This is a genomic window from Bradyrhizobium sp. LB11.1, assembly GCF_040549385.1.
Lineage (GTDB): Bacteria > Pseudomonadota > Alphaproteobacteria > Rhizobiales > Xanthobacteraceae > Bradyrhizobium.
In genome coordinates this window covers 115,344-171,757 of sequence record NZ_JBEPTH010000013.1, presented here as the reverse complement: position 1 = coordinate 171,757, position 56,414 = coordinate 115,344, and the positions used below count along the sequence as shown (strand labels likewise).

The following is a 56,414-nucleotide window of genomic DNA, read 5'->3' as shown; positions in this document are numbered from 1 at the left end:
CTTCAACGATCTGTTGTTTCGTGCACAATCCGTCCATCGCGAGCATTTTGACCCCAATCGCGTGCAGTTGAGCCGGCTCTTGAACATCAAGACCGGCGGTTGTCCGGAGGACTGCGGTTATTGCAGCCAGTCGTCGCATCACGCGACATCCGTTGCGGCCTCCAAGCTGATGGAGGTCGAGAAGATCGTTGCCGAGGCACGCAAGGCGATGGAGAGCGGCGCGACGCGCTATTGCATGGGGGCGGCATGGCGTAACCCGAAGCCGCGTGACATGGATGCCATTGTCGAGGTCGTCGGCGCCGTGAAGCAGCTCGGGCTCGAGACCTGCATGACGCTCGGCATGCTCGACCGGGATCAGGCCGACCGGCTGAGCGCGGCCGGGCTCGATTACTACAATCACAATATCGATACCTCGGAGCGCTATTATCCGAGCATCGTCTCCACCCGCACATTCGACGATCGTCTCAATACGCTGGAGCATGTCCGTGAGGCCGGCATGAAAGTGTGCTGCGGCGGGATCCTCGGCATGGGCGAGAGCGAACAGGACCGCGTCGACATGCTGGTCACGCTCGCCAGCCTCCCGGAAGCGCCGGAGAGCGTGCCGATCAACATGCTGATCCCGATTCCGGGAACGCCGATGGCGAAGGCGCCGCCGATCGGTCCGATCGAGTTCGTGCGCATCGTCGCGCTCGCGCGCATCATGATGCCAGATTCCTTCGTACGGCTCTCGGCCGGGCGGTCGGCGATGACCGACGAGATGCAGGCGCTGTGCTTTTTTTCTGGTGCAAACTCGATCTTTGTCGGCGACACACTCCTGACGGCGGGCAATCCGCAGGACGAAGCAGATCGAACATTGTTCCGCCGTCTCGGGCTGGAAGCACTCTGACGCCCGATGATCGCAGAAGGCCACTGAGCGCTTTCCGGGTCACGCTCTGGCCATCGCTTGTTCTGCGCAGCGCCAGACTTCTCGATCTCGGCGACTTAGTCGTCGCTCAAGCCGAGCGCGTTTGCACAGGATCTCGTTGGTGTGCCGGACAGAATGCCCACGTTATCGGATGATGGCATAATGCCTCTGTTTTGGCCGACGGGTCAATGGAAATTCGTATAAGCAGAAATTTTCTGAGGCCAACGGTTGGCTACTGTGCATGGGGTTGTTTTTCAACTTTCAGTTCGGGCCGATGATTGCACGGCTTTGCTCTTGCAAAAAGGGCCGCCCCGAAGGGCGGCCCTTTTGTCTTGGTCGAGGCGGACCCGCTTACTCGGCGGCCTGCTTCTGCGGCGGGTCGAGCGCGCCGGACTTGTGGATGTCGGCGACCTGGTGGTCGCTGAAGCCGAGCACCGCGCGCAGGATCTCGTCGGTGTGCTCGCCGAGCAGCGGGGAGCGCTGCACGTCACTCGGAGAGTCCGACAGCTTGATCGGGTTGCCGACCGAGATGTACTTGCCGCGGGTGGGGTGATCGACCTCGACCACGGTGCCGGTCGCGCGCAGCGACTGGTCTTCCGCGATCTCCTTCATCGACAGGATCGGGCCGCAGGGGATGTCGTCCTTGTTGAGGATCTCCATCGCCTCGAACTTCGTCTTCGTCATCGTCCACTGTTCGATGCGGCCGAAGATCTCGTTCAGGCGCGGCAGGCGGGCCGCCGGCTTGGAATAGTTCGGGTCGGTCTTCCAGGTCGGCTCGCCGATCACGTCGCAGATCTTCTCCCAGACCGGGGCCTGGGTGATGAAGTAGATGTAGGCGTTGGGATCGGTCTCAAAACCCTTGCACTTCAGGATGCGGCCGGGCTGACCACCGCCGGAATCGTTGCCGGCGCGCGGCACGGCATCGCCGAACGGAATGCCTTCGCCGAACTGGCTGTATTCCTTGAGTGGACCGTGGGCGAGGCGCTGCTGGTCACGCAGCTTGACGCGGGCGAGGTTGAGCACGCCGTCCTGCATCGCGGCGGTGACCTTCTGGCCCTTGCCCGAATGGGTGCGGTGATAGAGCGCGGTGACGATGCCGAGGGCGAGATGCAGGCCGGTACCGCTGTCGCCGATCTGCGCGCCGGTGACGAGCGGCAGGCCGTCGCGGAAGCCGGTGGTGGAGGCGGCGCCGCCGGTGCACTGCGCGACGTTCTCATAGACCTTGCAGTCTTCGTACGGTCCGGGACCAAAGCCCTTGATCGAGGCGACGATCATCTTCGGGTTGATCGCCTGGATCTTCTCCCAGGGGAAACCCATGCGGTCGAGCACGCCGGGGCCGAAGTTCTCGACCAGCACGTCGCACTTCTTGATCAGCTCGGTGAGGACTTCCTTGCCCTTCGGGTTCTTCGTGTCGAGCGTGATCGAGCGCTTGTTGTGGTTGAGCATGGTGAAATACAGGCTGTCCACGTTCGGGATGTCCTGCAGCTGGCCGCGGGTGATGTCACCCACGCCCGGGCGTTCCACCTTGATCACGTCGGCGCCGAACCATGCGAGCAGTTGCGTGCAGGTCGGTCCGGACTGAACGTGGGTGAAGTCGAGAATGCGAACGCCTTCGAGCGCTTTTGTCATGATGTTGCTCCGTACTTTGTCTGCCCCTGCGAACCACAGGGAATAAAAGGTTGAAGGGGAGGACTTACTTCTTCTTCTGCAGAACGCTCTGCGGATTGAGGTTGCCGATGCGGCCGCTCTCAGAGCCGGCTGCCGGATCGATCACCGCGTTGATGAGCGTCGGCTTGCCCGAGGCCATCGCCTCGCTGACGGCGCGCTTCAGTTCATCCGGCGAGGTCGCGTTCACGCCGACGCCGCCAAAGGCTTCCATCATCTTGTCGTAACGCGCGCCCTTGACGAACACCGTTGTCGCCGGATCGGCGTTGACGCTGTTGACGTCGGTGCCGCGATAGATGCCGTCATTGTTGAAGATGACGATGCAGATCGGCAAATTGTAGCGGCAGATGGTCTCGACCTCCATGCCGGAGAAGCCGAAGGCCGAGTCGCCTTCCACCGCGAGCACGGGGTGGCCGGTCTCGAGCGCGGCCGCAATCGCCTGGCCCATGCCGATGCCCATCACGCCCCAGGTGCCGACGTCGAGACGCTTGCGCGGCTTGTACATGTCGATGACGCCGCGGGCGAGGTCGAGCGTGTTGGCGCCTTCGTTGACGAGGATCGCCTCGGGATGATCCTTGATGACGTTCTTCAGCACGCCGAGTGCGCCGTGATAATCCATCGGCGATTTGTTGTTCATCAGCTTCGGCGCCATCTTGGCGACGTTCTCGTCGCGCTTGGTCACGATGGCCTTGGTCCATTCGGCGGGCGGGGCGGTCCAGCCCGAAGCGATCGCCTGATTGAAGGCAGAGACAACCGAGCCGATGTCGCCGACGACGGGCGCGACAATCTCGACGTTGGAATCCATTTCCCTGGGCTCGATGTCGACCTGGATGAACTTCTTCGGGGCCTCGCCCCAGCTCTTGCCCTTGCCGTGCGAGAGCAGCCAGTTCAGCCGCGCGCCGATCAGCAGCACGACGTCGGAGTCCTTCAGCACCGTCGAGCGGGCCGCGCCGGCGCACTGCGGATGCGTGTCCGAGAGGAGACCCTTGGCCATGCTCATCGGCAGGAAGGGAACGCCGCTCTTCTCGACGAAATTTTTGATCTCCTCGTCGGCCTGCGCGTAGGCCGCGCCCTTGCCGAGGATGATGAGCGGACGCTTTGCGGCCTTGAGCACGTCGAGCGCGCGCTTGATGGAAGCGGGCGAGGGGAGCTGCGCGGGTGCTGCGTCGATCACCTTGACCAGCGACTTCCGGCCGGCCTCCGCGTTCATCACCTGGCCGAACAGCTTTGCCGGCAGGTCGAGATAGACGCCGCCCGGACGGCCCGAGACCGCGGCGCGGATGGCGCGGGCAAGACCAATGCCGATGTCCTGGGCGTGCAGCACGCGATAGGCCGCCTTGCACAGCGGCTTTGCGATCGCCAGCTGATCCATCTCTTCGTAGTCGCCCTGCTGGAGATCGACAATCTCGCGCTCGGAGGAGCCCGAGATCAGGATCATCGGGTAGCAGTTGGTAGTGGCGTGCGCGAGCGCGGTGAGACCGTTGAGGAAGCCGGGCGCCGAGACGGTGAGGCAGATGCCGGGCTTCTTGGTGAGATAGCCTGCGATGCCTGCCGCATAACCTGCGTTCTGCTCGTGGCGAAACGAGATCATGCGAATGCCGGCGGCTTGCGCCATGCGGCCCAAATCCGTGATCGGGATGCCCGGCACATTATAGATGGTGTTGATGCCGTTCAGCTTGAGCGCGTCGATGACGAGATGGAAGCCATCCGTCAGTTCCTGCTCGGTGCCCGGTGCTTCGGACTTGGTCGCGGTGTTCAGCATGGGCCTTGTCTCCCTGGTCTCAAGATGCCGTTTGGCTTTGCGGGCGAAATGCTTCGCCCTTCTGGTGAACGTTGCTAGGTGAAGAGTTCCTGACCGTGCGCTTCGACGTAAGCGGCAAGGCCAAGGGTATGGTCGCGGGCGCGCTTCTCGGCGAGCTCGGTGTCGCGTGCTTCCAGCGCCTCGATCATGCCGAGATGCTCGGGCAGGGACGTCGCGGTGCGGTCCTTGCGGCCGATCGTCAGCTGGCGATAGCCGCGCACATGCAGCAGAAGGTCGTTGGTGAGATCGACCAGCACCGAGGATTCCGACAGCGAGATCAGCGCCTGGTGGAAGGCGATGTTGGCGCGCGAATATTCCTCGACGTGATCCTGGGGCAGGCGGTCCTTGCCAAAATCCTTGAAGAAGTCGCGCAGCGCCGTGATGTCTTTCTTGCGGGCGGTGGTGGTGATGAGGCGCGCCGCCATGCTCTCCAGCGCCGCCCAGGCGCGGATCATGTCGACGATCTCGCTCTTGGTCCTGCGCACCACCATGATGCCGCGGCGCGGCACGGTTTTCACGAAACCATCCTGCTCGAGCATTGCGATGGCTTCGCGGATCGGCGTGCGGCTGACACCCAGTCGTTCGGACAACGCGCGCTCGTCGAGCATCACCGGCTCGGGCGTCGAGTAAATGTCCATCTTGAGGATGGCTTCCTTCAAGGCGTCATACGCCTTGTTCTTGAAGCTCGACTCCGGGGCAATACGAACGATTGCGATGTCTGCCTCGGCCATGTTCGGCAACGCCTTGGTTGGTTTCCGCAGTGACACGACGATTCTCCTCTGGTGGGAGTCGTCTTTTACAGGAATATTTACCGGAAAGTTTTTGGCATACCAAATACCAGAATGTCAAGCTGGCTATTTTTTGCGGCGTTGTAAGTGGTGCTCTGACTTGACAAGTTGGCTTCTGGCATACCAAATGCCATCGCTAGCCATTTTTGATCCAAGCTGGCGGAGTCATCAAGGCATTTCGCCGCTCCGTTCCGCAGCGCGGAACAGAGCGCGGCGATGGCAAATACCACGGGCAGCCGCATGACGCGCGCTTTGCAAAGCAAGAACTGAAGGTCAAGGGAGAAGCCATATGTCCAATTCCAAAGATGTCGTCCGCAAGGTCCTTGACCAGGTCAAGGCTGACAACCGCGCCAGCCTGACCGCCCCGGAAGGCAAGCTGGTCTGCGACGCCTACGGCATTGCGGTGCCGAAAGAGGGCGTGGCGAAGTCGGCGGGCGAGGCCGGCAAAATGGCGTCATCGATGGGCTTCCCGGTGGTGATGAAGATCGTCTCGCCGGACATACTCCACAAGACCGAGGCCGGCGGCGTCATCGTCGGCGTCAAGACGGCGCAGGATGCCGAGAAGGCTTACGAGACCATTCTCGGTAACGCCAAGAAGTACAAGGCCGATGCCAAGATCGAGGGCATCCAGGTACAGCAGATGCTGGCCGGCGGCACCGAGGTCATCGTCGGCTCGATCACCGACGGCTCGTTCGGCAAGCTGGTCGCCTTCGGTCTCGGCGGCGTGCTGGTTGAAGTGCTGAAGGACATTACTTTCCGCCTCGCGCCGGCGACCAAGGAAGACGCGCTCTCGATGCTCGATGGCATCCAGGCGCATGAGATTCTGAAGGGCGTGCGCGGCGGCGAGCCGGTGAACCGCACCGCGCTGGCCGACGTCATCGTCAAGGTCTCGCAGCTCGTCACCGATTTCCCCGAAATCGTCGAGCTCGACCTCAACCCGGTATTTGCGACGGCCAAGGACGCGATCGCGGCCGACGTGCGTATCGTCGTCGACTTCGCGTACGTGCCCAAGCCGAAGCCGCGCCCGACCCAAGAGATCGTAGCTGCCATGAGCCGCATCATGCAGCCGAAAGCGGTCGCCGTGGTCGGCGCCTCTGCCGAAGACGGCAAGATCGGCAACTCCGTGATGAAGAACCTCATCAATGGCGGCTACAAGGGCGACATCTATCCCATCCACCCCAAGGCCTCCGAGATTCTCGGTTACAAAGCCTACAAGAGCGTCAAGGACGTACCGGGCGTGATCGACACGGCGGTGTTCGCAATCCCCGCGAAGTTCGTCGCCGCGGCGCTGACCGAATGCGGCGAGAAGAAGATCCCGGGTGCGGTGCTGATCCCGTCGGGCTTCGCCGAAGCCGGTGCGCCGGAGCTTCAGGCCGAGATCGTCGAGGTCGGCAAGAAGTACGACATCCGCCTGATGGGGCCGAACATCTACGGCTTCTATTATACGCCCGCCAATCTCTGCGCGACCTTCTGCACCGCCTACGATGTCAAGGGCTCCGCGGCGCTATCGTCGCAGTCCGGCGGCATCGGCATGGCCATCATCGGCTTCTCGCGCTCGGCGAAAATGGGCGTCTCTGCGATCGTGGGCCTCGGCAACAAGTCTGACATCGACGAGGACGATCTGCTCGCCTTCTTCGAGCAGGACCCGAATACCTCGATCATCGCGCAGCACTGCGAAGACCTCAAGGACGGTCGCGCCTTTGCGGAAGCCGCCAAGCGCGTCTCCAAGAAGAAGCCGGTCGTCGTGCTCAAGGCCGGCCGCACCTCGGCCGGCGCCAAGGCGGCCTCGTCGCACACCGGCGCGCTCGCCGGCAACGACAAGATCTACGAGGACGTCCTGGCACAATCCGGCGTGATCCGCGCCCGCAGCTTGCGTCAGCTGCTCGAATTCGCCCGTGGCGTGCCCGTGCTGCCGACGCCGAAGGGCGAGAACGTGCTGATCATCACCGGTGCTGGCGGCTCGGGCGTGCTGCTGTCGGACTCCTGCGTCGATAACGGCCTGTCGCTGATGGCGATGCCGCGGGATCTCGATGCGGCCTTCCGCAAATTCATCCCGCCGTTTGGTGCGGCCGGAAATCCTGTGGATATCACCGGCGGCGAGCCGCCGATTACCTACGTCAACACGGTGAAGCTCGGCCTGTCGGACGAGCGCATCCATTCGCTGATCCTTGGCTACTGGCACACCATCGTCACGCCGCCGATGGTGTTCGCCCGTAACATGGTCGAGGTGAAGAAGGAGATGGAGGCGAAGGGGTTTGTGAAGCCGATCGTCGCCTCGCTCGCCGGCGACGTCGAGGTCGAGGAAGCCGCCGAATATCTCTACCAAAACGGCATCCCGGCCTACGCCTATTCGACCGAACTGCCGGTCGAGGTGCTCGGCGCCAAGTACAAGTGGGCGCGCGGGGCAGGGCTGCTCTGAGACGAAGACTCTTGCCTCTCCCCGTTCGCGGGGAGAGGTAAAAACGGTCAGGTCGCGATGGGCAAGACCATGATCCGGCGCAAACCACTCGAAACACGGTCGGCTGCGGATGCCGATCGTGACGGCGGCGTGCAGTCCGTCGACCGCGCGCTGTCGATCCTCGAGACTTTAGCCGAGGACGATGAGGGCTATCGCCTCAGCGATCTCGCCGTCCGCACAGGCCTGTCGGCCTCGACCGTGCACCGCCTGCTGGCGACGCTGGAAAGCCGCCGCTTCGTGCAGTTCGACCGCGCCGAATCCAAATGGCATGTCGGCGTGCGCAGCTTTACGGTGGGCGCGAGCTTTGCGCGACGGCGCAATTTCACTGCGCAGGCGATTCCTTACCTGCGCAAGCTGCGCGATCTCACCCGCGAGACCGCCAATCTTGCGGTCGTCGACGACGAGTTCATCATCGTGTTGACCCGCATGGAGAGCCGCGAGATCATGCGCTCGCTGACCAAGGTTGGCGGTCGCGTCGCGATGGTAACTTCAGGCGTCGGCAAGGCCGTGCTCGCGACCTATTCCGATGAGGATGTCGGCGCCGTCATCCGCCATCACGGCATGCCCAGGCTGACGGAAAAATCGATCGTGCGACCGGGAGACCTCTTTAAAGAGCTTGCGAGGGTCCGCAAGCAGGGCTTTGCGGTCGACGACGAGGAGGCGGAGATCGGTCTGCGCTGCGTCGCGGCGGTCGTCTATAACGCGCTCGCCGAGCCGCTCGCCGCGATCTCCGTATCAGGCATGACCAGCCGCATCACCGATGGGCGGTTGCCGGAAATCGGTCGCGTCGTGCGGGAGGTGGCAGCAGAGCTCACCGCAGCGCTCGGGGGCGTGACGCCGGCGATTAAGGCGGATTGAGCCAGGTTTGCGCTCCTTGGTGCCGTCTTCAGAAGAATCAGCTCTGGCGGCAAGCGCCCCGACATCGGTATATCCGTCCACCGTTGTCGCGACCTTTTGGGGAATATCATGCCTGCTGAGCTCCGTTCGCCCCGTCTCGCCGTCCTGATCGATGCCGACAACGCTTCTGCGAAGATCGCGGACGGACTGTTCGAGGAGATTGCCAAGATCGGCGAGGCCAGCGTTCGCCGCATCTATGGCGACTTCTCCAATGCGCGATCGAGGGGCTGGGCCGATATCTTGTCGAAGCATGCTATCATCCCGCAGCAGCAGTTCGCCTATACGACGGGGAAGAATGCCTCAGACATAACCTTGGTCATCGATGCAATGGACCTGCTTCACAGCGGCCGGTTCGATGGCTTCTGCCTGGTGTCTTCGGACAGCGACTTTACTCGTCTTGCGGCGCGCATCCGGGAACAGGGCGTCGATGTCTTTGGGTTTGGCGAGCACAAGACTCCAGAGAGTTTCAGGCAGGCTTGCCGACGGTTCGTTTACACAGAGAACCTGCTGTCCGGCACAGGGAACACCCAAGGCGCCGGGTCGAGGTCAACGCCGCTTCAGCCGCACGATGCCGCGACGCCTATCATCAAGAAGGTCATCACCCAGATGGAGAGCGAAGATGGCTGGGTTACGCTTGGAGAGGTCGGGCAGCAGCTCGCCAATTTGGCTTCCGATTTCGATCCGAGGACTTTTGGCTTCCGCAAGCTGAGCGACCTCGTGCGAAAGACAAATTCGTTCGAGATCGATGAGTCAAAAGGACGGTCCATGCGGATTCGGGTCAAGCCGGCTGCCGCACCACCGCTGAGGACGCGGAGCTCGCGCAGGCCCGCGAAGTCAGGGACGGCAGGCGGCTCGCCGCCTAAGGCGTAAGCAGGGCGTGCCGTTATATTTGAGCTTGCCCGGCTTGGCGCATGGCGTAACCATCGCTCGGCCGTAAAGCCAAGCGAGGGTTCCGATGTCCAAACTCACCCGCTTCACCGTCGCGCCGCTGCACGCGATGACGCGCCGTCTCGCCGATGTCGCCTCCGCGCGCGTCGCGCCCGACCTCGTCATAACGGGAGCACGCGTGCTCTCGACCTATTCGGAGCGGATCCATCCGGGACGGGAGGTCTGGATCACCGGTGGCCGCATCGCCGCAGTGAAAGCGGCCGGCGCAGCGAAGAAAGCATGGAGCGACGTGCCGCTCCATGACGCCGCCGGTGCTATCATCGCGCCGGGGCTGGTCGATCCGCACATCCACATCGAATCCTCGATGGTGACGGCCTGCGCCTATGCGGAGGCCGCGCTGCTGAACGGCACCACCACGATCCTTTGCGACAGCCACGAGATCGGCAATGTCATGGACGTCGCCGGCGTCGAGGCGATGCTGGAAGACGCGCGCGAAGCGCCGCTCTCGATCTTTTTGACGGTGCCGTCGACCGTGCCGGCAACCTCGGCCGCACTGGAGACCGCCGGCGGCGACCTCACGCCGGACAAGATTGCCGGCCTGTTCGATCGCTGGCCGGAAGCCGTGGGGCTCGGCGAGAAGATGGATTTCGTGCCGGTCACCATGGGCGACGAACGCAGCCATGCGATCCTTGCCGCCGCTTTGAAGCGCGGACGGCCGGTCTCCGGCCATGTCTACGGGCGCGAATTCGTCGCGGCCTATGCGGCGAGCGGCGTCACCGACACGCATGAGGCGATCGATCGCGACATCGCCGACGATCTGCTCGACGCCGGTGTTTGGATCTTCCTCCGCGGCGGGCCGCCGACGACGCCCTGGCATTCGCTGCCGCAGGCGATCCGCACCATCACCGAGCTTGGCGCGTCGCACAAGCGCACCGCCGTATGCACCGACGACCGTGACGCCGACGACCTCCTGCTGTTCGGCCTCGATTGGGTGGTGCGTGAGGCGGTGAAGGCGGGGATGTCGCCGGAGCAGGCCTGGTCGATGGGCTCGCTGCATGGTGCCACGCGCTTCGGCATGGAGGGCGACATCGGCGGGCTCGGTGGCGGCCGTCGCGCCGATCTGGTGCTGATGGACGATCAGCTCAAGCCGCAATCAACCTGGTATGGTGGCGAACTGGTCGTCGAGAACCGCAAGATCACGCCGCTTCTCGATCGGGCGCTGTCGCAGCGCTATCAATATCCTGACACGGCCTATGTCACGGTAAAACTGCCGGAGAGGCTCAAGCTGACGCCGGAGCTCCCGAAGAAGGCCTGCATCGTCAACGCGATCAAGACCGCACTGCCAGGCATCACGCTGATCCATGAAAAGGTCGCGATCGAGCCGGCCAAGGACTGGCCGGCGCTGTTCGCGCGCTACGGCCTGTGCTTCGTCACCGTGGTCGAGCGTCACGGCAAATCGGCCGGCAACGTCGCCTATGGCCTGCTCAAGGACTTTGGCCTGAAACGCGGCGCGGTTGCCTCCAGCGTCGGGCATGACAGCCACAACATCATCGTCGCCGGAACCAACGAGCCTGATATGCAGGTGGCGATCGCAGCCATCAAGGAGCAGCAGGGCGGCGTCTGCGTCGTTGCCGACGGGGAGGTGAGAGCGCTTGTCCCGCTGCCGATCGCGGGGTTGCTGTCGGACAAGCGCGTCACCGAGGTAGCCGAAGAGGTCAAGGTGCTGAAGAAGGAATGGGCGAAGGCCGGCTGCACCATCCCCTACATGGGCTTCAATTTGATTCCGCTATCGGTCATTCCGGAAATTCGCATCACCGACAAGGGCCTCGTGCTGGTGCCGCAGATGGAGCTCGCGCTGCTGTTCGAGTGATCTGCTTTCATGTATTTCTTGATCTAACTGCTTGAGAGGACCCTGATTTTTCCACGGCTGCCGCATCGTGGAAAATAAAATCGATTTCGTTGAGATCGCATCCTCCGCACCCGATGATCACGCTCGCTGAATTAAACCGAGCGAGGACCGATATGGCGAAGATGCGAGCTATCGATGCGGCCGTGCGCATCCTTGAGAAGGAAGGCATTTCGACTGCCTTTGGCGTTCCGGGAGCCGCGATCAATCCGCTTTACTCGGCGCTGAAGAAGCGAGGCTCGATCCGCCACATCCTGGCACGCCATGTCGAGGGCGCCTCGCATATGGCCGAGGGCTACACGCGGGCGAAGGCCGGCAATATCGGCGTCTGCATCGGCACGTCCGGGCCGGCCGGCACCGACATGATCACCGGGCTTTATTCGGCGATCGCCGATTCCATCCCGATCCTCTGCATTACCGGCCAGGCGCCGCGGGCGCGGCTCTACAAGGAGGATTTCCAGGCCGTCGACATCGAGTCGATCGCAAAGCCGGTGACCAAATGGGCGGTGACCGTGCGCGAGCCGGCGCTGGTGCCGCGCGTGTTCAGCCAGGCGTTTCATGTGATGCGGTCGGGCCGGCCGGGGCCCGTGCTGATCGACATGCCGCTCGACGTGCAGCTCGCCGAGATCGAGTTCGACGACGAGACCTATGAGCCGTTGCCCGTCTACAAGCCGACTGCGTCGCGAAAGCAGGTCGAGAAGGCGCTGGAGATGCTCAACGCGGCCGAGCGGCCGCTGATCGTGGCGGGTGGTGGCATCATCAATGCCGATGCCTCGGATCTGCTGGTGGAGTTCGCCGAGATCGCCAACGTGCCGGTCGTGCCGACGCTGATGGGGTGGGGCGCGATCCCCGACGATCACGTGCTGATGGCCGGCATGGTCGGCCTTCAGACCAGCCACCGCTACGGCAACGCCACGATGCTGGAGTCGGACTTCGTGCTCGGCATCGGCAATCGCTGGGCCAATCGTCACACCGGCTCGGTTGAGACCTACACCAAGGGCCGCACCTTCGTGCACGTCGACATCGAGCCTACCCAGATCGGGCGCGTGTTCAATCCCGATCTCGGTATCGTCTCGGACGCGAAGGCCGCGCTCGAGCTCTTCGTCACCGTCGCCAGGGAGTGGAGACGGTCCGGCAGGCTCCGCGAGCGCCAGGCGTGGCCCGCGGCCTGCCGCGACCGCAAGAAGTCGATGCTGCGCAAGAGCCATTTCGACAACGTGCCGATCAAGCCGCAGCGCGTCTACGAGGAAATGAACAAGGCGTTCGGTCGCGACACGACTTATGTCACCGTGATCGGCCTGTCGCAGATCGCCGGTGCGCAGTTCCTCGGCGTCTACAAGCCGCGCAACTGGATCAATGCCGGGCAGGCGGGGCCGCTCGGGTGGACGCTGCCGGCAGCACTTGGCGTGCGTGCGGCGTGTCCGGATCGCGACATCGTCGCGCTGTCGGGCGACTACGACTTCCAGTTCCTGATCGAGGAGCTCGCGGTCGGCGCGCAGTTCAATCTGCCCTACATCCACGTCGTCGTGAACAATTCCTATCTCGGCCTGATCCGCCAGGCCCAGCGTGGCTTTGACATGGACTATCACGTCCAGCTTTCTTTCGAGAACGTCAACGCGCCGGAGCTCAATGGTTACGGTGTCGATCATGTCGCGGTCGCCGAAGGCCTTGGTTGCAAGGCGATCCGCGTCACCGACCCCAAGGACACGCAGACAGCGTTTGCCACGGCGCGCGAATTGATGGCCAAGCATCGCGTGCCCGTGGTGGTCGAGTTCATCCTCGAGCGCGTCACCAACATCGCGATGGGGACGGAGATCGACAACATCGTCGAGTTCGAGGAGGTGCTGGACCTGCCGCTCGACGAGGTCGGGACCATCAGGCCCGGCGTGTTGCAGCCGGCAGAATAAGGGACAGCATCATGCCGAAATTCGCCGCCAACCTCACCATGCTCTTCAACGAGATGCCGTTTATCGACCGCTTCACTGCTGCGAAGGCGGCGGGTTTTGCCGGGGTCGAATATCTCTTCCCCTATGAGTTCGACAAGGCACTTTTGCGCGAACAGCTCGAGGCTCACGGGCTGACCCAGGTGCTGCACAATCTGCCCGCCGGCAACTGGGCCGGCGGCGAGCGCGGCATCGCGATCATGCCCGATCGTGTGGCCGAATTCCGCGACGGCGTGTTCCGCGCCATCGACTACGCCAAGGCGCTCGATTGCGCGCAGTTGAACTGCCTTGTCGGCATCGCGCCGGTGGATGCCGATCCGCGCGAGCTTCAGGAGACGCTGGTCGGCAACCTGCGCTTTGCCGCCTCGACGCTGGCGCGGGAGAACATCAAGCTGCTGGTCGAGCCGATCAATACGCTCGACATTCCCGGCTTCTTCCTCAACGGCACCGAGCAGGCGGTGCAGCTGATCTCCGAGGTGCGGTCGAACAATTTGTTCGTCCAGTACGACATCTATCACATGCAGATCATGGAGGGCGATCTCGCCCGCACCATGCAGGAATATCTGCCGCAGATCGCGCACATCCAGCTCGCCGACAATCCCGGCCGCAACGAGCCCGGCACCGGCGAGATCAACTATCCCTTCCTGTTCCGCCATCTCGACGCGATCGGCTATCGCGGCTGGATCGGCTGCGAATACAAGCCGCGCACCACGACGCTGGAAGGCCTGTCCTGGCACGCCGCCCAGACGTTTGAGACGTGAGGAAGACACTGAGGCGGTGCGCTCCCTCTCCCGCTTGCGGGAGAGGGCGGGGGTGAGGGTGTCTCCGCAATGGGACTCGTGCGTAGAAAATCCCCGGGCGGATAGAACCCTCACCCGGCACTCCGTGCCGACCTCTCCCGCAAGCGGGAGAGGTGCACCGAGCGCGTTGATAAAATTTCGCCAATCATCTGAAAGAAAATCAGACATGATCGACATCGGCTTCATCGGACTTGGCACCATGGGACGGCCGATGGCCGGCCATCTCCTGGCGGCGGGCCATCGCGTTCTCCTGCATGATGTGGCGCCGGTCGCGCCCGAGTTGATCGCGGCCGGCGGTATCGCCTGCAAGTCTGCGAAGGAAGTGGCGGAGGAGGCGGATGCCGTCATCATCATGGTGCCAGATACGCCGCATGTCGAAGCCGTACTGTTCGGCAAGGACGGCGTGGCGGGCGGTATCTCCAAGGGCAAGATCGTGGTCGACATGAGTTCGATCTCGCCGCTGGCAACCAAGGAGTTCGCGAAGAAGATCGAGGCGCTGGGAGCGGACTATCTCGACGCACCGGTGTCGGGCGGCGAGGTCGGTGCCAAGGCCGCGAGCCTCACCATCATGGTCGGCGGGCCGGAGCGGGCCTTTGGCACCATGAAGCCGATCTTCGACAGGATGGGCAAGAACGTTACGCATGTCGGCGCTAATGGCGATGGCCAGACCACGAAGGTCGCCAACCAGATCATTGTCGCGCTGACGATCGAGGCGGTGAGCGAGGCGCTGCTGTTCGCGTCCAAGGCCGGTGCCGATCCCGCGCTGGTGCGCAAGGCGCTGATGGGCGGCTTTGCCTCGTCGCGGATTCTCGAAGTGCATGGCGAACGCATGGTGAAGCGCAATTTCGATCCGGGCTTCCGCATCGAGCTGCACCAGAAGGATCTCAATCTTGCTCTCGAGGGGGCGCGCGCGCTCGGCCTGTCGCTGCCGAGCACGGCGGTGGCGCAGCAATTGTTTTCATCCTGCACCGCGCATGGCGGCAAGGGCTGGGATCATTCGGCGATGGTGCGGGCGCTGGAACTGATGGCGGGCCACGAGATCGCCGCGGCCTGAACTGTTACGCCGTAACACTCTCCGAATTTGACGCGTCTTTCGCCTCGGGGGAACCGGAACAATGCTCCAGCCCCGCGGTTGAAGGCGCATCAACAAACACTGGAGAGTGTGGACATGAAGACCCGTCTTGCGATTTCGTTGGTTGCCGCGTCGCTGCTGGCGTCGAGCGCAGCCTTTGCCCAGTCGACGACCGAACAGGGCGCCAGGAACGGCGCACGCGCGGGCGGCGATATCGGCGGTCCGGTCGGGGCGATGGTGGGCGGCACCGTCGGTGCGGCGGTCGGCGCTGGCCTCGAAATTCCGAATGCGATCCTCGGCGGCATCCCGCGCGATGATTCCGTCGTGGTTCAGGAACGCGTCGTTGTGGGCGAGCCGCTGCCCCCGACGGTGGTGCTGCGCCCGGTGCCGAACTACACCGAGTATCGCTATGCGGTCGTGAACGATCGCCGCGTGATCGTCGAGCCGCGCACGCGCCGCGTCGTCAAGATCATCGACTGATCGGCGCATAAGTGACTGGATTATCGGGCCCCGCGGAGCGACGCTACGCGGGGCTCTGTCGTCAAATGGCGAAGGCCTAAAGCGGCTCGCGCACGCCGAGGCCGTGCATGAAGCGCTCCCGGATCTGCACGGGATCCCTGCGGGTGGTGCCGACGCCGGGCTTGTCGTCGATGCGCAACGCGATCAAACTGGGCTCGTCAGCCGACATGGCCTCGTCGACCAGCCGTTCGAAATCCTCCTCGTCCGCGGCCCAGGCGCTGTTGGTGAGTCCTGAGGCCAAGGCGATCGCGACGAGATCGGCGACACCGGCGGCGGGCGTCGGTTGCGCGCCGGTGATCTGGTAGATGCCGTTGTCCATCACGATCATGATCAGGTTCTTCGGCTTCAGCGCGGCGATCGTCGAGAGCGCGCCGAGCTGCATCAATAGCGAGCCATCGCCTTCGAGCGCAAAGACGCGGCGGTCGGGCTGAGCCAGCGCCACGCCAAGTGCGATCGGGAAGGCGAGACCCATGCTGCCGAGCATGTAGAAATTCTGCGGGCGATGGCCGGCGGCCCAGAGGTCGAAATTAGTGTTGCCGATGCCACCAACGACCGCTTCTTCATGCTTGAGCTTCGCAATCAGGCGCTTCGTCACATCGAACCGGTTCATCACCTTGGTGTTGCGCGTATCCATGGCGGGGCTCACTTGTCAAAAGTCTTGCCGCCGGTGAGCAGCGGGTTGAGGATCAGCGCCACCGGCGCCTGCGTCGTGACGGCCTGCTTGATCGAGCGGTCGGCGATGAACTCGAGCTCGTCGAGCCGGGTGATGGTGTGGTGCTCCAGCGCCAGCGAATCCAGCACCGGGCGCATGGTGCGGCAGACCAGCGACTGGCCGTAATTGAACTCACCCAGCGTGCCGCGTTCGGAGACGAACATGATCAGCGGGATCTGGTAGGGGACCGCGAGCGAGGCGAGCGTGTTGGCGAGCGTTGCAAAGCCCGATGTCTGCATCAGCACCGCGCCGCGCCGACCACCCATCCAGGCGCCCGAGACGATGCCGACGGCCTCTTCCTCGCGGGCGGTGGCAAAGGTCGTGAAGAAGGGATCGGCGTGCAGATTCTTGATCAGCGGCGTCAGCACGCGGTCGGGTACGTAGGGAATGAGGCTGATCTCGTTCCGCTTCAGGGTTTGCAGGACGACGCTATGCCAGCTTCTGTCGCCGGACCCCGGTCCCGCCTGGGACGAGGTCTGCTGCTCCGCAATCGCCATCGCTTTCTCCCTTCAGCCGCGCATGTTTCTTCTTTGTCCGTCGCGGCGGTCCGCCGAACTTGACGGAGCGGGCGGGATTGTCAACATGTCGGCGTCGGCACCGTGATCTGCGCCAGACGACCTGCCGTGGCCGGTGCCGCCATGCCATAAGCGGGAGAATGAGAAAACGGGAGGGACGCATGGACGGAGCGCGCATTGCGCTGACCTTGCGGGTCTCCTTGAGAGAGCCGGAAGGGTCCTGATGTCGGTCAACAGCAAGCGCGTCTTCTACGTCAAATATCTGGCCAATCCGATCTATATCGACATCCTGAAGGCGCGGCCGGACGTCCGGCTCGACCGGATCGAAAACGAGAGCCCCGCGGATTTTTACGCCCCGATCCTGAGCGCGGCGCATGTCTACCAGATCGGCGCGGCCCGCGACGAGCTCGCGCCGCATTTCCATGTCGACGCCGCCTTCCTGAAGCGCACGCCGAAGCTGCTGCTGGTCTCCAGCAACGGCGCCGGCTTCGACCCCGTCGACGTCGAGGCCTGCACGGATGCGGGCGTGCTGGTCGTGAACCAGTCGGGCGGCAACGCGCATTCGGTGGCCGAGCATGCGCTTGCGATGATGCTGACCTTGTCCAAGCGCATCATCCAGTCTGACCGCAAGCTCCGCCGAGAGTCCAACGTCAACCGCAACGAGCTCGTCGGCAACGAAGTCGAGCACAAGACCGTCGGCATCATCGGGCTCGGCAACGTCGGCCGCCGTATCGCCGCGCTGTGCAAGGGCCTGCTCGGCATGAAGGTGCTGGCCTACGATCCCAATCTCACAGCCGAAGTCATGGCCGAGCGCGGTGGCGAGAAGGTCGAGCTCGATGAGCTGCTGCGCCGCGCCGATTTCGTCTCGATCTCCTGTCCGCTCGACAAGCGCAGCCGCAACATGATCAGCGTGCGCGAGTTCGGCCTGATGCAGCCGCACGCCTATTTCATCACTACCGCGCGTGGTTTCATCCATGACGAGGACGCTTTGCTTGGGGCGTTGCGCGACAAGCGCATCGCTGGTGCTGGCCTCGACGTCTGGTCCAAGGAGCCGCCTCCGCCGGAGCATCCGCTGCTCCAGTTCGACAACGTGCTCGCGAGTCCGCATACCGCCGGCGTCACCATCGAAGCGCGCCAGAACATGGGCCGCATCGCTGCCGAGCAGGTGCTGGAGACGCTCGACGGCAGGCGTCCGCCGCGCATCATCAACCCCGAGGTCTGGCCGGTCTATGCCGAGCGCTTCAAGCAGGCCTTTGGCGTGATGCCGGGGTAGGGACAGCCATCTTGTCATTCCGGGGCGCGACGAAGTCGCGAGCCCGGAATCTATTCAGCGACTGCCCCCTGCTGCCTGATGAGTTCCGGGCTCGTGCTACGCGCCCGGAATGACGATGCGGAGCAATTGCGACCTCTTGACTTTGATCCGCCTCAAAATCCCCCTCCCGCGTCCGGACAAAATGGGATTAGAGTGCCGCCGGGGCAGCCAGGAGGTCCCATGTCAACTTATGTCGTCAGATTCATGAAGGACGTGCTTGGCCAGTACGGCCGGCAGATCGAGGTTTGCCAGGGCGCACTCGAGATCGACGCCGCCGACGAGGACGAAGCCAGGGAGCGGGCGAAGGCGAGGTTTTGCAAGGACCAGGCGTTGCATCACTGGTCGCTGCACGCCGACCGCATTCAGGTCAGATCGGCTGACTTTCCCTCGTAAGGTTTAACGGCCGGGCGCTGGCGTGGTCGCTCCGGCGCCGAGCGAACGTTGCACCATGGCGGTATCCGACCAGCGGCCGTGCCGATAGGCAACGCCGCAGAGCAGGCCGACGCGCGAAAATCCAAACTTCTCGTGCAGCGCCAGAGACGCGGCGTTGTCGGCATCGATATAGCCGATCATCTGGCGGAAGCCGGCCGCGGCACACGCGTCGATCAACTCCTGAAGCAGCAGCCGTCCGACCCCGCGGCCGAGATGCTCATGGTGGACGTAGATCGAGTGCTTGGCTGTGTAGCGATAGGCCGGGCGCTTGCGAAACAGCACAGCGTAGGCATAGCCGATCACCTCGCCGCGATAGGTCGCGACCAGATGCGGCAGGCGGGTCTGCTTCAAATTTTTGCGCCGGTCGCGCAGATCGTCCGGCTCCGGCGCGCCGGTTCCCTCGACATCGCGCGGCACGCCAGTGCGGACGTGATGACGGTAGATCGCGAGCATCGCCTCGATATCGCTCTCGCGTGACGGCCGGATCAGCACCGGCTCGTCATCGGCGCGCGCAGCTGTTTCGTTCATCGGCACCTACTCGGCAACGACGTACGTATAGAGCCCGATGTGCCCCCGCGCATCGACCTCCTTGTAGACGCCCTGGATTTCCACATCGAAGCCTGGAAATGTATTGAAGCAGGTCTCGAACATCTTGAGATAATCCACCATGGGCTTGGCCCGTTCCGTCAGCCGCTCGCCGGGGACGATGGTGGCGATACCGGGTGGATAGACCACGAAGGGCGTGGTGGCGATGCGGCCCGCGATCGCCTCGATCGGCAGATAGTCGACGTCGTTCTTGAACAGGAAGCGCGCGGCATCGCGCGGCGACATGGCAATCTCAGGCATATGCTCGGGCATGAATTGCCGCGCCTGGAGCGCGCTGACATCGGCGGCGCGGAAGAAGCGGTGCATCTCGCTGCAGAGATCGCGCAGCCGCACGCCGGCATAGCGCGTCTGCCGCCGCTGATAGAATTCCGGAATCGCGTCGGCGAGCAGGGCATTGTCGTCGTGCAGTCTCTTGAAGGCGACGAGGCCGGAGATCAGCGTGCCGGCCTTGCTGGCCTCGACGCCAGGTGTGAGCAGGAAGAGCAGGGAGTTGAGGTCGTTCTTCTCGGGCACAATGCGGTTTTCGCGCAAGTACTGCGCGACGACTGGGGCAGGGATGCCGTGATCGGCATAGGCGCCAGTGATGCGGTCGAAGCCGGGCGTAAGCAGGGTCAGCTTGTTCGGATCGGTCATGGCGAAGCCCTCGGCCATGCCGGGGAAGCCGTGCCAGTCGCTCGCGGGTGAAAGGTGCCAGAGCGCGGGATTGGTCGCGAGCTCATCGGTCGACAGCGTCTCCCAGGCGACGTTATGCGCGGCGCCGGGGCGGCTGACGTCGGGGATGGCGACGCGATCCGGCACGAACGGCTCGAAGAACCAGCGCCGGTCCGCGTTCTGTTCCTTCTCCTCGAACTCCCGGCGCATGGCGCGGATCTTTTTGCGCAGCTCGATGCCGAGGCGGATGGTGTCGTCCCACAGGACTTCGCCGGAGCGGCCCTTCATCATCTGTGCGCCGACGTCGAGCGAGGCGAACAGCGGATAAAACGGCGAGGTCGAGGCGTGCTGCATAAAGCTTTCGTTGAAGCGGCGGTGTTCGACACGGCGCTTCTGGCCGCGGATGTGACGATCCTTGATGTGAATCTGCGAGGCCTGCGAGAAGCTCGCAAGCTGCTTGTGGGTCGACTGCGTCGCGATGATACCCGGCGCTTCCGGCGGGAGGTTGGCAAGCCCCATGGCGAAACGGCCGGCGTAGAGCGGGTGGAACTTCATGAAGCCGGCCCAGGCCTCGTCGAACAGGATGTATTCGCAGAGATGGCCGATATGCTTCAGGATCATCTCGGCATTGTGGATCGTACCGTCATAGGTGCATTGCTCGACCACGGCGACGCGGAACGGCCGCTCCTTGCGCCAGGCGTCCTTGTCCGTGATCAGCGGGTGATTGCGGATCGCCTCGCGCAGGGCCTTTTCGTCCAGCATGTCCCAGCGCATCGGGCCGATCAGGCCCCAGGCGTTGCGGATGGTCGGGACATAGACCGGGACGCCGCCGTTGATCATCAGCGCGCCGTGATGGGCAGCTTTGTGGTTGTTGCGGTCGAATAGCACGAGGTCGCCGTCGGTGACGAGCGCGCCGAGCGCGACCTTGTTCGATGTCGAGGTTCCGTTGAGGACGAAATAGGTCTTCTCAGCGCCAAAGATCTGCGCGGCTTCCTTCTGCGCCCTCAGCGCCGGGCCCTCATGGGTGAGGAGATCGCCGAGGTCGAGCACGGAATTGTCGAGGTCGTCGCGGAACACGGATTCGCCGAGATGCTCGACGAAGACCCGGCCGATCGGGCTGCGGTTGTAGAACACGCCGCCATTGTGACCGGGACAGGTCCAGAGTTGGTTGCCTTCCTCGGCGTAATCGACCAGCGCGCCGAAGAACGGCGTCTTCAGCGTCTCGGCGTATTGCTTGAGCCGACTGATCAAATTCTTGGCGATGAAGGTCGGCGTCTCCTCGGACAGGAAGACATAGCCATCGATGAAGTCGAGCACCTCGACCGGCAGATCCTCGAACCGCTTGCGCCGGATTAACAGGATGATCGGGAAGTCGAGGCCGCGGCGCCGCATCAGGTTGATCAAAGCGGAGGTCTTGCCCTCAAGCCCCTTTTTGCCCCAGTCCACCACCATGCAGCCGATCGCGGCATCGGTCTGCACCGCGATCTCGGCGTCCTCCAGTTTGCGGGCCCTGACGACCTCGAAGCCGGAACGCTGGATCTCCTCGATGATCTGGTTGAAGCGGATGCCCTCGAGGTCATCGGCATCGAACACAGGTGCGGCGAACAGGAAGTTGAAGCGCTTGAAATAGTCCATGATGTATCCCGAATGTGCAGAGACAAACAGGTCTCGGCACATTCGATGACAGTTCTATGACGGCGGTCTGGGATAGCTTTCCGCCGCGTTGGCGGAGAGAGGAGCCGCTACCGCTTCGTCTCGCCGAACACCACGGTCGGCACCGCGCGATTGACGACGTCGCGCAGCGCGAAGCTCGATTGTACCCGCGACACGCGCGGCAGGCGCGACAGCTCGGTGCGGTGGATGCGCTCGAAATCCTGGATGTCGCGGGCGAGCACGATCAGGATGTAGTCGTCGGTGCCCGACATCAGGAAGCAGCGCACAACCGAGGGGCACTTCACCACCTCCGCCTCGAACGCCTTCAGCGCTTCGTCGCTCTGGCTCTCCAGCGCGATGCGCACGAGCACCGTGGTGGTTAGGCCGAACTGTGCCAGATCGAGCGCGGCCTGATAGGCCTGGATATAGCCGTCGTCTTCCAGCGTCTTCTGCCGCCGTGCCAACGCCGTGCTGGAGAGGCCAACCTTGTTAGCAAGCTCGGTGTGGCTGGCCCGCGCATTGGTCGTGAGTTCCGCGAGGATGGCGAGATCTTTCCGGTCGAGGGCCAAGGTTTCGTTTCCAGCGTGAAAGGACACTTCCGCGACCGAAACCGGCGCGGGAGGGCCAAAGCTAGCGGAAATTTGCACGAAACCAAACCGGCCTCGTCGCTACGATCACAGCGTGAATCAAAAGGAGCCCAGGATGCGTGTCGGTGTGCCCAAGGAGATCAAGGTCCAGGAATATCGCGTCGGGCTCACCCCGGGCGCCGTCCGCGAATATGTCGCGGCCGGGCATCAGGTCACGGTCGAGACCGGGGCCGGCAGCGGCATCGGCGCATCCGACGAGGTTTATCAGCGGGCAGGAGCCTCCATTACCGCGAGTGCGCGCGACATCTTCGCGAAGTCCGACATGGTCGTGAAGGTGAAGGAGCCACAGAAGGGCGAGTGGGCCCAGCTTCGTGAAAGCCAAATCCTGTTTACTTACCTCCATCTTGCGCCGGATCCCGAACAAGCCAAGGGCTTGCTCGCCTCCGGTTGCACTGCGATCGCCTATGAAACCGTCACCGACGCGGCCGGTCACCTCCCCCTGCTTGCGCCGATGAGCGAAGTCGCCGGCCGCCTCGCCATCGAGGCCGCCGGCGCCGCGCTCAAGCGATCGGCCGGCGGTCGTGGCCTGCTGCTCGGCGGCGTGCCCGGCGTGCAGCCGGCGCGCGTTGTCATGCTTGGTGGCGGTGTGGTGGGAACGCAGGCCGCGCGCATGGCCGCAGGCCTCGGCGCGGAGGTCACCGTGATCGATCGTTCGATTCCGCGCCTGCGAGAGCTCGATGATCTCTTCGCCGGACGTGTGCGCACGCGCTTCTCGACCATCGAGTCGGTCGAGGACGAGGTGTTCAATGCTGATGTCGTGATCGGCGCCGTGTTGGTGCCGGGCGCCAGCGCGCCAAAGCTCGTCACCCGCGCGATGCTCAAAGCGATGCGGCCGGGTGCGGTGCTGGTCGACGTCGCGATCGACCAGGGCGGTTGCTTCGAGACTTCGCATGCGACCACGCACGCGGAGCCAACCTACGAGGTCGACGGCGTCGTGCATTATTGCGTGGCCAACATGCCGGGCGCCGTGCCGGTGACATCGAGCCAGGCGTTGAACAACGCGACGCTGCCGTTTGGCCTGATGCTCGCGAACAAGGGTTTTGCCGCAGTGCTGGAGAATCCGCATCTGCGCAACGGTCTGAACGTCCATCGTGGCCGGATCACCAACAAGGCGGTGGCGGAGAGCCTCGGGCTGGACTTCGCGCCTGTCGGGAGCGGGCTCGCGGCGTAGAGTCGCTAAACCGACGCCTTCGTCAGGCTATATTGCCGCGTATCCGGATCATGCGTCATGCGCCAGTAGTCCACGAACCGCCAAGGCATCGCCGAAAACACGCGGCCACTGCCGTTGTGGTAGTAGGTGCTCTTGCCCGGATGGGTCCAGATCATGGCCTCGGGCTCGGCATCGACCTTGCGGACATTGTCGTCGAGCGCGTCCGGGCGGACATCGATGGCGGCGACGTTGTGCTCGATCCAGCGCGCAGCGCAGGGCGCGGCCAGCGTAGGGCTATGCCGATCCGATCACCGAAGGTGCGCGATCGGCCACCGCTATCTGGCCCTTTAGCCGGCTTCGGGCCGCCAAACCGGCCAAAAGAACAAAACTATTGCCCCGAGCTCTCTCTGCGGAAGGAGTTTCCCCCACCGGAGCCAAAAACGCCAATCGCTTCCATTGCTGTTTTGGGCCGAAACAACGACATTTCTGTCAGGAACTGATGGATTGACGGCTATGGAACGTACTGGATTTGAGCCTTTCGGCGAGCAACTGGTATCCGCAACGGACACCCAGCCGCGGTCGCGTGCGTCAAAGATGCTGCTGCGGGCCGGCACCGGTCTGTTCTGGTCGTTGGTCGCGGCGATCGTGCTGGCACGTGCGGCGTTCTTCGAGCCGGGCGTGTATGACAGCTTCAGCCACGTGGCTTCGGTCGCCAAAAATATGCTTTTCTGAGGTTGATTATTCCGGGCCAAGGATAGAACTTCTCTCGACCCTGATATGCCGAAAACTTATTCCCCATTCGAACGACCCTGCGTATAAATCTTTCTCTCTAGGGAGAGATTTGTGTCGCAGAATCAAGCATCCAATCCGGCCGACGCCAAGCCAGCCACTGCCGTTAGCCGCATCGTTGCGCTGATTCCCGGGGTTATCCTCTGCATCGCCGTCGCCGGGGTCTCGGCTCTGCTCGAGCGGGCGGAGTTGGGCGTGTTCGAGCACCCCTATGTCGAAGCGCTGGTGATGGCGATTCTGCTCGGCATGGCGCTACGCAGCTTCTGGAAGCCGGCGCCGCGCTGGCAGGCCGGTATCGCCTTCAGCGCCAAACAACTCCTCGAGGTCGCGGTGATGCTGCTCGGGGCCTCCATCAGCTTTGCCGCCATCGCGGCCTCGGGCATCGCGCTGCTGGCATCGATCGCGGCCGTCGTCGTGATCGCGCTCTCGATCTCCTTCGGTCTCAGCCGTCTGCTCGGGCTGTCGACGCGGCTGTCGATCCTGATCGCCTGCGGCAACTCGATCTGCGGCAATTCCGCGATCGCGGCGGTGGCGCCGATCATCGGCGCCAACAGCGACGAGATCGCATCCTCGATCTCGTTCACCGCCATCCTCGGCGTGATGATGGTGCTGGGCCTGCCGCTGCTGATCCCGCTGTTGCAACTCACTGCCACGCAATACGGCATCCTCGCGGGCCTTACCGTCTATGCCGTGCCGCAGGTGCTCGCGGCGACGGTGCCGGCGGGCCTGGTCTCCACGCAGATCGGCACACTGGTCAAGCTGATGCGCGTGCTGATGCTCGGCCCCGTGGTCGTCGGCCTCTCGCTGATTGCCTCGCGCTGGCAGACCGGCGCCAAGAAGACCAATGTCGGCTTCTTCCGCCTGGTCCCCTGGTTCATCCTCGGCTTCCTCGTGCTGGCGACACTCCGTTCCCTTGAGATCGTGCCGGGTACGGTGGTTGGTCCCGTGACGAAGATCACGAGCTTCCTCACGGTGGTGTCGATGGCGGCACTCGGCCTCGGCGTCGATGTGCGCGTGCTCGCCAATGTTGGGGGACGGGTGACGGCCGCGGTGACGCTGTCGCTGATGCTGCTGCTGGGGATCAGCATCGCGCTGGTGCATTGGTTTAAGTGATCAGAGCGAAACTGCTGGAGGGTGGGCAGTGGCGCAAAAGCGCCGTGCCCGCCATCGCGCCGCGCAGACAGAAATGGTGGGCACGCTACGCTTTGCCCAGCCTACGAAATCACACGTCTTGCGGGCGTCTAGATCACATCCGCCAGCGAATGGCCGTGCAGCTCGATGTTGAGCCCCTGCATGCCCATGTCGTTGAGCTCGCCGCCCATGGCTTTCAGGCTTTCCTCGCGGATCAACGACATCAGCCCCCGGCGCAGCGCCAGGAATTCCGACGACATCATCATCGATTGCTGCCGCGGCCGCTCCAAGGGAATCGGAATCTCGGCCTTGATTGAACCCGGACGCGCGGTCATGCAGTAGACGCGGTCGGAGAGGAAGATCGCCTCGTCGATGTCGTGGGTGACGAATAGCACCGAGATCTTCAGCCGCTGCCACATGTTGGTGAGGATCTGCTGCATGATGATGCGGGTCTGCGCATCGAGCGCGCCGAACGGCTCGTCCAGCAGCAACACTTTTGGCCCTGTCGCGAGCGCACGGACGATGCCGACGCGCTGCTTCATGCCGCCGGACAGCTTTTCCGGATAGTGCTTCTCGAACGCCTCCAGCCCAGCGAGCCCGAGCAGGGTGCGCGCGGCGCGTTCGCGCTGCGAGCGCGGCATGCCGCGCATCTTCAGGCCGAACTCGACGTTTTCCCGTACCGTCTTCCAGGGGAACAGCGAATATTGCTGGAACACCATGCCGCGCTCGGCGCTGGGGCCGTTCACGCGTTCGCCGTCGACTGTGACGATGCCCGTGGTCGGCTTGAGAAAGCCAGCGACCGCGTTGAGCAGCGTCGACTTTCCGCAGCCGGAGGGACCGACGATCGAGACGAACTCGCCCGGCTTCACATGGATCTGCGTATCGGTGACGGCCTGAACGGGACCCTCGATACTGTCGTAGCTGAGCGAGAAGTTCCGGACCTCGATATGGCCCTGCGGTGCTTTGGTGACGATCTCGTTCATCTTGCTCTCCACGGCATCACCAATTGTCCTGCGCCCCGGATCAGCAGGCTCGATGTCAGGCCGAGCACGCCGATTGAGATCATGCCGAGCGCGATATCGGCATACTGAACCAGCGAATAGGCTTCCCAGGTGAAATAGCCGATGCCGTATTGCCCCGAGATCATCTCGGCGGCAATCAGCGAAACCCAGGCCACGCCCATGCCGACCGTGAGGCCCGTGAAGATGTGCGGCAGCGACGCTGGGAAGTACACCTCGCGGAAGATCGAGCGTTCTCGCGCGCCGAGGCATTGCGCGGCACGCACCAGCACGGGATCGACGAGCGTCATGCCATGGAGCGTATTCACCAGGATCGGAAAGAACGAGCCGAGGAAGGTGATGAAGACGATGCTCTGCTCGTTGGTCGGCCATAGCATGATCGCCATCGGCACCCACGCGATTGCCGGGATCGGCCGCAGCACTTCGGCCACGGGGAAGATCACCTCGTGTACCAGCTTGAAGCGGCCCATGATCAGGCCGAGCGGCACGCCGACGATCGCTGCGAGCGAGAAGCCGATGAGGATACGACGGCAGCTCAAGATAATGTGCATCAGAAATTTGGGGTCGTGGATCGCCTTGGTGAAGCTCGCATAGACCGCGAGCGGCGATGGCACGTTGGTGAAGCGCACCAAGAACACGACCCGATAGGTCGTGAGCAGGTGCCAGAGCAGCAGGAAGGCGAGCAGCGAGATGATGCCGATCGCAATCGCGCGCAAGCCGTCGCGATTGAGCCGATACCAGCGCAGCGCAAGCGTGCCGAAGGAGGGCGGTGTTGCGGGCGGAGTCATGGCGGGAACGGACCCCACCTCTGCAATTGCCGGCATGCTGTCCTCGGGATGTCTGAGGATGGCGGGACTGCTCACGTCTTGCCTCCGGTGACCGTTGCCTTCACTGCGTCGTCGAAGCCGAGCACCTTGCCGCCGGTCTTGGCGGCATAGGCTTCGGCGTCCTTCTTGAGCAGGAACGGGGCGACGTCGCCATTGCCGACCGCGAAGAAGGCCTGGTCGGCGAATAGCTTGATGCCGCGCGTAGTGTCGAACACATAGGCGACGTTGATCTTCTTGCCCTTGGCCTTGAAGTCGCCATAGGCGCCGAGCGTGCAGGCGGCAGATGCGAACGGCATGATACCGGCATCGTCGACCCAGACCTCGCCGGCCTTGCGGGGGTCGGTGATCGGCTTCTTGCAGAAGGCGTCTTCGCCTGAGATCTCGTAATTCCTGGTGCTGCCAAGCTGCGCGTCATAGTCGAGCTTCATCTCGGCATAGGCTTTCCGGATGTAGCTATCGTCGACCCATCTCTTCGGGTCGAATTCCTTCATGCGACCGAGATTCTGTAACACCTTGACGTCGCTGGCGGCCGCATCGATCAACGCGGGCTTGACGGTGGGATCGGTGGTCATGTTGCCGCTCGGACCGAGGAAGATGTAGACGACTTCCTTGTTGATTCCGGTCCATTCCTGGATTTTCTCGGAGGCAAGCTTGGGATCGTCGCGGAGCCACTGGTTGGCGGCGATCAGCGCCTTCATGTAGGCAACGACGACCTCGGGATATTTCTCGGCGAAATCGGTGCGGACGACGATGCCGTGGAAGGTGGGCAGATTGGTCTCGACGCCGTCAAAAATCTTTCGCGCGAAGCCGCGGAACGGCAGGAGTTCGGCGAAGGGGACGAAGTCGGCATGCGCATCGATCTTCTTCTCCTGGAGATTGGTTGAGCCCACCTCCGGGCTCTGGCTGACCAGTTGGAAGAAGTCGGCTGCGTAGCCGCGGTCCTGCATCGCCTTCAGCACCATGCCGTGCGCGGCGGAGCCGAAGGGAACGCTGACGAGTTTGCCCTTGAGATCGGCAAGATCGTAATAGGGCGAGTCCTTGTGAACGACGATACCGTTGCCGGAGCCGGACAGGCTGTAGGCGGCGATGCCGATCAGGCGGCTCTTGCTCTCAGGATTGCTGTCGAAGGTGAAGCCGTTCACGATCAGCGGATAGTCACCCATCATGCCGATCTGCAGCTTGTTCGCCATCATCGCGTTGGTGACGGGGGGACCGGACGTGAAATTCTGCCACTCCAACTCGAACTTGATGTTGGAATATTTGCCGTCCTTGGGCAGGAATTTTTCGAGGAGATGGAGCTGGCGGATCACGACGCCCGCGGTCACCGTGTTGGTCGTGGTGTCCTGCGTTCCGATGCCGAGCGTGACGGTTTCCGCCGAGGCCGGCGGCGCGAGGATTAGCGCTAACGACGTCACCGACATCGCGATCGAGAGCGTGGGAAGATGGCGGACCATTCTCATCCTCATTCGGTTGGACGTGCTGTGGTTGCCATGATTGGGTGAGGGCATCGACAGGGCAAATCCGGAATGATGACCGCAGTCGATTAGTTGCCGGGAAAAGCTGATTGCATACTCCTTGGGCAGTCCTGCACTATAAAGCCGCTTGCCTGTGCATCGGCCTCGGCCGCAAATTCCCTCAGTCAGCTGCGTGGCCTCGCATGTCCTCCAGAACGTCGGTCCGGCAGACCACGATCTGCGACCGCTTGGTCAGGACGATTCCCTTCTCCTGCATGCGCTTCAGGCTGATTGTCACCCATTGCCTGGTGGCGCCGACCATGTGGGCGATATCGGCGTGGGTGAAGGCGGCCGCAATCACGCGGCCGTCGGTATCCTCGACGCCGTAGAGATCGACGAGATGCAGCAGCAGGTGCGCAAGCCGCTGTGTGATCGAGCGCGTCCCCAGCATCTGGGCCAGTGCGGAATAGCATTTGCCCTTGAAGGTGAGGCCTTCGATCAAACCGATGGCGAGGTTCGGAATCTCTGCAGCAAGGGACCGCAATTCCTTGCCGGGCAGGTGCACGACGCTGCAATTGCTGGATGCGACGCCGGACCATTGATGCACGGTGCCTTCGAACACTTCGGGCCCACCGACGAAATTCCCGACATGCCAGTAGGCGAGCGTGATCTCGCGTCCGAGCGGGGAGGTGTAGAACACGCGGATGCGGCCGCTCTCGATCAGCCAGATGCCGTCGTGCTTGCCGCCCTGGCTGAACAGGGTCTGGCCGCGATTGAGCACTTTTCGCCGGCCCTGTTTCAGCACCAGCTCCCGCTCGCGCAGGCTGAGCTTGTCCATCAGGGGCGGCGGCCCGCCGATCCATTGCTGGTTCTCTGTGAGCAGCAGCGAGGAACTGCCCGCTGGCCGGACCGCTGGGGGAACAGTCCCGCGAGCCGCATTCGCCGCCTGCAACATCGTCTGCCTCCGGAACGCTGAAATCGTTCCAAAGAGGAGCAATGTCCGTGCCAGTTGGGGCGGGCGCAAACGGCCGCCTAGCGCCCTGCCAAACTCAGCAGATACGGCTTTGGGTAAATCCCGCGATTATGACCGTCCGAGAACGATATGTTCAGGCCGTAACCGAGGTCGCCGATCTCGGTGATGGCGATGCCCGGGAATGCTTCAGGAAAGCGGCCGTCGAAGCGTGCGCGGGTGCAGTGAGCGCATTTGCAGGAGAGGCGGAGCTGCTCGGCGGGGACGCTGAGTTTATCTTCTCGTGTGGTGCGGACGAAGAGCGTCGAGAGATCGGCGCTTGCTTCGTAGTCGGCTACCGACGGTACTACCGGGGTCATGGTCATGACGTATCTCCGACCCTCTTCTACGTCGGCGCCGAGAAGCGCGGATAGCAACTAATTGCCAGCACAGGCGTCCTGCCGGCGTGCTTGCTCTTCGATCATCGTCCGCGAAATGTGAAACTAATCGACCGGGAATTTCACTTCCGCGTTGCCGGACTCTCGTCTCTCCGAAACCTTGTGCGTCATCGAGGGCCAAAGGAGAGAGCATGAGCGCCTTTCAGAAGGAAACGGTTTTATCGGTCAGGCACTGGACAGACTCCCTGTTTAGCTTCACCGCGACCCGTGATCCCGGTTTCCGTTTCCAGAACGGCCAGTTCGCCATGATCGGGTTGGAAGTCGAGGGCAAGCCGTTGATGCGCGCCTACAGCATGGCGAGCGCCAATCACGAGGAGGCGCTCGAGTTCTTCTCGATCAAGGTGCAAGACGGCCCGCTGACCTCGCGCCTGCAGAAGATCCGGGAAGGCGACATCATTTTGGTCGGCCGCAAGGCGACGGGCACGCTGATCACCGGCAATCTCATTCCGGGCAAGCGCCTGCTGCTGCTCTCGACCGGCACGGGCCTTGCGCCGTTCGCCAGCCTGATCAAGGACCCCGACGTCTACGAGAACTACGAGATCATTGTGCTCGCCCATGGCTGCCGCCAGGTCTCGGAGCTTGCCTATGGCGAGCACGTCGTCGACGGCCTGCGCAATCACGAATTCTTCGGTCCGCTGATCCGCGACAAGCTGATCTATTACCCGACGGTGACCCGCGAGCCGTTCAAGAACCGTGGCCGCATCACCGATCTGATCGCCTCCAACCAGCTCTTCGATGATATCGGGCAAGCGGGCCTCGATATCGAGACCGATCGCATCATGCTGTGCGGTAGCCCGGCGATGCTGGAGGAACTCCCTTCGATGTTCTCGGCGCGTGGTTTTGTCGAGGGCAATCACAGCCAGCCCGGCCATTTCGTCATCGAAAAAGCTTTCGTCGAGCGCTGAGGCGCAAATCGCTTCCCGGCGACAACTAATTGCTATCGCCGGAAATCCACCTGAACAAATCTGATGCAAAGGGCGCCGGCTATCGGCGAACCAGGAGCAAGCGATGTCACTAGATCAGATCGTCGACGGACTTTCGGAGGTTTCCTGCGATGTGCTGGTGATCGGCGGCGGCACGGCCGGCCCGATGGCGGCGCTGAAAGCGAAGCTGAAGAACCCGAAGGCCAACGTTGTCCTGCTCGAAAAGGCCAACGTCAAGCGCTCCGGCGCGATCTCGATGGGCATGGACGGGCTGAACAATGCGGTGATCCCCGGCTACGCGACACCGGAGCAGTACACTAAGGAAATCACCATCGCCAACGACGGCATCGTCGACCAGAAGGCCGTCTATAAATACGCGCAGAACTGTTTTGAGATCGTCGAGGAGCTCGACAGTTTCGGTATTCGCTTCCTGAAGAACGAGAACGGCGATTACGCCGTCAAGAAGGTGCATCATATCGGCAGCTATGTTCTGCCGATGCCGAACGGCGAGACCGTGAAGAAGGCGCTCTATCGCCAGCTCCGCCGCGCGCGTATCCTGATCTCTAACCGCTACATGGCGACGCGGCTGCTGAAGTCCGCAGATGGCCGCATTGCCGGTGCGATCTCCGTCAACACCCGCACCGCCGAGATCCTGGTAATTAAGGCCAAGGCCGTGATCCTCTGCATGGGTGCCGCCGGCCGCCTGGGCCTGCCGACCTCGGGCTACATGTTCGGCACCTATGAAAACGCGGCCAATTCCGGCGACGGCTATTCGATGGCCTATCACGCGGGTGCGGCGCTCGCGAACCTCGAATGTTACCAGATCAATCCTCTGATCAAGGACTATAACGGCCCGGCCTGCGCCTATGTCGCCGGCCCCTTCGGCGCCTTCACCGCCAACAACGAAGGCTCCCGCTTCATCGAATGCGATTACTGGTCCGGCCAGATGATGCTGGAGTTCTACAACGAACTCCTGTCCGGTAAGGGTCCAGTGTTTCTCCAGCTCAAGCACCTCCATCCGAACACGATCGAGGAGATTGAATCGACGCTGCACAAGGTTGAACGACCGACGCGCGGCCTATTCCAGCAGGGACGCGGAGTCGACTATCGCAATGAGTCGATCGAGATGCACATCTCGGAGATCGGCTTCTGCTCCGGCCACAGCGCTTCCGGCGTGTTCGTCGACGACAATGCGCGCACCACCGTGCCCGGTCTTTACGCCGCCGGCGACATGGCGAGCGTGCCGCACAATTACATGCTCGGTGCCTTCACCAACGGCTCGGTCGCCGGCATCGACGCGATGGAGTTCGCCGAGAACCACGACTTCGCCGAATTCGATGCCGCCGATGTCGCAATTGAACGCGATCGTGTGATGGCGCCGACCAAGCGCGATGACGGCATTCCGCCGAACCAGGTCGAGTACAAGACCCGCCGCCTGGTCAACGACTACCTCCAGCCGCCGAAGGTCACGCGCAAATACGAGCTCGGCATGCGCCGCCTCGCCGAGGCGCGGGAGGACATGCAGGAGCGCATGATGGCGCGCAATGCTCATGAGTTGCTCCGTGCGCTGGAAGTGCAGTCGATCATGGACTGCGCCGACATGGCGGTGCACGCCTCGCTCTACCGCGAGGAAAGCCGCTGGGGCCTCTACCACTGGCGCACGGATTTTCCGGAGAAGGACAACGCGAACTGGTTCTGCCACACGCTGCTGTCGAAGCAGAATGGCAAGATGACCAGCGCGAAGCGCGCGGTCGAGCCTTATGTCGTGCCGATCGCCGACGACGAGAAGGACCTCTACGACAAGCAGCGCATCCGCGCCACCGCCTGATCCACCGCACAATAGCAACAGGAGACATAAAATGCCTCTCGCTTCCTATCAGACGTCGGTTCCGGTCGTCGTCGACGACGCCAAATGCATCGCCGACAAGGGCTGCACCGTCTGCGTCGACGTCTGCCCGCTCGACGTGCTCCGCATCAGCGACATGACCGGCAAGGCCTACATGGCCTATGACGAGTGCTGGTACTGCATGCCCTGCGAGGCCGATTGCCCGACCGGCGCCGTCACCGTCAACATTCCGTATCTGTTGAGGTAGTCATGTCGAGCCCGTTCGAATCCTACGACGACCTCGAAGACGCCGACGAGCGGCTTCAGGCCGCCGACCCCGCCGAGCGTCGCGTTGCCATCATTGCGCTCGGTCATTCAGGCGATCCCGCGGCCGTGGCCCATCTCGCCAGGATGGTCGCCGATCCCGATGCAGGCGTGCGCCAGCAGGTTGCGATGGCGCTGGGCGAATTCGACGGGCCGGAAGCCGCAAGCGCGCTGGTCAAGCTGCTGGTCGATCCCGAAAGGATCGTGGCGGCCGCTTCGGCCGATAGCATGGCCGAATTCAAGGATCCCACGTGTGCCGATGTCATCCTCCCGCTGGTGACGCACGCCCACGCCTTCGTTCGCATGGGCGCATTGCGTGCGCTGAAGGAGCTGCGCTGCAAGGATACGCTCAAGCCCGCGCTGGAAGCGCTGCAGGATTCCGATGCCGCCGTGCGCGTGCAGGCGATCGGCGTGATCGGCTTCCTGAAGCTCGAGGAATCCATCCCGGCGCTGACCGCGCTGATCAACGATCCCGATGCGCATGTGCGCCGCGCAGCCGTCAGCGCGCTTGCGTTCTCGCAAATGAAGCCGGCTGCCGAGACGATCACGCGTGCTCTCAAGGATTCGGACTGGATGGTTCGGGAGATGGCAGCGGAAACAGTGGGTCTCAATGTCAACGGATTGATCGCCGCCGAGCAGCTCGTCGGCGCGCTTACCGACGAGTTCTGGCAGGTGCGTCTGAAGGCGATCCGCAGCCTCGGCAAGATGAAGATCGAGCGCGCGGTGCGGCCGATCGGCAATTGCATCAACCACGATCAGGCGAATTTGCGCAAGGAAGCGGCGGCCGCACTCGGCGAGATCGCCCATCCCGACGGTGAGGCGTTCCTGGCCGTCATCGCCGACGATGCCGATCCCGACGTCCGCAAGAACGCGCGCTGGGCGCTGCAGCAGATCGCGGCCCGCAAAGCGCGAGCAGGCACATAAAGGCGCGGACAGGAGCATAAAAGCGGGGCATCCTGCCGCTCTGGACTTCCCCCGCCAGACGTTTATTGGTCTTCGCCAATGTGATTGGCCGCCGTTAGAACGCGGCCGATCCGACAAAGAGCGAGGACGCCGCCATGACGACATTGACAGTGAAGGATCTTCTCCCCGAGGATGGAACGAGGGGGACGCTGGTCGGCCGCGTCTGGCTGCCGCAGGCGAACGGTCCGGCCGTGGTCGCCGTGCGCGCCGACGGCGTCTTTGACGTCACCGCAAAGTTTCCGACCGTCAGCGTCCTCTGCGAGGAGGACAATCCGGCCAAGGCCCTTGCCGCGACTAAGGGCGAACGCATCGGCGATATCGAAGCCATCGTTGCCAACACGGCGCCGGATGGGCGCGATCCGAAAAAGCCCTGGCTGCTCGCGCCGGTCGACCTCCAGACCCTCAAGGCCGCCGGCGTCACCTTCGCCATCTCGATGCTGGAACGCGTGATCGAGGAGCGGGCGAAGGGCAATCCGGCCTCAGCCGAAGCAATCCGGAAGGAAGTGACGCGGCTGATCGGCGACGATCTGTCAAAGTTGAAGCCGGGCTCGGACCAGGCGATGCATCTGAAGCAGGTGCTGATCGACCAGAACGCCTGGAGCCAGTATCTCGAAGTCGGCATCGGTCCCGATGCCGAGGTCTTCACCAAAGCGCCGACGCTGTCCTCGGTCGGTACCGGCATGGATGCCGGGCTGCATCCGAAGTCGACCTGGAACAACCCCGAGCCGGAGCTGGTACTGTTCGTCTCCAGCCGTGGCAAGATCGTCGGCGGCGCGCTCGGCAACGACGTGAATCTGCGGGACTTCGAGGGCCGTTCGGCGCTGCTGCTGTCGAAAGCCAAGGACAACAACGCCTCCTGCTCGATCGGACCGTTGCTGCGTCTGTTCGACGATACTTTCACGCTCGACCACGCGCGCAAGCTGGACATCAGCCTGAACGTGAAGGGCGCGGACGGTTTCGTCCTCGACGGTCATTCCTCGATCAGCATGATCAGCCGCGATCCGACTGACCTGGTCGAGCAGACGATCGGCAAGGTGCATCAGTATCCTGATGGATTCGTGCTGTTCCTCGGCACGATGTTCGCACCGGTCAAGGATCGCGAGGCACCGGGGCAGGGCTTCACCCACAAGCGCGACGACATCGTCACGATCGCAGCGCCCCAACTCGGCAAGCTCGTCAACCGCATGCGGACTAGCGACGAGTGCGAGCCCTGGACGTTTGGCATCGGCGCACTGATGAAGAACCTGGCGCAGCGGAAACTGATCTAGTTTCTTCACTCTCTGCGAGTCGACTTGGTCGACATAGGCAGGGCTCAATCCACATCGTCATTGCGAGCGCAGCGAAGCAATCCAGAGTCCTCCGAGGACAGATTCTGGATTACTTCGCTGCGCTCGCATTGACGAGGAGGAGAGCTTGCGAGGCCGTCGCCGTCCCTCGGACAGCTCGCCGCTCGCCCCAGATAGTTCGTTACCTTCTAGTTGTATTTACTGTCAGTCTCGCGCTTGACATGTCATCCGTGTAAGCCTTCCGGATACCCACCCTGTTCATCTAAATAGTCAGATAATATGACTATACGAACGTAAGCTTCCGTGAAATAGTCCCTTCCGCCGCCTCAAAGGCCGGCCTGAGGGTGTCATGCTACCAGCTACGCCCCGGATAACATCTTGGGAGATACGCCTGATGACCCTCAAAGCCCTCTTTGCAGCCAGTGCCACGGCCGCGTTGTTGCTCGCGCTGCCGGCCAATGCGGCCGAGCTCACCGTCGGCTTCTCGCAGATCGGATCGGAATCCGGCTGGCGCGCGGCCGAGACGTCGGTCTCCAAGCAGGAGGCCACCAAGCGCAAGGTCAATCTCAAGATCGCCGACGCGCAGCAGAAGCAGGAGAACCAGATCAAGGCGATCCGCTCCTTCATCGCGCAGAATGTCGATGCGATCTTCCTGGCACCCGTGGTCTCGACCGGCTGGGATTCGGTGCTGAAGGAAGCCAAGGAAGCCAAGATCCCGGTCGTGCTGCTCGACCGCGACATCGATCCGTCGGGTAAGGACCTCTATCTCACCGCCGTCACCTCGGACAGCGTGCACGAAGGCGAGGTCGCCGGCGATTGGCTGGCCAAGACCGTCGGCGACAAGGCCTGCAACGTCGTCGAATTGCAGGGCACGGTGGGCGCCAGCGTCGCCGCCAACCGCAAGAAGGGTTTTGACACCGCCATCGCCAAGCACGCCAATTTGAAGGTGGTGCGCAGCCAGACCGGCGACTTCACCCGCGCCAAGGGCAAGGAAGTCATGGAGAGCTTCATCAAGGCTGAAGGCGGCGGCAAGAACATCTGCGCGGTTTACGCGCACAACGACGACATGATGGTCGGTGCGATCCAGGCGATGAAGGAAGCCGGCCTCAAGCCGGGCAAGGACATCCTCACCGTCTCGATCGACGCGGTTCCCGATATCTTCAAGGCGATGGTTGCCGGCGAGGCCAACGCCACCGTCGAGCTGACGCCGAACATGGCTGGCCCGGCCTTCGATGCCGTGGCGGCGTTCAAGGAGAAGGGCACCGTTCCGCCGAAGTGGATCCAGACCGAATCCAGGTTGCTCACCGCAGCCGACGATCCGCAGAAGGTCTACGACAGCAAGAAGGGCCTCGGTTATTGAGGCGGCGCCTTGCCGGACCGCTCTCTGCGGTCCGGCAACCCCTTCGCATCCGCCGCACGAACGAATAGGCTGGGTGACCGCAGCATAAGCGGGCGCCCGTGGGAGTGACGTCGTTATGGAGAATAGCCTTGATCCTGCTCCTTCCCTGTTGGAGGCGCGCGGGATCAGCAAGAGCTTCGGTGCGGTGCGCGCGTTGCAGGAGGTCGACTTTACGCTTCGCGCCGGCGAGATCCATGCGCTGCTCGGCGAGAACGGCGCCGGCAAGTCCACGCTGATCAAGGTCATCACCGGCGTGTTCCCGCGCGATGCCGGTGTCGTCCGTCTGGGCGGCGAAGAGGTGGCGCCGCGCTTAGCCAAGGCCGCGCTGCAGGCCGGCATTGCCACGGTCTACCAGGAGGTCAATCTGCTGCCGAACCTTTCGGTGGCGCAGAATTTGTTTCTCGACCGCCAGCCGATGCGCTTCGGCATCGTGCGCGAAGGCGAGATGCGCCGCCGCGCGAAAACCCTGCTTGCGGATTTCGGGCTCGAGATCGATGTCGCAGCGCCCCTCGGCAATTATTCGGTCGCCATACAACACGTCACCGCGATCGCGCGCGCCGTCGATCTTTCCGCCCGCGTGCTGATCCTGGACGAACCGACCGCGAGCCTCGACCGTCATGAGGTCGATATCCTGTTCGGCATCATGCGTCAGTTGGCCAAGCGCGGCATTGGCATCGTCTTCGTCAGCCACTTCCTCGACCAAGTCTACGAGATCTCCGACCGCATCACTGTGCTGCGTAACGGCCGCCTGGTCGGTGAGCGCGGGACCGCTTCGCTGCCGCGGCTCGAACTGATCCGGATGATGCTCGGGCGTGAGCTGGCCGAGACCACCAGCGCGCGGGCGGCGGTCGGCGAGCAGAGGGCGCGCGAGGTCTGCGCCAGTTTCGAGAATTACGGCAAAGCCGGCTATGTCACCCCGTTCAATCTCGAGCTGCGCCATGGCGAGGTGGTCGCTCTTGCTGGCCTCCTCGGCTCGGGCCGCACCGAGACGGCGCGGCTGGTGTTCGGCGCCGAGCGCGCCGATGGCGGTCAGGCGAGGGTGGAGGGCGCTTCCGTGCGGCTGCAGTCCCCGCGAGACGGCGTGCGCCACGGCTTTGGCTATTGCCCGGAGGAGCGCAAAACCGACGGCATCGTCGCCGAACTCAGCGTGCGCGAGAACATCGTGCTGGCGCTTCAGGCCAAGCGCGGGCTGCATCGGCCGCTGTCGCGTCGCGAACAGGACGAGATCGCGGGCCGCTACGTCAAGATGCTCGACATCCGCCCGCCTGATCCCGAACGGCCCGTCGGCCTGCTCTCCGGCGGCAATCAGCAAAAGGTTCTGCTGGCGCGTTGGCTCGCGACTTCGCCGCGGCTCCTCGTGCTCGATGAACCCACGCGCGGTATCGATGTCGGCGCGCATGCCGAGATCATTCGCCTGATCCGCGAGCTCTGCGACGACGGGCTTGCGCTGCTCGTGATCTCCTCGGAGCTTGATGAGATCGTGACCTATTCCGACCGTGTGGTCGTGCTGCGCGATCGAGCCCATGTCGAGGAGCTCTCCGGCGAGGCCATCGACGTCACCAACATTCTCGCGGCCATCGCCGCCGATGGCGCGGCGATGCAAGAGGTCCGGGCATGACGGCGCTATTGCCGCGCCGCGGCCTTGCCCAGATCCTGGCGCTGGTCGTCATCCTCGCGGCCGACCGCGTGGTGTCGCCGCAGTTCTTCGACCTGCGCCTCCAGGATGGTCGTCTGTTCGGCAGCCTCATCGACGTGTTCAATCGGGGCACGCCGGTGGCGCTGCTCTCCCTCGGTATGGTGTTGGTGATTGCAACGCGCGGCATCGATCTCTCCGTCGGCGCGGTGATGGCGATCTGCGGCGCGATCGCCGCGAGCCTCGCCGACAGCCACGGTCTGCCGGTGGTGCTGGCGGCGGCGCTCGGCGCGGGCTTGATTTGCGGATTGTGGAACGGCTTCCTCGTCGCCGTGCTCGGCATGCAGCCGATCGTTGCCACGCTGATCCTGATGGTGGCCGGGCGCGGCATCGCCCAGCTCATCACAGAGGGGCGCATCGTGACGTTTTCATCGCCGGATCTGGTCTGGCTCGGCAACGGCGCCATTCTCGGTGTCCCGGTGCCGATCGCGATTGCGCTCGGCATGCTGATCCTGACCGGCGCGATGGTGCGCGGCTCGGCGCTCGGACTCCTGATCGAAGCGACCGGCGGCAATGCACGGGCGAGCGAGCTTGCCGGCGTCGGCACGCGCGCGATGATTTTGGCGGTCTATGTCTGGTGTGGCGTCTGCGCCGCACTCGCCGGCGTGATCGCGGCGGCCGACATCATGGGCGCGGATGCCAACAATGCCGGCCTCTGGCTCGAGCTTGACGCCATTCTGGCCGTCGTGATCGGCGGCACCTCGCTATTCGGCGGCCGCTTCAGCCTTGTCCTGGCGGTGCTCGGTGCGCTGATCATCCAGACCATGAATACCGGCATTTTGCTGTCAGGCTATCCGCCGGAGTTCAATTTGTTGGTCAAGGCCGTGGTGGTGCTCACGGTGCTGCTGCTACAATCGCCAAAATTGTCCGGCCTTGCCGGCATCATGGCGCGGCTGCGGAGGACGAAACCATGAAAGGCCTGCCGCCTGTCCTGATCACGGCCATCGTCCTCGTCGCAGGCTTCGCCCTCTGCGCGCTGCAGTTTCCCAACATCGCCTCGACTCGCGTGGTCGGCAATCTCCTCACCGACAATGCCTTCCTCGGCATCGTCGCGACCGGTATGACCTTCGTCATCATTTCCGGGGGCATCGATCTCTCGGTCGGCTCGGTGATCGGCTTCACAACCGTGTTCGTGGCGCTCGCAATCGAGCGCTGGGGCGTGCCGCCGCTTATCGCTTTCATCGCCATCCTCGCGCTCTCGGCGGCCTTTGGTGCGGCGATGGGCGCGATCATCCACGTGTTTGACTTGCCGCCCTTCATCGTCACGCTCGCCGGCATGTTCCTGGCGCGCGGCGCAAGCTTCCTGCTTTCGACGGAATCGGTGCCGATCACCGCGCCGGTCTATTCGACCGTGTCCGACTTTGCCTTGCGCATGCCCGGCGGCGGGCGGCTGACCGCGATCGCGATCATCATGCTCGCCATCGTGATCGGCGGCGTCCTGCTGCTGCGCCTCACCCGGTTCGGCGCCAATGTCTATGCGCTTGGCGGCGGCCGTTCGACCGCAAGCTTGATGGGCGTTGCCGTCGGAAAGATGACGGTGAAGATCTACATGCTGTCGAGCCTGCTGGCAGGCATCGCCGGCATCGTGTTCTCCTTCTATACCAGCGCCGGCTATTCGCTCTCCGCGGTCGGTGTCGAGCTCGACAGCATCGCCGCCGTCGTCATCGGCGGCACGCTGCTCACGGGCGGGCAGGGCTCGGTGATCGGAACGTTCTTTGGCGTGCTGATCCAGGGCATGATCCAGACCTACATCAATTTCGACGGCACGCTGTCGAGCTGGTGGACCAAGATCGCGACCGGTATCTTGTTGTTCGTCTTCATCGCCCTGCAGCAGGGGCTGGTCGCACTGGCGCGACGGCCGGCGGCGAAACGTGCGGGAGCTGTCTCATGACCTCGCGCATCGTCGTCATCCCGACACGGCGGGCCCATTCCAACCACGCGGAGGTCGCCCGCTCAATTGGCGTCGACATTATCGCGCGCCGCTATGCCGAAGGGGGGCGGCTTCCGGGCGATGCCGAGCTGACGGCCATGTTTGGCGTGTCGCGGCCGGTGCTGCGCGAGAGCGTGAAGACACTGGTCGCCAAAGGGCTTTTGACCACCAAGGCGCGGGTCGGCACCGTTGTGCGCGAGCGCGCCGCCTGGAACATGTTCGACGCCGACGTGCTGGCCTGGCATCTTGATGCCGGCATCGACAAGCGTTTTCTCGACGACCTCGCCGAGATCCGCCTCGCGGTCGAGCCGAGGGCGGCGGCGCTGGCGTCGGCGCAGCGGTCGGAGGAGGATGTCGCGGAGCTTCGCCGCAGCATGGAACGGATGCGGCTCGAGGCGTCCGATTCCGTCGGCTTTGCCGATGCCGATCTCGCGCTGCACGTTGCGGTGGCGAGGGCATCGGGTAATCTGTTCATGCGCTCGATCGGGCATGTGATCGAGGCCGCCTTGCGCGCCTCGTTCCTGCTCAGTGCCCCGGTCGAGCCGGAGGACCGCGACACCGTGCTGCTCTGGCATCAGAAGATCGTCGATGCGATAACGTCCGGCGATGCCGTGACGGCGTCGGAGGCAATGGTCTATGTCATTCACAACGGCAAGCGCCGTCATGAGGGCACTGAGATCGAGACGGTCCCTGCCGAGCCGCTGCCGTCCCCGGAAAGTGGAGAATAAGCGTGACTGAACTTCGCATCGCCATCGTCGGCTTCGGCAAGATCGCGCGCGACCAGCATGTCGGCGCGATTGCCGCAGTGCCAGGCGCGATGCTCGCCGCAATTGCCAGCCGCAACGCGTCGCTGCCGGGCGTGCCGCATTTCGCGACCGTCGAGGAGCTGCTGGAGAAGGGACCGCAGGTCGATGCGGTGTCGCTCTGCACCCCGCCGCAGGTGCGTCGTGCCCAGGCCGCCGCGGCGCTCGCCGCCGGCAAGCATGTCCTGCTGGAGAAGCCGCCCGGCATCGGCGTCGCCGAGCTCGATCCGTTGATCGCGCTTGCCGCGGACGCAAAGCGCACCCTGTTTGCGAGCTGGCATTCGCGTCATGCACCCGCAGTCGAGCCGGCCCGCGAATGGCTGGCTACGCGCCGGATCAGATCGGTGCACATCAATTGGAAGGAAGACGTTCGCGTCTGGCATCCGGGCCAGGCCTGGATCTGGGAGCCGGGTGGGCTCGGCGTGTTCGATCCCGGCATCAACGCGCTGTCGATCCTGACCCGCATCCTGCCGAAGCCGGTGTTTGTCACCGCGGCTGAGCTCGCCTTTCCGGCCAATTGCCAGTCGCCGATTGCCGCCAACCTGACGCTGACCGATATCGGTGGCTTGCCGATCACGGCCGAATTCGACTTCCGCCAGACCGGGCCGCAGAGCTGGGATATCCTGGTCGAATCCGACGAGGGCCGGATGACGTTGTCCCGCGGCGGCAGGATCATGGCAGTCGACGGCAAGGTTGTTGCCGACGCGCCCGATGAGGAATATCGCGAGCTGTATCGGCATTTCGTCAAGCTCGCCGCGACCGGCGCGAGCGATGTCGACCTGGCGCCGCTTCGTCTCGTTGCCGACGCCTTCCTGCTCGGCAAGCGCAACATCGTCGAACCGTTTGTGGACTAGATATGGCTGGCTCAAGAATAGCAAAAGACGTTTTTGGAACGCTGCCTGACGGACGCAAGGTCGAGCGCATCGTGCTGCGCGGGGAGGGCGGGTTTGAGGCTCGCATCATCACCCATGGTGCGGTGATCCAGGCGCTGATCGCGCCGGACGCGAAGGGCGGTTACGACGACGTCGTGCTCGGCCATGATGCCTTTGCCGGTTATCTCGCCGAACGGAAGTTCTTTGGCGCGACTGTCGGCCGATACGCCAACCGCATCGCCAACGGGCAGTTCTCGCTCGATGGCGAGACCTTCCAGCTTCCAATCAACAACGGCCCGAATGCGTTGCATGGGGGCCTCGATGGCTTTGACCGCAAGTTCTGGGACATCGCCGAGCTCGACGATGGCGCCAGCCCTGCGGTCACGCTGACCTACACCAGCCCGCATGGCGAGGAGAATTATCCCGGCAAGCTCGATGTGCGCCTGACCTATCGCGTGACCGGGCCGGCCGAGCTGTCGTTGACGATGGAGGCACGGACCGATCGTCCGACCATCGTCAACCTGACCAACCACAGCTTCTTCAATCTGGAAGGCGCGACCTCGGGCACGCCCACGCTCGATCACAGGCTGACAGTCAAGGCCGAGCATTTCCTGGCCATCGATCCCACTGCGATTCCGCTGCCGGAGCCGCCGCGCGCCGTGGCCGGCACGCCGTTCGATTTCCGCGAGGCCCACGCCGTCGGCGCGCGAATTCGCGAGAGCGACCCGCAATTGCGCAACGGCAAGGGCTACGACCACACCTACTGTCTCGCGCGCGACGGCAAGCTCGCGCTCGTGGCCCGGTTGGAGGCGCCGCGCTCGGGTCGCATCATGGAGCTGTTGACCGATCAGCCCGGCCTCCAGGTCTATTCCGGCAACTACCTCGACGGCACGATCTCGGGCAAGGGCGGCAAGCTGATCCGGCAGTCGGACGCGTTATGCCTGGAGCCGCATATGTGGCCCAATTCGCCGAATCGGCCGGACTTTCCGAGCCCGCGCCTCGATCCCGGCGGTGTCTATCGGCATCATACCGTCTATCGCTTCGCCGCGAGGACGCCATGATGGAAGAGGTGCCGACCTCCGTTCTCTCTGCCGAACATTGTCACCTCGGCGAGGGCCCGACCTATGACGTCACCACCGATACCGCGTGGTGGTTTGACATTCGTGAGGGACGTCTGTTCGAGGCGCATCTCGGCAGCGGCAGCATCCGTATCCATGCGCTCGGCCGGATGGCGAGCGCGCTTGGGCGGATCGATGCCGGACGCCAGCTGGTTATCGCGGAAGATGGTTGTTACATCCGCACGCTCGCCGCTGGTGCGATGGCGCTGTTCTGCCCGCTCGAGGCGGATAATCCCGCGACGCGCTCCAATGATTGCCGCGTGCATCAATCCGGCACGTTCTGGATCGGCACGATGGGGCGCAAGGCCGAGCGGGGGGCCGGCGCGATCTACGCGCTCCACCGCGGCAAGATATCGACGCTGTTTCCGGGCATCAGCATTCCGAACTCGATCTGCTTCTCGCCGGATGGCGCGACAGGCTATTTCACCGACACCGCGCGCGCCGTGCTCTATGCAGTGCCGCTCAATCCCGATACGGGTCTGCCGCGCGGCGAGCCGGAGGTGTTGCTGCGCCATACTGGCGTCGGGGGGCTCGACGGCTCGGTGTGCGATGCCGACGGGCAGATCTGGAACGCCTGTTGGGGCGCCAGCCGTGTGGATGTCTATTCTCCGCAAGGCGAGCGCTTGCGCTCGCTGCGTGTGCCGGCCAAGCAGGCGAGTTGCCCTGCTTTTGTCGGTCCGGATCTGTCGCGCCTGCTCGTCACTTCCGCCTGGCAGGACATGGATGCGGAGGCGCGCGCCGCCGATTCGCAGGCCGGCTGCACTTTTGTGCTACAAGCCTCCGCGCGCGGTCGCGCGGAGCCCGACGTCAAGCTCGTATAGGAGATCCGAAGCCGACCTCTACCGACGTACTGGACGAAACTAACAAACAGTCTGACACCCAAAGGGAGTGAAGCATGTTGAAATTGAAGACGACATTTCTCGCACTGGCGCTGGCCGGCGCCACAACGATGGCCGCAGGCGTCACGGCCTCCGCGCAGGACAAGGCAACCGTCGGCATCGCGATGCCGACAAAGTCCTCGGCGCGCTGGATCGACGACGGCAACAACATGGTCAAGGTGCTGAAGGAGCGCGGCTACAACACGGACCTGCAATATGCCGAGGACGACATTCCGAACCAGCTCGCGCAAGTCGAGAACATGATCACCAAGGGTGCCAAGGCGCTGGTCATCGCCGCAATCGACGGCACTACGCTGTCCGACGTGCTCAAGCAGGCCAAGGCCAAGGGCATCACCGTGATCGCCTATGACCGCCTGATCCGCGGCACGCCGAATGTCGACTATTACGCGACCTTCGACAATTTCCAGGTCGGCGTGCTCCAGGCGCAATCGATCGAGAAGGGGCTTGGCCTCAAGGAAGGCAAGGGCCCGTTCAACATCGAGCTGTTCGGCGGCTCGCCCGACGACAACAACGCCTACTTCTTCTATAACGGCGCGATGAGCGTGCTGAAGCCCTATATCGATAGCGGCAAGCTCGTGGTCGCCTCCGGGCAGATGGGCATGGACAAGGTCGCGACCTTGCGTTGGGACGGTGCCACCGCCCAGGCCCGCATGGACAATCTGCTCAGCGCCTATTACGGCAACAAGAAAGTCAACGCCGTGCTGTCGCCCTATGATGGCCTCTCGATCGGCATCATCTCCTCGCTGAAGGGCGTGGGCTATGGCAGCGCCGATCAGCCGATGCCGATCATCTCGGGCCAGGACGCTGAAGTGCCCTCGATCAAGGCCATGCTGCGCGGCGATCAGTACTCGACCATCTTCAAGGACACCCGCGATCTCGCCAAGGTGACCGCCGACATGGTCGACGCCGCGCTGGCCGGCAAGCAGGTGACGGTCAACGACACCAAGACCTATGAGAACGGCGCCAAGACCGTGCCGTCCTATCTCCTGAAGCCTGTCGTGGTGTACAAGGACAATTGGGAGAAGGTTCTGGTCGAGAGCGGCTACTACAAGAAGTCGCAGTTCCAGTAGGACTCTCTCTTTTCCCTCTCCCCGTTTTTACGGGGAGAGGGACGTAACGGATGGGACACGACGCGATGACCGCCATGCTGGAGATGCGCAACGTCAGCAAGAGCTTTGCCGGTGTGCAGGCGCTGCGCGACGTCAATTTCTCGGTCGAAGCCGGGCAGATTCACGCCCTTGTCGGCGAGAACGGCGCCGGCAAATCGACGCTGATGAAGGTGCTGAGCGGCGTCTACCCGGCGGGCAGCTATGAAGGCACCATCGTCTTCGACGGCGAGGAACGCCGCTTCCGCGACATCAACGATTCCGAGGCGCTCGGCATCATCATCATCCACCAGGAACTGGCGCTGATCCCGCTGATGTCGATCGCAGAAAACATCTTCCTGTCGCATCCGCCGTCGAAGCTCGGCGTGATCGATCGCGACGAAGTGTACCGGCGGACGCGTGACCTGCTTGCGCAGGTCGGCCTGAAGGAATCGCCGGATACGCTGATTACCGATCTCGGCGTTGGCAAGCAGCAGCTCGTCGAGATCGCGAAAGCGCTGTCCAAACGTGTCCGGATGCTGATCCTGGACGAGCCGACTGCGAGCCTGAACGAGGCCGACAGCGCCGCTTTGCTGGAACGGCTGATGAAATTCCGCGAGCAGGGCATCGGCTCGATCCTGATCTCGCACAAGCTCAATGAGGTCGCCCGGGTAGCCGACCACATCACCGTGCTGCGCGACGGCCGTACCGTCGACGGCATCGATTGCCGGGCCGAGCCGATCCAGGAAGACCGTATCATCCGCAGCATGGTCAACCGCGATCTCGCCCATCGCTTCCCCGAGCGTAGCGCGAAGATCGGCGAACTTGTGCTCGAGGTTTCGAACTGGTCCGTCTATCACCCCATCCATCCCGAACGGCAGGTGATCAAGAACGTCAATTTCGGCGTCAAGCGCGGCGAAGTCGTCGGCATCGCCGGGCTGATGGGGGCAGGCCGCACCGAATTCGCCATGAGCCTGTTTGGCCGCTCCTGGGGCGCCAATATCAGCGGCCGCATCGCCCTCGAAGGCCACGAGATCGCGCTGACGAGCGTTGCCGCCGCGATCGACGCCGGCCTTGCCTATGTCACCGAGGACCGCAAGCAGCTCGGGCTGATCCTGGCCGACGACGTCCGCAAGAACATTACGCTGGCAAGCCTCAACCAGGTCGCGCCGGGGCGGGTGATCGACGACATCGCTGAGCTGAAGGTCGCCAGCGACTACCGCAACCGCATGCGGATCCGCTGTTCCGACGTCTACCAGGAGACCGGCCAGCTCTCCGGCGGGAACCAGCAGAAGGTCGTGCTGTCGAAATGGCTGATGACCGATCCCAAGGTGCTGATTCTGGACGAGCCGACAAGGGGCATCGACGTCGGTGCTAAGTACGAGATTTACTGTATCATCAACGAGCTTGCGGAAGCCGGCCGCGGCGTGGTGGTGATCTCCTCGGAGATGCCCGAGCTGCTCGGCATCTGCGACCGCATCTGCGTCATGAACGACGGCGCCTTCGTCGGCGAGTTCCCGAGCGCTGAGGCGACACAGGAAAAGATCATGCGCGCCATCATGCGTAATGAACGAAGCAATGGAAACGGCGCGGCCGAGGCCGCGGAGATGGGAGGATCGCAGCCATGACCGACAAGACGGTTTCGCTGCCCGAGGAGCGCCGGCACGGTAGCTTCATCAAGAACAATTTGCGCAACTACGGCATGTTAATGTCGCTGATCGCGATCATGCTGTTCTTCCAGGTCATGACTGGTGGCACGCTGCTGCAGCCGCTCAATCTGACCAATTTGGTACTCCAGAACAGCTACATCGTCATCATGGCGCTGGGTATGCTGCTGGTGATCGTCACCGGCCATATCGACCTGTCGGTCGGATCGGTTGCGGGATTCGTTGGTGCAGTCGCCGCTCTTCTGATGGTGACCTACAAGGTCGACTACACCCTTGCCTTCATCGCCTGCCTCATTGTCGGCGCGGCCATCGGCGCGGCGCAGGGCTATTGGGTTGCCTATTTCAAGATCCCGTCCTTCATTGTGACCCTGGCCGGCATGCTCGTGTTCAAGGGCCTTGCTCTTGCGGTGTTGCAGGGCCAGTCGCTCGGGCCGTTCCCGTCGACCTTCCAGAAACTGTCGTCGGGCTTCATTCCGGAGCTGCTGCCCGAGGCGGGCACGCTGCATCCCACATCCATGCTGATTGGTGCGGTACTGGCGCTGGGGCTGGTCTACGCCAGCGCCAAGAGCCGGACGCGTGAGGTGTCGCACGGTATCGAGGTTGAGCCTTACGCGTTCTTCCTTGGGAAAAGCATCGTGCTGGCCTGCGCGGTGCTGTACTTCACCTATCTGATCGCGACCTATCGTGGCCTGCCCAACGTGCTCGTCATCATGAGCGCGCTGATCGCGCTCTATGGCTTCGTCACCCGCCGCACCGTGATCGGCCGGCAGATCTATGCCGTGGGCGGCAATGCCAAGGCGGCAAGCCTGTCGGGCATCAAGACCGAGCGGTTGACTTTCCTCACCTTCGTCAACATGGGCGCTCTCGCCGCGCTCGCCGGCCTCGTCTTCGCCGCGCGCCTCAACACCGCAACACCTAAGGCAGGTCTCGGCTTCGAGCTCGACGTCATTGCCGCCTGCTTCATCGGCGGCGCCTCGGCCTATGGTGGCGTCGGGCGCGTCGGCGGCGCCGTGGTCGGCGCCATGATCATGGGCGTGATGAACAACGGCATGTCCATCCTCGGTATCGGCATCGACTACCAGCAGGTCATCAAGGGCCTTGTGCTGCTGGGGGCGGTGTGCATCGACGTGTATAATCAGCGGCGGTAGCCACAACGGCAGTGCCGTGGGCAAAGGCGCACTTGTGCGGTGCCCACCATCTCCTGCTCGACATATCCTGAAAAAGCCGGCGGGCACGCTTCGCTTTTCCCACCCCACGGGCTCATTGAGGCCTCGGAATCTCCCGGGCCGAGCCTGCGTGCATCGTTGATTTAGATCAACCGATAGCCAACTCCGTGCTAATTTAATGCGTCTGACGTAGCTTACACGGGGAACTTCCGTGACGAGTAAACCGCTTTCGCTACCGGCGTCGGAGGTGATGCTGGTCTCGACGACGCCCGCGTTGCAACTGATCTACGATACCGCACCGATCGGGCTTGCCTGCCTGTCGCGCGACTGCCGCTATCTCCTGATCAACCAGCGCCTTACCGAGATCTGCGGCATATCGGTTGAAGGCCATCTCGGGCATTCCGTCAAGGACTGTGTGCCTGCTCTGGCCGATTCCGTTGAACAGATCGTGCGGTCGATCGTCAAAACCGGGGAACCCGTCATCGGTATCGAGGTCGCGGGACAACGCGCGGATCAGGTCGAGGAGCGCTCCTGGGTCACCTATTGGCATCCGCTGCGAACGCAGGGAGGCGAGATCATTGCGGTCAATGTCGCTGCGGAGGAGATCACTGAACGCAAGCACGCCGAGCGGGAAATCCGCAGCGCCAGGGATGCCGCCGAGACGGCGCTTCGCCATTTGCGCGACATCCAGGCCTCGCTGATCGAGGCGGAAAAGCTCGCCGCACTCGGGCGAATGGTCGCCGGCGTTGCTCATGAGATCAACACGCCGCTTGGTAGCAGCCTGACGGTTGCCTCGACACTTCAGCGGAGGGCCGAGTTGTTCGCGGCGGAGGTCGCGCGGGGCGATCTCAAGCGTTCGACCTTGATCAGGTTCATGAAGCTGGTCAGCGAGGCCTCGGCGCAACTGGTCACAAATCTCGACCGAGCGGCCGAGCGTGTTCAATCGTTCAAGCAGGTCGCGGCCGATCAGACCGAGTCCTATCGGCGAAGTTTTGACGCGGGCGAACTGACAGGCCAGGTTCTTTCCCAATTCGAGCGGCAATTGCGGCAGCGTGACATCGCGCTCAGCCTCCGCTGCGAGTCGGGTCTTGCGATGGACAGCTACCCCGGGCCATTCGGGCAGGTCCTGACCAATCTCGCCGACAACGCGATGATACACGCGTTCCCGGGCGACGGACGAGGGGCGCTTCGAGGGACTATCAATGTTTCGCTCGGCGCGGCCGGCGACGGACATGTTGAGCTTTCGTTTGCCGACGACGGCTGCGGCATGCCGCCAGATGTAGAGCGGCGGGCCTTTGATCCTTTCTTTACGACGCGACGGCACGATGGTGCGAGCGGTCTCGGTCTGCACATCGTCCACAGCATCGTCGTGGATCGATTGGGCGGACAGCTCCAGCTCGAAAGCAAGCCGGGCGCGGGCACGGTACTTCGGCTTGTTCTCCCCAGGATTGCCCCAGACCGACGCGGCCATGCCTGAGCTATTGCTCATCAGTTGGGTATATGATCGAATGGCGGGATGGACCATGGCCGGCCGAAACCCGATCTCATCATCTTCGATTGCGACGGCGTGCTCGTCGACAGCGAGTTGTTGAGCTGCCGCTGCCTGTCCGAAGTGCTGGCGGAGTTCGGCCTTCAGCTGAGTGTGGAGCAGGCGCTCGAACTCTTCCTCGGGCGCAGCACCAAGGCGATCGAGCAGTACTATCGCGATCTCCTCGGGCAGGCTTTGCCCGATGATTTCCTTGCACGCCTGAGGGCGCGTGTGCTCGAGACGTTTGCGGAGGCGCTCCAGCCGATCCCCGGCGCCGGTGCGGTGCTGTCTAAATTGCAGACGCCGCGCTGTGTGGCATCGTCGAGCGACCTCGACCGGGTCTCGTTGTCGCTTGATGTCACCGGCCTTGCGCCGCACTTCGGTGACCGACTCTACACCGCCCAGATGGTCAGGCACGGCAAGCCGGCACCGGATCTCTTTCTCCACGCTGCCGGGAGGATGCAGGCGGATCCCGCGCGCACGCTGGTGATCGAAGACAGCGTCAGCGGCGTGCAGGCCGCCAGGGCGGCAGGCATGATGGTCTGGGGATTTGTCGGCGGTGCCCATTATCGCGCCCGCGATGGCCGCGCTATATTGTCGGCCGCCGGAGCCGATCGGGTCTTCGCGCACATGAGCGATTTCTGGGAGGCGTGAGGCCGCATGGCCGCCGAGAACGAAAAATCCAGGCTCGACGACGCCGCGCGTGCCGGCTGGCTCTATTTCATTGCCGGCCACACCCAGGATGAGATCGCAAAGATGCTCCAGGTGTCGCGCGCCTCGGCGCAGCGACTGGTGTCGCTTTGTCTCGCCGAGCGGCTGATCACGTTCCGGCTCGAACACCCGATCGCAGCCTGCATGGAATTGGCCGCGCGCCTGAAGGAGCGGTTTGGCCTCAGCCATTGCGAGGTGGTGCCGGCCGATCTTGCTGCGCCGCAGGCGACCGCCGGCATCGCCGAGCGCTGCGCTAATCTGCTGGACGCGACGCTGCGCTCGGAGACTCCGGTTATCGTCGCGCTCGGGACAGGGCGGGCGGTGCGCGCCGCGGTCGAGCGCGTTACGCCGATCGACCGGCCCAATCACCAGATCGTCTCGCTGGTCGGCAACATCTCTGCCGACGGTTCGGCGAGCTTCTACGACACTGTCGGCCGGCTCGCCGATCGCACCGGTGCGCGGCACTATCCGATGCCGCTGCCGTTCCTGATGTCGTCGGAGGACGAGCGCAACAAGATGGTCCGCATCGAGCCGATCGCGAAGGTGAAGGCGGTCGCGGCCAAGGCGGACTTACGCCTCGTCGGCATCGGCCAGATGGACCAGAAGGCGCAGGTCCATGTCGACGGCTTCGTCACGCGTGATGAATTGTTCGAGATGATGCGGCAGGGCGCCATCGGCGAGATCACCGGCTGGGCCTATGATTCCAAGGGCCGCCTGCTCAAGGCCGGCACCAACAAGCGCCTCACCAGCATTCCGCCGGAGGTCCCGGCGAAGACCACGACCATCGGCGCCGCGGTCGGTGCGGCCAAGGTCCCGGCGATCGCGGCGGCGCTGAATGGGGGTCTGATCAACGGCCTGATCACCGACGAGGCCACCGCAACGGCAATCCTGGAGCGGTAGGGGGCGGTCTTCGCCAGTTGCGCTGCTGGATCATCCGCCTTGTGCGCAATCGCGCACTGGAGCGGATGATCCAGCACGTCGCGGTTTTTTTTGGCAATCAACGAAGGACACGGCGTACTCGATGCCCGCGTTCGCGCTGCATGACGGGGAGGGTTGCCGCACCGCAGCACTCATAAGTTGCGGGAATGACTGCACGCCTGCTTGACAAGCGCTGTACCTCAGCCGAACATACGCTCAACGCGTGGGCATATGCTCAAAACGCGAGTTGAGGGAGGACACCGTGAAACACGTTCTGGGCGCCGTCTGCGGCGCGTCCGTACTGCTTGCCGTCCCCGCGATGGCCGAAACCACCCTGACGATCGCCACCGTCAACAACGGCGACATGATCCGCATGCAGGGCCTGACCAGCGAATTCACCAAGGCGAATCCCGACATCACCGTGAAATGGGTGACGCTCGAGGAGAACGTGCTGCGCCAGCGCGTCACCACCGACATCGCCACCAAGGGAGGCCAGTTCGACGTGCTGACCATCGGCACCTACGAGGTGCCGATCTGGGCCAAGAAGGGCTGGCTGGTTCCGCTCGCCAATCTCGGCGCCGATTACGACGTCGCCGACCTGCTGCCGAAGATCAAGGATGCGGTCTCTGTCGACGGCAAGCTTTATGCCGCGCCGTTCTACGGCGAGAGTTCGATGGTGATGTATCGCACCGATCTGTTCGACAAGGCCGGTCTGAAGATGCCGGAGAAGCCGACCTGGGATTTCGTCATCGATGCCGCCAAGAAATTGACCGACAAGAATGGCGGCGTCTACGGCATCTGCCTGCGCGGCAAAGCCGGTTGGGGCGAGAACATGGCATTCCTCTCGGCGATGGCTAATTCCTATGGCGCACGCTGGTTCGACGAGAAGTGGGAGCCGCAGTTCAACACGCCGGAATGGAAGACGACGCTCACGACCTACGTCAACCTGATGAAGGACGCCGGCCCTCCCGGCGCGAGCTCGAACGGCTTTAACGAGAACCTGGCGCTGTTCAACGCCGGCAAGTGCGGGATGTGGATCGACGCCACGGTGGCAGCGTCCTTCGTCACCAACCCGAAGGACTCCAAGGTCGCCGACAAGGTCGGCTTCGCACTCGCGCCCAACACCGGGCTCGGTAAGAACGCCAACTGGCTGTGGGCGTGGAACCTCGCGATCCCCGCCGGCTCCAAGAAGACCGAGGCGGCCGAGAAGTTCATCGCCTGGGCGACGAGCAAGGACTACACCAAGCTCGTGGCCTCGAAGGAGGGCTGGGCCAACGTGCCGCCGGGCACGCGCACCTCACTCTACCAGAACCCTGACTATCTGAAGGCCGCGCCGTTCGCCAAGATGACGCTGGCCTCGATCGACGCGGCGGATCCGAACAAGCCGACCGTGAAGCCGGTGCCTTATGTCGGCGTACAATATGCCGCGATCCCCGAATTTCAGGGCATCGGCACGCAGGTGGGTCAGCAGTTCTCGGCAGCACTTGCGGGATCGATGACGGTCGATGCGGCACTTTCCGCTGCGCAATCCGCGACCGAGCGCGAGATGAAGCGCGCCGGCTACATCAAATGAGCCCGAGCTCTCCCTGAGCTCAAACTTGCGGCCATCCATTCTTTGCTCGATGGATGGCCGCCTTCTTCTTCCTCCAAGCGGAAGGCCTACGGATGGCAACCCGGCAGACGCAACTTCTTGCGCGGTCGCTCTTGACTCCGGCCGTCGGGCTCCTGTTCATCTGGATGATCGTCCCGCTCGCGCTGACGATCTACTTCTCGACGCTGCATTACAGCCTGCTCGATCCTGGCTCGGAATCCTTCGTCGGGCTTGAAAATTTCCGCTACTTCCTCACCGATCCCGCATTTCTCGCCTCGCTCCAGAACACGCTGGTGCTGGTCGGCTCGGTGCTGGCGCTGACTGTCCTGCTCGGAATTCCGCTGGCGCTGTTGCTCGACCAGCCCGTGATCGGCCTTAACATCGTGCGGCTGATGGTGATCGCGCCATTCTTCGTGATGCCCACGGTGAGCGCGCTGGTCTGGAAGAATCTTTTGATGCACCCGGTGTCCGGGCTGTTTGCCTGGATTGCTTCGGTGTTCGGGCTTACCCCGATCGACTGGTTCACCGATGTGCCGCTGTTGGCCGTGATCCTGATCGTGTCCTGGCAGTGGCTCCCGTTCGCGACGCTGATTCTGCTCACCGCGATGCAATCGCTCGACGAGGAGCAGAAGGAAGCCGCCGAGATGGATGGCGCCAGCGCCGTCTCGACCTTCATCTACATCACGCTGCCGCATCTGGCGCGCCCGATCACGGTGGTGATCCTGATCGAGACCATCTTCCTGCTCACTGTCTTCGCGGAGATCTATGTCACCACGGGCGGCGGCCCCGGACTGTCGACCACCAACATCGCCTTCCTGATCTATTCGCAGGCGCTGATCCAGTACGATGTCGGCAGCGCATCGGCAGGCGGGTTGATCGCGGTGGTGATCGCCAACGTGGTCGCCTTCTTCCTCGTCCGCATCGTCGGCCGCAACCTGGAGACCTGAAGAATGGCGCGGATGGCGACGACGCGGCGCGTGGTGATCTCGACGATCGGGGCGTGGTTCTTCGGCTTCCTGATCTTCTTCCCGATCCTCTGGATGGTGCTGGCAAGCTTCAAGACCGAACTCGAGGCTTTTGCAATTCCGCCGTCCTTCCTGTTCTTCCACTGGACCACGGAGAACTACGCGACGGTGCAGGAGCGCAGCGATTACCTGCACCATGCGCTGAACTCGATCATCATCGCCGGCGGCTCGACCTTGATTGCGCTCCTGATCGCGATCCCGGCGGCCTGGTCGATGGCGTTCTCGCCAACCAAGCGCACCAAAGACATCTTGCTCTGGATGCTCTCGACCAAGATGATGCCGCCGGTCGGTGTGCTGGTGCCGATCTACCTGATCTTCAAGACTTTCGGCCTGCTCGATTCCCGCATCGGCCTGATCTTCATTCTCTGTCTCGGTAATCTGCCAATCGTGATTTGGATGCTGTTCACCTACTTCAAGGAGATTCCGCGCGATATTCTTGAGGCCGCACGCATGGATGGCGCCACCATTGGCCGCGAACTCGTCTACGTGCTGACGCCGATGGCGATCCCGGGGTTGGCATCGACCTTGCTGCTCAATCTTATCCTGGCCTGGAACGAGGCGTTCTGGACACTCAATTTGTCGACCTCGAACGCCGCGCCGCTCACCACGTTCATCGCGTCCTATTCCAGTCCGGAAGGGCTGTTCTGGGCAAAACTGTCGGCGGCCTCGACGCTGGCGATCGCGCCTATTCTCGTCCTCGGTTGGTTCAGCCAGAAGCAGCTCGTGCGCGGGCTCACCTTCGGCGCGGTGAAGTAAAAGGGGCTGCCGGATCATGGGTCAGATTACGCTTCAGGACGTGCAGAAATCCTTCGGCCCCGTGCACATTATCAAGGGCGCCGATCTTGAGATATCCGACGGCTCCTTCGTGGTGTTCGTCGGCCCCTCCGGCTGCGGCAAGACCACGCTGCTGCGGCTGATCGCCGGTCTCGAGGACGTGACCGGCGGCAAAATCCTGATCGACGGCAAGAACGTCGTCGACACGCCACCGGCCAAGCGGGGGCTGTCGATGGTGTTCCAGTCCTACGCGCTCTATCCGCATATGAGCGTACGCGGCAATATCGGCTTCGGCCTCAAGATGGCGGGCCTTTCCAAAGACGAGACCAACCGCAAGGTCGAGGCCGCGGCCACGACGTTGAATCTCACGCCTTATCTCGACCGTAAGCCACGCGAGCTCTCCGGCGGCCAGCGTCAGCGCGTTGCGATCGGCCGCGCCATCGTCCGCGAGCCCAAGGCGTTCCTGTTCGACGAACCGTTGTCGAACCTCGATGCGGCGCTGCGCGTGCAGATGCGTATCGAGGTGACGCGGCTGCAGAAGCAGCTCGGTACCACCGCGATCTACGTCACCCACGACCAGGTCGAGGCCATGACCATGGCCGACAAGATCGTCGTGCTCAACGGCGGCAAGATCGAGCAATATGGCTCGCCGCTGGAGCTTTACGAGCGCCCCGCTAATCTCTTCGTCGCCGGCTTCATCGGTTCGCCCAAGATGAATTTCGTCAGCGGGGACAACGCGGCGCAAAAGGGCGCCGCCACCATCGGTGTGCGGCCGGAGCACATCAAGATCGAGCGCGACGGCGCCGGTGGCTGGCCGGGCACGATTGCGGTCGCCGAGCATCTCGGCAGCGACACCTTTCTCTACGTCGACGCTGGGCCGCTCGGGATGCTCACGGCACGTTACATCGGTGAATTGAGCCTGCATGCCGGCGACCGCGTGTCGTTGGTACCGGACCCCGCGCGCATTCACCGCTTCGACGCCAGCGGCAACGCGCTTCGGAACTAACAAGAAACGGGAATACGACCATGTACCTGGAAAAATTCAAGCTGAGCGGGAAGACCGCGTTCATCACCGGAGGCGGGCAGGGCATTGGGCTTGCCTGTGCGGAGGCTCTGGCCGAGGCCGGCGCCAAGGTCATCATCGGTGACCGCGATAGCAAGGTCGCCGGTGACGCCAAGGCCAGCCTGAAGGTAAAGGGTTTTGATATCGAGACCGCGACCATGGACGTCACCGACACCAAGCGCGTGGCGGAGGTCGCGAATGACCTTGTCTCCCGCCACGGCAAGGTCGACATCCTCGTCAACAATGCCGGCATTGCCCGCAGCGAAACCCCGGCCGAGACCGTCACCGACGAGCACTGGCTCAATGTCATCGACGTCAATCTCAACGGCACCTTCTGGTGTTGCCGCGAGTTCGGGAAGCACATGCTCAAGGCCAAGAGCGGCGCCATCGTCAATGTCGGTTCGATGTCCGGTTTCATCGTCAACAAGCCGCAGGAACAGTGCTTCTACAACGCCTCCAAGGCCGGCGTGCACCATTTGACCAAGTCGCTGGCCGCCGAATGGGGCGCGCGCGGCATCCGCATCAATGCGGTGGCGCCGACCTATATCGACACGCCGCTCAACGCTTTCGTGAAAAGTACCCCGAGAATGTATGACGCCTGGATCGGTGGAACCCCCATGGCGCGGATGGGGCAGGTCGAGGAAATCGCTTCGGTCGTCCTGTTCCTGGCGTCCGAAGCCGCGAGCCTGATGACCGGCAGCATCGTGCTGGTGGATGGCGGCTACACTTGCTGGTAGGCTTGCGTCAAAACTGACGAGAGCTTCCGGGAGCGACAATGCCGCGAGCGTATATTGGCGTCGACGTGGGGACCACGAGCACGCGAGCAGGGGTATTTGACGAGGCCGGCACGCTGCTGGCGACAGCCCGGCATCCGATCCGGATCTGGCACGAGGCGGGCGACGTCG

The 56,414-nt window shown here is 63.3% G+C and carries 54 protein-coding genes (2 of these 54 cut by a window edge); 39 read left to right on the top strand and 15 right to left on the bottom strand.

The window, feature by feature from the left end; translation table 11 throughout:
- Positions 1 to 886 carry the 3' portion of a biotin synthase BioB gene (gene bioB / locus ABIA96_RS28680; RefSeq protein WP_354140394.1) on the top strand. It extends 116 nt beyond the left edge of the window, so only the last 886 of its 1,002 coding nucleotides appear in the window; the start codon falls outside the window, past its left edge; its stop codon occupies positions 884 to 886.
- 369 nt (positions 887 to 1,255) lie between these two features.
- Here bioB and frc read toward each other — a convergent pair whose 3' ends face one another.
- From frc to ABIA96_RS28660, 4 genes are all read right to left on the bottom strand, one after another.
- Entirely contained in the window at positions 1,256 to 2,533 is a 1,278-nt protein-coding gene (gene frc / locus ABIA96_RS28675; protein ID WP_354140393.1) for a formyl-CoA transferase, read from the bottom strand.
- A 64-nt stretch (positions 2,534 to 2,597) separates the two neighbouring features.
- On the bottom strand, positions 2,598 to 4,331 hold the full coding sequence (gene oxc / locus ABIA96_RS28670; protein ID WP_354140392.1) for an oxalyl-CoA decarboxylase: 1,734 nt from the start codon (positions 4,329 to 4,331) through the stop codon (positions 2,598 to 2,600).
- A gap of 74 nt (positions 4,332 to 4,405) precedes the next feature.
- Positions 4,406 to 5,101, bottom strand: coding sequence for a GntR family transcriptional regulator (locus ABIA96_RS28665; RefSeq protein WP_354140426.1), 696 nt, complete (start codon positions 5,099 to 5,101; stop codon positions 4,406 to 4,408).
- A 77-nt stretch (positions 5,102 to 5,178) separates the two neighbouring features.
- Positions 5,179 to 5,400 carry a hypothetical protein gene (locus ABIA96_RS28660; RefSeq protein WP_354140391.1) on the bottom strand — a complete coding sequence of 74 codons (222 nt, stop codon included), beginning with the start codon at positions 5,398 to 5,400 and terminating at the stop codon, positions 5,179 to 5,181.
- 47 nt (positions 5,401 to 5,447) lie between these two features.
- Here ABIA96_RS28660 and ABIA96_RS28655 point away from each other — a divergent pair, with 47 nt between their 5' ends.
- From ABIA96_RS28655 to ABIA96_RS28620, 8 genes are all read left to right on the top strand, one after another.
- Entirely contained in the window at positions 5,448 to 7,577 is a 2,130-nt protein-coding gene (locus ABIA96_RS28655) for an acetate--CoA ligase family protein (protein ID WP_354140390.1), read from the top strand.
- A 57-nt stretch (positions 7,578 to 7,634) separates the two neighbouring features.
- A complete protein-coding gene (locus ABIA96_RS28650; RefSeq protein ID WP_354140389.1) occupies positions 7,635 to 8,474 on the top strand; it encodes an IclR family transcriptional regulator in 840 nt (279 codons plus the stop codon).
- A 108-nt stretch (positions 8,475 to 8,582) separates the two neighbouring features.
- Entirely contained in the window at positions 8,583 to 9,383 is an 801-nt protein-coding gene (locus tag ABIA96_RS28645; protein WP_354140388.1) for an NYN domain-containing protein, read from the top strand.
- A gap of 85 nt (positions 9,384 to 9,468) precedes the next feature.
- Positions 9,469 to 11,271 carry an adenine deaminase C-terminal domain-containing protein gene (locus ABIA96_RS28640; protein WP_354140387.1) on the top strand — a complete coding sequence of 601 codons (1,803 nt, stop codon included), beginning with the start codon at positions 9,469 to 9,471 and terminating at the stop codon, positions 11,269 to 11,271.
- A gap of 152 nt (positions 11,272 to 11,423) precedes the next feature.
- Complete coding sequence (gene gcl, locus ABIA96_RS28635; protein WP_354140386.1) at positions 11,424 to 13,214, top strand: glyoxylate carboligase; 1,791 nt, start codon at positions 11,424 to 11,426, stop codon at positions 13,212 to 13,214.
- An 11-nt stretch (positions 13,215 to 13,225) separates the two neighbouring features.
- On the top strand, positions 13,226 to 14,011 hold the full coding sequence (hyi, locus tag ABIA96_RS28630) for a hydroxypyruvate isomerase (protein ID WP_354140385.1): 786 nt from the start codon (positions 13,226 to 13,228) through the stop codon (positions 14,009 to 14,011).
- A 205-nt stretch (positions 14,012 to 14,216) separates the two neighbouring features.
- A complete protein-coding gene (locus ABIA96_RS28625) occupies positions 14,217 to 15,104 on the top strand; it encodes a 2-hydroxy-3-oxopropionate reductase (protein WP_354140384.1) in 888 nt (295 codons plus the stop codon).
- A 114-nt stretch (positions 15,105 to 15,218) separates the two neighbouring features.
- A complete protein-coding gene (locus ABIA96_RS28620; protein WP_354140383.1) occupies positions 15,219 to 15,602 on the top strand; it encodes a DUF1236 domain-containing protein in 384 nt (127 codons plus the stop codon).
- 76 nt (positions 15,603 to 15,678) lie between these two features.
- On the opposite strand, the gene ABIA96_RS28615 is transcribed toward ABIA96_RS28620, so the two are convergent.
- Entirely contained in the window at positions 15,679 to 16,275 is a 597-nt protein-coding gene (locus ABIA96_RS28615) for a thiamine pyrophosphate-dependent enzyme (RefSeq protein ID WP_354140382.1), read from the bottom strand.
- 8 nt (positions 16,276 to 16,283) lie between these two features.
- Positions 16,284 to 16,850, bottom strand: coding sequence for a decarboxylase (locus ABIA96_RS28610; protein ID WP_354140381.1), 567 nt, complete (start codon positions 16,848 to 16,850; stop codon positions 16,284 to 16,286).
- A 241-nt stretch (positions 16,851 to 17,091) separates the two neighbouring features.
- Here ABIA96_RS28610 and ABIA96_RS28605 point away from each other — a divergent pair, with 241 nt between their 5' ends.
- On the top strand, positions 17,092 to 18,141 hold the full coding sequence (locus ABIA96_RS28605) for a hydroxyacid dehydrogenase (protein WP_354140380.1): 1,050 nt from the start codon (positions 17,092 to 17,094) through the stop codon (positions 18,139 to 18,141).
- A gap of 219 nt (positions 18,142 to 18,360) precedes the next feature.
- Positions 18,361 to 18,573 carry a hypothetical protein gene (locus ABIA96_RS28600; RefSeq protein ID WP_354140379.1) on the top strand — a complete coding sequence of 71 codons (213 nt, stop codon included), beginning with the start codon at positions 18,361 to 18,363 and terminating at the stop codon, positions 18,571 to 18,573.
- Between the two features lie 3 nt (positions 18,574 to 18,576).
- On the opposite strand, the gene ABIA96_RS28595 is transcribed toward ABIA96_RS28600, so the two are convergent.
- The 3 genes from ABIA96_RS28595 to ABIA96_RS28585 all read right to left on the bottom strand — a co-directional run bounded on the left by ABIA96_RS28595 (position 18,577) and on the right by ABIA96_RS28585 (position 22,091).
- Entirely contained in the window at positions 18,577 to 19,140 is a 564-nt protein-coding gene (locus ABIA96_RS28595) for a GNAT family N-acetyltransferase (RefSeq protein ID WP_354140378.1), read from the bottom strand.
- Positions 19,141 to 19,146: 6 nt separating this feature from the next.
- A complete protein-coding gene (locus tag ABIA96_RS28590; protein WP_354140377.1) occupies positions 19,147 to 21,504 on the bottom strand; it encodes an Orn/Lys/Arg family decarboxylase in 2,358 nt (785 codons plus the stop codon).
- A 107-nt stretch (positions 21,505 to 21,611) separates the two neighbouring features.
- Positions 21,612 to 22,091 (bottom strand): Lrp/AsnC family transcriptional regulator, encoded by a 480-nt coding sequence (locus tag ABIA96_RS28585; protein WP_354140376.1) that lies wholly within the window; start codon positions 22,089 to 22,091, stop codon positions 21,612 to 21,614.
- Positions 22,092 to 22,224: 133 nt separating this feature from the next.
- On the opposite strand from ABIA96_RS28585, the gene ald reads away from it, so the two are divergent.
- Positions 22,225 to 23,340 (top strand): alanine dehydrogenase, encoded by a 1,116-nt coding sequence (gene ald / locus ABIA96_RS28580; protein ID WP_354140375.1) that lies wholly within the window; start codon positions 22,225 to 22,227, stop codon positions 23,338 to 23,340.
- A 5-nt stretch (positions 23,341 to 23,345) separates the two neighbouring features.
- Here the strand turns inward: ald and ABIA96_RS28575 are convergent, their stop codons facing one another.
- Positions 23,346 to 23,495, bottom strand: coding sequence for a hypothetical protein (locus ABIA96_RS28575; RefSeq protein ID WP_354140374.1), 150 nt, complete (start codon positions 23,493 to 23,495; stop codon positions 23,346 to 23,348).
- A 337-nt stretch (positions 23,496 to 23,832) separates the two neighbouring features.
- Between ABIA96_RS28575 and ABIA96_RS28570 the strand changes: the two genes are divergently transcribed.
- Together ABIA96_RS28570 and ABIA96_RS28565 are read left to right on the top strand one after the other, a co-directional pair.
- On the top strand, positions 23,833 to 24,051 hold the full coding sequence (locus ABIA96_RS28570) for a hypothetical protein (RefSeq protein ID WP_354140373.1): 219 nt from the start codon (positions 23,833 to 23,835) through the stop codon (positions 24,049 to 24,051).
- 111 nt (positions 24,052 to 24,162) lie between these two features.
- The gene (locus ABIA96_RS28565) at positions 24,163 to 25,221 is read left to right on the top strand and encodes a YeiH family protein (protein WP_354140372.1); all 1,059 of its coding nucleotides are present in this window, start codon (positions 24,163 to 24,165) and stop codon (positions 25,219 to 25,221) included.
- 128 nt (positions 25,222 to 25,349) lie between these two features.
- Here ABIA96_RS28565 and ABIA96_RS28560 read toward each other — a convergent pair whose 3' ends face one another.
- The 5 genes from ABIA96_RS28560 to ABIA96_RS28540 all read right to left on the bottom strand — a co-directional run bounded on the left by ABIA96_RS28560 (position 25,350) and on the right by ABIA96_RS28540 (position 29,868).
- A complete protein-coding gene (locus ABIA96_RS28560; protein ID WP_354140371.1) occupies positions 25,350 to 26,222 on the bottom strand; it encodes an ABC transporter ATP-binding protein in 873 nt (290 codons plus the stop codon).
- Positions 26,219 to 27,121, bottom strand: coding sequence for an ABC transporter permease (locus tag ABIA96_RS28555; protein WP_354140370.1), 903 nt, complete (start codon positions 27,119 to 27,121; stop codon positions 26,219 to 26,221). The genes ABIA96_RS28560 and ABIA96_RS28555 overlap by 4 nt, the downstream gene beginning before the upstream one ends.
- A complete protein-coding gene (locus ABIA96_RS28550; protein ID WP_354140369.1) occupies positions 27,118 to 28,539 on the bottom strand; it encodes an ABC transporter substrate-binding protein in 1,422 nt (473 codons plus the stop codon). Before ABIA96_RS28550 ends, ABIA96_RS28555 begins: the two co-directional genes overlap by 4 nt.
- 181 nt (positions 28,540 to 28,720) lie before the next feature.
- Positions 28,721 to 29,494, bottom strand: coding sequence for a Crp/Fnr family transcriptional regulator (locus tag ABIA96_RS28545; protein ID WP_354140368.1), 774 nt, complete (start codon positions 29,492 to 29,494; stop codon positions 28,721 to 28,723).
- Between the two features lie 77 nt (positions 29,495 to 29,571).
- Positions 29,572 to 29,868 carry a gamma-butyrobetaine hydroxylase-like domain-containing protein gene (locus ABIA96_RS28540; protein ID WP_354140425.1) on the bottom strand — a complete coding sequence of 99 codons (297 nt, stop codon included), beginning with the start codon at positions 29,866 to 29,868 and terminating at the stop codon, positions 29,572 to 29,574.
- Between the two features lie 209 nt (positions 29,869 to 30,077).
- Here ABIA96_RS28540 and ABIA96_RS28535 point away from each other — a divergent pair, with 209 nt between their 5' ends.
- The 25 genes from ABIA96_RS28535 to ABIA96_RS28415 form a co-directional block, all read left to right on the top strand.
- Positions 30,078 to 30,851 (top strand): ferredoxin--NADP reductase, encoded by a 774-nt coding sequence (locus tag ABIA96_RS28535; protein WP_354140367.1) that lies wholly within the window; start codon positions 30,078 to 30,080, stop codon positions 30,849 to 30,851.
- 103 nt (positions 30,852 to 30,954) lie between these two features.
- Positions 30,955 to 32,697 (top strand): fumarate reductase/succinate dehydrogenase flavoprotein subunit, encoded by a 1,743-nt coding sequence (locus tag ABIA96_RS28530; RefSeq protein ID WP_354140366.1) that lies wholly within the window; start codon positions 30,955 to 30,957, stop codon positions 32,695 to 32,697.
- A gap of 31 nt (positions 32,698 to 32,728) precedes the next feature.
- Positions 32,729 to 32,962 carry a 4Fe-4S dicluster domain-containing protein gene (locus tag ABIA96_RS28525; RefSeq protein WP_008141081.1) on the top strand — a complete coding sequence of 78 codons (234 nt, stop codon included), beginning with the start codon at positions 32,729 to 32,731 and terminating at the stop codon, positions 32,960 to 32,962.
- Positions 32,963 to 32,964: 2 nt separating this feature from the next.
- Complete coding sequence (locus ABIA96_RS28520; protein ID WP_354140365.1) at positions 32,965 to 33,942, top strand: HEAT repeat domain-containing protein; 978 nt, start codon at positions 32,965 to 32,967, stop codon at positions 33,940 to 33,942.
- Positions 33,943 to 34,076: 134 nt separating this feature from the next.
- Positions 34,077 to 35,249: a fumarylacetoacetate hydrolase family protein gene (locus ABIA96_RS28515; RefSeq protein ID WP_354140364.1), complete on the top strand. Its 1,173-nt coding sequence runs from the start codon at positions 34,077 to 34,079 to the stop codon at positions 35,247 to 35,249.
- 412 nt (positions 35,250 to 35,661) lie between these two features.
- Entirely contained in the window at positions 35,662 to 36,627 is a 966-nt protein-coding gene (ytfQ, locus tag ABIA96_RS28510; protein WP_354140363.1) for a galactofuranose ABC transporter, galactofuranose-binding protein YtfQ, read from the top strand.
- Positions 36,628 to 36,742: 115 nt separating this feature from the next.
- On the top strand, positions 36,743 to 38,284 hold the full coding sequence (locus ABIA96_RS28505) for a sugar ABC transporter ATP-binding protein (RefSeq protein WP_354140362.1): 1,542 nt from the start codon (positions 36,743 to 36,745) through the stop codon (positions 38,282 to 38,284).
- Positions 38,281 to 39,273, top strand: a complete 993-nt coding sequence (locus ABIA96_RS28500) for an ABC transporter permease (RefSeq protein WP_354140361.1) — start codon at positions 38,281 to 38,283, stop codon at positions 39,271 to 39,273. The genes ABIA96_RS28505 and ABIA96_RS28500 overlap by 4 nt, the downstream gene beginning before the upstream one ends.
- A complete protein-coding gene (gene yjfF, locus ABIA96_RS28495; protein WP_354140360.1) occupies positions 39,270 to 40,250 on the top strand; it encodes a galactofuranose ABC transporter, permease protein YjfF in 981 nt (326 codons plus the stop codon). Before ABIA96_RS28500 ends, yjfF begins: the two co-directional genes overlap by 4 nt.
- Positions 40,247 to 41,017: a FadR/GntR family transcriptional regulator gene (locus ABIA96_RS28490; protein ID WP_354140359.1), complete on the top strand. Its 771-nt coding sequence runs from the start codon at positions 40,247 to 40,249 to the stop codon at positions 41,015 to 41,017. Before yjfF ends, ABIA96_RS28490 begins: the two co-directional genes overlap by 4 nt.
- Positions 41,018 to 41,019: 2 nt before the next feature.
- The gene (locus ABIA96_RS28485) at positions 41,020 to 41,946 is read left to right on the top strand and encodes a Gfo/Idh/MocA family protein (RefSeq protein WP_354140358.1); all 927 of its coding nucleotides are present in this window, start codon (positions 41,020 to 41,022) and stop codon (positions 41,944 to 41,946) included.
- A gap of 2 nt (positions 41,947 to 41,948) precedes the next feature.
- Complete coding sequence (locus ABIA96_RS28480; protein ID WP_354140357.1) at positions 41,949 to 43,025, top strand: aldose epimerase family protein; 1,077 nt, start codon at positions 41,949 to 41,951, stop codon at positions 43,023 to 43,025.
- Positions 43,025 to 43,903 (top strand): SMP-30/gluconolactonase/LRE family protein, encoded by an 879-nt coding sequence (locus ABIA96_RS28475; RefSeq protein WP_354140424.1) that lies wholly within the window; start codon positions 43,025 to 43,027, stop codon positions 43,901 to 43,903. Before ABIA96_RS28480 ends, ABIA96_RS28475 begins: the two co-directional genes overlap by 1 nt.
- Before the next feature lie 74 nt (positions 43,904 to 43,977).
- Complete coding sequence (gene chvE / locus ABIA96_RS28470) at positions 43,978 to 45,051, top strand: multiple monosaccharide ABC transporter substrate-binding protein (RefSeq protein ID WP_354140356.1); 1,074 nt, start codon at positions 43,978 to 43,980, stop codon at positions 45,049 to 45,051.
- 65 nt (positions 45,052 to 45,116) lie between these two features.
- Entirely contained in the window at positions 45,117 to 46,694 is a 1,578-nt protein-coding gene (gene mmsA, locus ABIA96_RS28465) for a multiple monosaccharide ABC transporter ATP-binding protein (protein ID WP_354140423.1), read from the top strand.
- Positions 46,691 to 47,881 (top strand): multiple monosaccharide ABC transporter permease, encoded by a 1,191-nt coding sequence (gene mmsB / locus ABIA96_RS28460; RefSeq protein ID WP_354140355.1) that lies wholly within the window; start codon positions 46,691 to 46,693, stop codon positions 47,879 to 47,881. Before mmsA ends, mmsB begins: the two co-directional genes overlap by 4 nt.
- A gap of 229 nt (positions 47,882 to 48,110) precedes the next feature.
- Positions 48,111 to 49,376: a sensor histidine kinase gene (locus ABIA96_RS28455; protein WP_354140354.1), complete on the top strand. Its 1,266-nt coding sequence runs from the start codon at positions 48,111 to 48,113 to the stop codon at positions 49,374 to 49,376.
- Positions 49,377 to 49,415: 39 nt separating this feature from the next.
- Positions 49,416 to 50,081, top strand: coding sequence for an HAD family hydrolase (locus ABIA96_RS28450; RefSeq protein WP_354140353.1), 666 nt, complete (start codon positions 49,416 to 49,418; stop codon positions 50,079 to 50,081).
- A 6-nt stretch (positions 50,082 to 50,087) separates the two neighbouring features.
- A complete protein-coding gene (locus ABIA96_RS28445) occupies positions 50,088 to 51,038 on the top strand; it encodes a sugar-binding transcriptional regulator (RefSeq protein ID WP_354140352.1) in 951 nt (316 codons plus the stop codon).
- 337 nt (positions 51,039 to 51,375) lie between these two features.
- Positions 51,376 to 52,629, top strand: a complete 1,254-nt coding sequence (locus ABIA96_RS28440) for an ABC transporter substrate-binding protein (RefSeq protein WP_502918856.1) — start codon at positions 51,376 to 51,378, stop codon at positions 52,627 to 52,629.
- Between the two features lie 92 nt (positions 52,630 to 52,721).
- Positions 52,722 to 53,594: a carbohydrate ABC transporter permease gene (locus tag ABIA96_RS28435; protein WP_354140350.1), complete on the top strand. Its 873-nt coding sequence runs from the start codon at positions 52,722 to 52,724 to the stop codon at positions 53,592 to 53,594.
- A gap of 3 nt (positions 53,595 to 53,597) precedes the next feature.
- The gene (locus tag ABIA96_RS28430) at positions 53,598 to 54,428 is read left to right on the top strand and encodes a carbohydrate ABC transporter permease (RefSeq protein WP_354140349.1); all 831 of its coding nucleotides are present in this window, start codon (positions 53,598 to 53,600) and stop codon (positions 54,426 to 54,428) included.
- A gap of 16 nt (positions 54,429 to 54,444) precedes the next feature.
- Positions 54,445 to 55,452, top strand: a complete 1,008-nt coding sequence (locus tag ABIA96_RS28425; protein ID WP_354140348.1) for an ABC transporter ATP-binding protein — start codon at positions 54,445 to 54,447, stop codon at positions 55,450 to 55,452.
- Between the two features lie 20 nt (positions 55,453 to 55,472).
- Positions 55,473 to 56,246, top strand: a complete 774-nt coding sequence (locus ABIA96_RS28420; RefSeq protein ID WP_354140347.1) for an SDR family NAD(P)-dependent oxidoreductase — start codon at positions 55,473 to 55,475, stop codon at positions 56,244 to 56,246.
- A gap of 38 nt (positions 56,247 to 56,284) precedes the next feature.
- Positions 56,285 to 56,414: the start of an FGGY-family carbohydrate kinase gene (locus ABIA96_RS28415; RefSeq protein ID WP_354140346.1), read on the top strand. 1,517 nt of this gene lie beyond the right edge of the window; the window shows 130 of its 1,647 coding nt (coding positions 1–130); the start codon lies at positions 56,285 to 56,287; its stop codon lies off the right edge, out of view.

Coding starts and splice junctions, on each gene's coding strand:
- frc (WP_354140393.1), bottom strand. CDS start 2,533: ATGACAAAAGCGCTCGAAGGCGTTCGCATTCTCGACTTCACCCACGTT.
- oxc (WP_354140392.1), bottom strand. CDS start 4,331: ATGCTGAACACCGCGACCAAGTCCGAAGCACCGGGCACCGAGCAGGAA.
- ABIA96_RS28665 (WP_354140426.1), bottom strand. CDS start 5,101: ATGGCCGAGGCAGACATCGCAATCGTTCGTATTGCCCCGGAGTCGAGC.
- ABIA96_RS28660 (WP_354140391.1), bottom strand. CDS start 5,400: ATGCGGCTGCCCGTGGTATTTGCCATCGCCGCGCTCTGTTCCGCGCTG.
- ABIA96_RS28655 (WP_354140390.1), top strand. CDS start 5,448: ATGTCCAATTCCAAAGATGTCGTCCGCAAGGTCCTTGACCAGGTCAAG.
- ABIA96_RS28650 (WP_354140389.1), top strand. CDS start 7,635: ATGGGCAAGACCATGATCCGGCGCAAACCACTCGAAACACGGTCGGCT.
- ABIA96_RS28645 (WP_354140388.1), top strand. CDS start 8,583: ATGCCTGCTGAGCTCCGTTCGCCCCGTCTCGCCGTCCTGATCGATGCC.
- ABIA96_RS28640 (WP_354140387.1), top strand. CDS start 9,469: ATGTCCAAACTCACCCGCTTCACCGTCGCGCCGCTGCACGCGATGACG.
- gcl (WP_354140386.1), top strand. CDS start 11,424: ATGGCGAAGATGCGAGCTATCGATGCGGCCGTGCGCATCCTTGAGAAG.
- hyi (WP_354140385.1), top strand. CDS start 13,226: ATGCCGAAATTCGCCGCCAACCTCACCATGCTCTTCAACGAGATGCCG.
- ABIA96_RS28625 (WP_354140384.1), top strand. CDS start 14,217: ATGATCGACATCGGCTTCATCGGACTTGGCACCATGGGACGGCCGATG.
- ABIA96_RS28620 (WP_354140383.1), top strand. CDS start 15,219: ATGAAGACCCGTCTTGCGATTTCGTTGGTTGCCGCGTCGCTGCTGGCG.
- ABIA96_RS28615 (WP_354140382.1), bottom strand. CDS start 16,275: ATGGATACGCGCAACACCAAGGTGATGAACCGGTTCGATGTGACGAAG.
- ABIA96_RS28610 (WP_354140381.1), bottom strand. CDS start 16,850: ATGGCGATTGCGGAGCAGCAGACCTCGTCCCAGGCGGGACCGGGGTCC.
- ABIA96_RS28605 (WP_354140380.1), top strand. CDS start 17,092: ATGTCGGTCAACAGCAAGCGCGTCTTCTACGTCAAATATCTGGCCAAT.
- ABIA96_RS28600 (WP_354140379.1), top strand. CDS start 18,361: ATGTCAACTTATGTCGTCAGATTCATGAAGGACGTGCTTGGCCAGTAC.
- ABIA96_RS28595 (WP_354140378.1), bottom strand. CDS start 19,140: ATGAACGAAACAGCTGCGCGCGCCGATGACGAGCCGGTGCTGATCCGG.
- ABIA96_RS28590 (WP_354140377.1), bottom strand. CDS start 21,504: ATGGACTATTTCAAGCGCTTCAACTTCCTGTTCGCCGCACCTGTGTTC.
- ald (WP_354140375.1), top strand. CDS start 22,225: ATGCGTGTCGGTGTGCCCAAGGAGATCAAGGTCCAGGAATATCGCGTC.
- ABIA96_RS28575 (WP_354140374.1), bottom strand. CDS start 23,495: ATGATCTGGACCCATCCGGGCAAGAGCACCTACTACCACAACGGCAGT.
- ABIA96_RS28570 (WP_354140373.1), top strand. CDS start 23,833: ATGGAACGTACTGGATTTGAGCCTTTCGGCGAGCAACTGGTATCCGCA.
- ABIA96_RS28560 (WP_354140371.1), bottom strand. CDS start 26,222: ATGAACGAGATCGTCACCAAAGCACCGCAGGGCCATATCGAGGTCCGG.
- ABIA96_RS28550 (WP_354140369.1), bottom strand. CDS start 28,539: ATGGTCCGCCATCTTCCCACGCTCTCGATCGCGATGTCGGTGACGTCG.
- ABIA96_RS28545 (WP_354140368.1), bottom strand. CDS start 29,494: ATGTTGCAGGCGGCGAATGCGGCTCGCGGGACTGTTCCCCCAGCGGTC.
- ABIA96_RS28540 (WP_354140425.1), bottom strand. CDS start 29,868: ATGACCCCGGTAGTACCGTCGGTAGCCGACTACGAAGCAAGCGCCGAT.
- ABIA96_RS28535 (WP_354140367.1), top strand. CDS start 30,078: ATGAGCGCCTTTCAGAAGGAAACGGTTTTATCGGTCAGGCACTGGACA.
- ABIA96_RS28530 (WP_354140366.1), top strand. CDS start 30,955: ATGTCACTAGATCAGATCGTCGACGGACTTTCGGAGGTTTCCTGCGAT.
- ABIA96_RS28525 (WP_008141081.1), top strand. CDS start 32,729: ATGCCTCTCGCTTCCTATCAGACGTCGGTTCCGGTCGTCGTCGACGAC.
- ABIA96_RS28520 (WP_354140365.1), top strand. CDS start 32,965: ATGTCGAGCCCGTTCGAATCCTACGACGACCTCGAAGACGCCGACGAG.
- ABIA96_RS28515 (WP_354140364.1), top strand. CDS start 34,077: ATGACGACATTGACAGTGAAGGATCTTCTCCCCGAGGATGGAACGAGG.
- ytfQ (WP_354140363.1), top strand. CDS start 35,662: ATGACCCTCAAAGCCCTCTTTGCAGCCAGTGCCACGGCCGCGTTGTTG.
- ABIA96_RS28505 (WP_354140362.1), top strand. CDS start 36,743: ATGGAGAATAGCCTTGATCCTGCTCCTTCCCTGTTGGAGGCGCGCGGG.
- ABIA96_RS28500 (WP_354140361.1), top strand. CDS start 38,281: ATGACGGCGCTATTGCCGCGCCGCGGCCTTGCCCAGATCCTGGCGCTG.
- yjfF (WP_354140360.1), top strand. CDS start 39,270: ATGAAAGGCCTGCCGCCTGTCCTGATCACGGCCATCGTCCTCGTCGCA.
- ABIA96_RS28490 (WP_354140359.1), top strand. CDS start 40,247: ATGACCTCGCGCATCGTCGTCATCCCGACACGGCGGGCCCATTCCAAC.
- ABIA96_RS28480 (WP_354140357.1), top strand. CDS start 41,949: ATGGCTGGCTCAAGAATAGCAAAAGACGTTTTTGGAACGCTGCCTGAC.
- ABIA96_RS28475 (WP_354140424.1), top strand. CDS start 43,025: ATGGAAGAGGTGCCGACCTCCGTTCTCTCTGCCGAACATTGTCACCTC.
- chvE (WP_354140356.1), top strand. CDS start 43,978: ATGTTGAAATTGAAGACGACATTTCTCGCACTGGCGCTGGCCGGCGCC.
- mmsA (WP_354140423.1), top strand. CDS start 45,117: ATGACCGCCATGCTGGAGATGCGCAACGTCAGCAAGAGCTTTGCCGGT.
- mmsB (WP_354140355.1), top strand. CDS start 46,691: ATGACCGACAAGACGGTTTCGCTGCCCGAGGAGCGCCGGCACGGTAGC.
- ABIA96_RS28450 (WP_354140353.1), top strand. CDS start 49,416: ATGGACCATGGCCGGCCGAAACCCGATCTCATCATCTTCGATTGCGAC.
- ABIA96_RS28445 (WP_354140352.1), top strand. CDS start 50,088: ATGGCCGCCGAGAACGAAAAATCCAGGCTCGACGACGCCGCGCGTGCC.
- ABIA96_RS28440 (WP_502918856.1), top strand. CDS start 51,376: ATGGCCGAAACCACCCTGACGATCGCCACCGTCAACAACGGCGACATG.
- ABIA96_RS28435 (WP_354140350.1), top strand. CDS start 52,722: ATGGCAACCCGGCAGACGCAACTTCTTGCGCGGTCGCTCTTGACTCCG.
- ABIA96_RS28430 (WP_354140349.1), top strand. CDS start 53,598: ATGGCGCGGATGGCGACGACGCGGCGCGTGGTGATCTCGACGATCGGG.
- ABIA96_RS28425 (WP_354140348.1), top strand. CDS start 54,445: ATGGGTCAGATTACGCTTCAGGACGTGCAGAAATCCTTCGGCCCCGTG.
- ABIA96_RS28420 (WP_354140347.1), top strand. CDS start 55,473: ATGTACCTGGAAAAATTCAAGCTGAGCGGGAAGACCGCGTTCATCACC.